We start from the raw sequence: 56,006 nt of genomic DNA on the forward strand, positions 1-56,006 counted from the left end.
GGTCGGCGAAGGCTTCCCGATCATCTTCCGCTTCTCGCAGTGGAAGCAGCAGGATTACACCGCGCGTCTGGTGCAAACGCCGGAAGCGCTGGGCGAATTCCTCAAGCCGTTGTCTGACGCAGGTGTGGATATTTTCCACTGCTCGACGCGCCGCTTCTGGGAGCCGGAGTTCGAAGGTTCCGAGCTGAACCTGGCGGGCTGGACGCGCAAGCTGACTGGCAAACCAACCATCACCGTCGGCAGTGTTGGTCTGGACGGCGAGTTCCTGCAGTTCATGGTCAACACCGACAAGGTCGCGCAACCGGCCAGCCTGGAAAACCTGCTGGAGCGTCTGAACAAAGAGGAATTCGATCTGGTGGCGGTGGGGCGTGCGCTGCTGGTTGATCCGGACTGGGCGCTGAAAGTCCGCGAAGGGCGCGAGCAGGACATCCTGCCGTTCAGCCGTGAGGCGTTGATGACCCTGGTTTAACCAGCGCCGCTTCTGACGCTATCGCTGGCAAGCCAGCTCCCACAGGTTCTGGGGATGTTCACAAATTTTGTGTTTTCCGCAAACACTGTGGGAGCTGGCTTGCCAGCGATGGCGCCTTCCAAGTCAGCAATGATTCAAGGCAATGTCTGCGCATTCGGCACCACTTGCTCCCCCACACAAGCCCCACGCAAATGGCTCTCAAACTGCTCGATAATCGCCGGCCACCCCTGGCGACTCGCATGCTGCCGCGCATTCAGCCGCACACAACGCAACCGCTCATCTTCCTCCAGCAACCACACGGCCGCTTCGCAAAATGCCTGCTCATCCCCCGGCATCGCCAGCACGCCGCTGTAGCCGTGACGAATGTGTTGCGCCGCCGCCGCTTGATCGTAGGCTACCACCCCCAAACCTGAGGCCAGCGCCTCCAGCACGACATTGCCGAAGGTTTCGGTCAGGCTCGGAAACACAAACACATCCCCCGACGCATAGTGCGCGGCCAATGCCTCGCCACGTTGTGCGCCGCAGAAGATCGCCTCGGGCAGGTCCTTTTCCAGCGCCACGCGTTGCGGCCCGTCACCGATGATGATCAGTTTCAGATGACGCTGTGGATAAGTGCTGCGCAGTGTTTCGAAGCTGCGCTTGAGCAGGCCGAGGTTTTTCTCGGGAGCGAGGCGTCCTACGTGAATGACCGCGATATCGCGTTCGTTGAGGCCCCATTGCTCACGTAAAGCGTTCAACCGTTTGCTTGGATGAAACAACTGGCTGTCGACCCCTCGCGACAACAACGCCAACCGCTCGAAATGCCGCCGCTCCAGTTCCAGCCGCTGGCTGACGCTCGGCACCAATGTCAGCGCCGAACGATTGTGAAACCAGCGCAGATAATGCGTGAGCATCCGGGTCAGCAAACCCAGGCCGTACTGGCTGGTGTATTGCTGAAAATTGGTATGAAACCCGCTGACCACCGATATCCCCAAACGCCGCGCGGCCCGCAACGCCGACAGGCCGAGTGGCCCTTCCGTGGCGATATACAGCACATCCGGGCGCTGGCGCTTCCAGCGCCGCAGCAGTTTGTGCATCGACGACTGCCCCCACTGCAACCCCGGATAACCCGGCAGCGGCCAACCTCGGCACAGCAGCAGCGCATCATCTTCACTGCGCTGCGGATCGCCGGCCTGACGCGGGCGCACCAGTTCCACCTGATGCCCGCGCGCGCGCAAGCCATCGCACAAGCGGCCAAGGGTATTGGCCACGCCGTTGATTTCCGGTGGAAAGGTTTCGCTGATGAGGGTGATGTGTAGAGCTGTCGTCATGACCTCAGTGTCGGCTGAGGCCATGTCGTGCTTGTGACGTTCGGATGATGGATTTGTGACGCGCGCTCTGTTGCCGGTTCAGCGCTGAGTCACCAGATTCTCGGCACCACGCTCACGCACCCAGAACAACGTCGCACCCGCCACAGCCGCCGGCATCATCAGGATGTTGACCACCGGAATCAGCAGCGCCAGATAGACGATCCCGCCAAAACTCATGCTCTGCCAGCGCTTCTGGCGCAGCCAGGCGAGCATTTCGTTCCAGCCCAGTTTGTGGTTGTCCGCCGGGTAGTCGATGTACTGGATCGCCATCATCCACACGCCGAACAGCAGCCACAATGGCGCGGCGATGATGTTGACCATCGGGATGAACGAAAGAATGAACAGGCCGATTGCCCGTGGCAAGAAGTAGCCGAGCTTGCGCATTTCCCGGGCGAGGGTGCGCGGGACCATCTCGATCAACTCGCCCCAACTGAACGCCGGGAAGTCATCGGTGCCGCGCACCACCACTTCGACTTTTTCCGCGAGAAAGCCGTTGAACGGCGCGGCGATCACGTTGGCGAGCATGGTGAAGGTGAAAAACACCATCAGCGCCACCAGCACGACGAACAATGGCCAGAGGATGTAGCTGAGGAAGCTCAGCCATTCGGGCAGCGATGGCATCAGCGTATCGACCCAGAGGCTGAACTGGTGGCCGGCCAGATAAATCAAGCCGACGAACAGCACCAGGTTGATCGCCAGCGGCAACAACACGAACAGGCGCAGGCCAGGGCTGAGAACCAGTTTGAGGCCTTCGCGCAGGTATTGCGGGCCGGACAGAACAGGGGCGGGCATAAGGTGCTCCGAGCAAGGGAAAACGCGCCGACCTTACCGACTTTGCACAGGCTGCGAAAGCACGGCAGAGCGATCGACATTCACTGTAACAAGATCAGAGGGACGCTATTCGTCAGTGATTCGTTCAGCGTCCGCCCTCAAAGCTCGAAGCGTATCCGCGATTCACGGCGTTGTGCCGGCGGTAGCGCTTCTCCGCGTTTCACGGCGGCCAATAGCTGGTCGACGCCGATATGCACGGCATCGGCCTGCACGTTGCACGGTTTGAAATCGGCGACATTGTCGAGGCCTTGGCGGTGCGCCTGAATGATTTTCACGTCCTGGCGAATCACGATGTGGGTGTACAGATGAATCAACGGCCGCAACAGGCCCAGCACCCAGCGGGGTAGGCGGAAGCGGTAGGCGATGTAGGTGTAGACGCGCGACTGGCGTGAGTCGATGGGCGTGATCTGACTGATGATGAAGAATGCCGAACGCTCGCCCCACCGATAGTCGCAGCGGGTGACGTTGGGCGCAAAAAAACGATCGGTGTGCACCAGCGGCTCGCCGTCGGGGTTGCTCAGCCAGTTCATCAAACCGATCTTGTCGCCGTCATCGTGATACGTCACTTCGATGCTCTGCGCTTTACACGCGAGCGTGGCTTCCATCGCCCGCCCGCTGCTGGAACGGAAGATACCCTCGTGGACAAAAACAGTGTGCGGCACGTCCATGAAGTTCTGCACGAGGCTGCCGACGTCGGCCTCGAAGGTGTTGATCATGAAATAGGACTGCCAGGGTTTTTCGCCGTAGACCGGGAGCTTGAATACGGTTTTGCTTTGCGGGTCGCCCGTGCCGGTGTAGACCCAGACCAGCCCGTCCTGTTCCTGCACCGCAAAGTGACGCTGGCGGTAGCGATACGCGGGGGACGTCGAAGTGCACGACTTCTTGCCGACGCTGGGGATGTGCACCACTTGGCCCTCAGCGTCGTAGCGCCAGCCGTGGTAGGGGCACACCAGGCAATCGTCGGCAATCTTGCCCGCCGACAGGCGTGTGCCGCGATGCACGCACTGGTCGAGCAACGCCGCTACCCGGCCGTCACGCTGACGAAAAAGCACCAGATTCAGACCCAGAATCTTCGCCCGGTAAGGTTTGTTTTTGCGCAGTTCTTTTTGTGCGCAGGCTACATACCATTGTTCGAGGGTCGCGTCGTCGGGTGTTTCGAGGAGGTTGTTCAAAGGTACCGACATGAGCTTTCCGTCAGAGCGAGAAGGGCTTGAGCTGTCTCCAGCCGATTGATAAGTGCGCGCGGCTTGAAGTCGCCCGCACGGATGCCGCTCAACTCCGCCGCCTGTTGCAACACCTGCGCAAGTTGATCAGCGCCGCCGTCGAGCAGGCGCACCTGCACCGGTCCCAGTTGCCCGAGCTGGCGTGCCTGGCCGTAATGAAAGGCGTCGGCCAGTGCCGCTTCGATCGTCAGCGCCAAAGCGCTGGCATCAAGGTCTCGTGACATCGCCACCAGCGCCGTGTAATGCGGTGGCGAAGCATAGGCGTCGGGGATCAGGCAGGCGCCGCCCTGGGTGGCCGGGCAACCCTCGAACAGGTTCTGCACGACGTGTTCATCGAGTTTTTCTCCGACCAGATCACTGGTGCCTGTGGCACGGCCGACAAACTCGACCCGTGGCGTGGCCCCCGACATGCCGACGACGCGGACCCGATCGCCCAGTGCGTAGCGGTACAAGCCGCCGCCGGTGCTCAGCAGCACCTGCGCCGTTTCCCCCAGGCGTAACGAATGCGCATGGCGCACGCTGCCGTCTGCGCAGAGGAATTCCAGATAATGGCTGCCGATCGCCAACGGGCAACCCGGTCCGTCGCCGAAGGGAACACTGACGACGCCTTCGGTGGCAAACAGACTTTTGGGTAGCCACTGCGTTTGCGGAAAACGCGCGGCCAGTTGCGTGAAGTAGTGGCGACTCGGCCCTTCCATCCAGCAACTGACGGCGGCCAGGCGCGGCCATAATCCGCTGCAGTCACCCTGGGCTCGCGCGCGGCGTAGCGCCGAGCGGCGCGGCGCGGGGAGGGCGGCCTCAAGCCAGGCAAACGTCTGCAGCTGTTCGGGTGTTTCGGCGTTGAACAGTGGCTGTAACAGGCTGGTCAGAAAGGTCGGGCTCCACACGCTGATAAAACTCAAATCAGCATCGGCCAGCAAGGCCAGCAGGGTCTGGCGGCGCCATTGCGACTGCGCACCGTTAAACTCTGGAATCAGCAACGTCCCGGCCAGACCGGCCAGATGACTGCCGCTCAAATACTCCAGATCACTGGCCGACCCGAGGCAAATGCCATTCGGCCCGGCCACGGGCATTTGCAGGGGCGGCGACATCGACCAATAACTCGAGCCATGACTGATGCCCGGCACCTGGCGATGCATGTCGGCGAGCCACACGGTCAGCGCGCTGTGCATTTCTGCGAGGAAGGCGCGCGTGTAGGGAATCGCTTTTTGCAGCGCGCTGTTACCGCTCGTACGCTCGAAGAACAGCGGTGTGTCGGTGGTCAGAATCGCTGCGGATTGCTGTTGCGCGCGCTCGATCCACGGCTGCAGTTGCGCGTAGGTGTGAACCGGTACGTTATCGCGAAACTGCGTCGAGTCCTGCAATCGGGCAAAGTCGTGGGCGCGGCCGAATGCGCAATCGCGATTGGCTTCGAGCAGGCGCTGCAATAAGCGTTCTTGCGTTGCTTGCGGTTGCTCGAGCTGCGCGTGCCATTGATCGAGCGTGGGCTTGGCGTGCTCGAGGAAGGTCTGCCACAGCGCGCGTTTCACATCCATGTTGGCGCTCATCAGAAGTAGGTCTTGTCCAGTTGCGACAAATCATCGGGTAACCGCTGCGGGGGCAGGAAAACCTGCAGCCAGCCATACCACAGCGGCCGGGTTTCCTTCAGGTTGGAAGCGGCATGCATTTGCTGCCAGTGCATGGCCGAGTGCCGATGATGGGTCAGGTTGTAGTTGAAGTTCAACAACGCCCAGCGCACCAGCCGCGGGGCCCGCAGGTTATAGGCGCCCTCGACGACGTCCAGTGGCGTGCGCATGTGATACACCCACTGCAGCGACGACCAGGAAAAGGCGAAAGCAAGGTAGGCGATGAGCACCACCTGCCACGTCCATCCCAGCAAGAGTCCGATCGATAACCACGCGGCGACACTGGCGATGACTTCCACGCGGATACGCTTGAAGTCGGCGCTGGAGAAGTCCTTGAAGGCGGCGGCGTAGGTGTTGACCTCTGCGGTTTGCGACCACTTGTCGGTGATGCGCGCCGGCAGCACCGGCAATAACAGGCTGCCGACAAACGCCGCCAGCCAGATACCGCCAAGCACCGCAAAGTAGTACTCGATGCGCTTGCGCCACAGCGACTCATCCGCGACCGCGAAGTCGGCCAGTTCTGCGCGTGTACGATTGCGCACATGATGACCCAGGTGATTGATATGGATCAGCGTCGCCGAAGCGCCAAACAGGCTAGAAGCCCACCACATGACGAAGTAGTTGAGGGGCTTGCGACTGTGCGCCAGGCCATGAAAGGACTCGTGCATCATCGAGAAGACACCTTGCATGACCAGGCAGAACGGGATGAGCACCAGCCATTTGAGCCCGCCCGCCTCAGTGTGGGAAAGCCAGGTCAGGGTCGCGCCCCACAACAGCGTTTGCAGCGCCAGCACGCACAGATTGGCCACGTCGAAACGACGCGTTTGCGAAATGTCACTGGAACTGCGCATATGGGCTCCTTGATAGGTCGAGTCGAAAAAGTATACCGCCCTGATCGCTTCGCTAATGATCAATTGCTGGCGCGTCAGGGCAACGAGGAACCGCAGAACACTGTATGTCGTATCTAAAACGCCTTCTGAACAGACGCTCGGCGACGAAACCCGCTGGCGCAGACATCCCTCGACGCGACATGCGTTTTGCGCTCGATGAGCAGATTCCGCGCTATTGGTATCGTGGCTGGCCGCACGTCACGCGCTTTTTCGATGGCCTGTCGATCATGTTTCCACTCGGCGAAAAACTCTTCATCGACAGTGTCGTGCACTTTCGCCAAGCCCTCGAAAAACATCCGGCGCTGGCCCAGGCGGTTGACGCGTTCGTGTATCAGGAAGCGTCGCATATTCGCGAACATCGCGCGTATAACCGGCTGCTCGCGGCCCAAGGCGCACCGATTGATGCGCTGGAACAATTGCTGATGCGTCGTCAGGAGGTGGGCAATAAATTTTCCCCGGCGATGCGCCTGGCCATGACGGCCAGCCTGGAACATTTCACCGCGATCCTCTCCGATCAACTGCTGCGTCATCCGGCGATCCTTGAGGGTGCCGATACGAAGATGGCCATGCTGTGGCGCTGGCATGCGATTGAAGAAACCGAACACAAGGCCGTTGCCTACGATGTGCTGGGCGTGGTGGTGAGCAATCCGCTGCGGCGATACCTGATGCGCTGCGGGGTCATGCTGATCATGACGGGCTACTTTGCCATCGATGTCCTGTATTTCATTTACCGACTGGCAGGCAATGATGGGCAGCGCCGCAACGGGCGCGAATGGCTGCGGTTGCTCGGCTGGTTATTCGTCCGTCCCGGCCCGCTGACCCGGGTGTTTCCGAAATGGCTGGCCTGGTTCATTCCGGGGTTTCACCCCAACCACCTCGACACCCGTGAAGCGTTGGCAACGGCGCGGCAAACCCTCGACGAATACGCTGGGCGCACACCATGAAAGGGCCTTCGGCGATGACCCCCGCCTGGACACCTGAGGGATTTGCCGAGTGGTCACGGCATTTTCCGGCGACCGAATTCGTCGCGCCCGACGCATTGCTGGACTGCACGGAGCAATTTATCGCGTCCTGGCACAAGCCCATGCTCAGCCTTTCCCAGGACACGTTGGTGGTACTGGTGGCCGGGCTGTTTTCCGAATGGCTGCCCGGCTGTTTTCAGGATTGTGCGCGGACGTTGCGGCGCCTGGGCTATCCGGTTTTGCGCATGCCCGTGCGTTCCTCTCGCGGCGTCATGGCGCAGGGCCGACATATCAGTCAGGTGTTGACGGCTCAACTCAGGCAGGGGCAACGCTTTGTCGTGTTGGCGCACAGCAAGGGTGGGCTCGACGCGCTCGCGGCATTGGCACAGGACAAACTGTTGCGCCAGGCGTGTGACGGTGTGGTGCTGGTGCAACCACCGACAGGTCCGTCGACGGTCATCGATGACCTGTTGGCTTGCAGCGCAGGGCAGTCGAACCTCGACTATCCGTTCGATCGCGTTCGCCGAGTGCTGGCGAAAACCCGTTGGGTGGCCGCTGGCGCACGGGATATCAGCAGTCTGCGCGACCCGCACATCAGCGACCTGCTCGAACACCTGACCGCCGACGTGCAATGCCTGCACGTGATCAGTTGGAGCGCCGTCCCCAGTTCACGCTTCGATACCCATCATGCCCGCCTCAATGCGCGACGCCCGGGTTGCGCCCATGACGGCCAGTTTTACCTTGAACATCAACGCATCGCGGGCATGCCGCAGATCTGCCTGCCCCGGCTCGATCACGGTCAACCGGTGCTGGGCGGCGGTGGCTTTGACGCCACGCGTTTCTGGTTGACGCTGTTGGATGTCGTCCACGGTTGCGCTCAGACCAGATAGATTTCAAAGCCCGGGATGCGCTCGGCATCCTGCGGCGTCAACGCCGTGGCATTGCCCACGCAAGGCGCGGTGTACAAGTCCATGGCAATGGACACTGCGCGATAGCGCTTCATGGCCAGCCAGAATGGGTCATGGTCATACAGGCACAGTTGCATCAATGCGTACTGACCGCGAACGCGCATCCACGCCGCGTCCAGCAGTGCCGCAAAAATCTGCGGGTCGCGTTGGCGGACGTGCAGGTGGGTCAGGTAAACGTCGCGCAACGCCTCGCCGGGCGCGGCAATGGCGGGGCGCCCCAACAGCGGCGCACAGGTGTTGAACGCCAGGCGCAGGGCCTGGTGGGGCAGCGGCAAGGTCTCAAGCACCACGCGCTTGATCCGCCCGGCATCCCAAGGCGCGACGCAGCCCAGCAAGTTGTCTCGGGCGTCGAGTGCCAGCAGAAATGACGAGAGGCCGAAGTCCGGCCAGGTCTCCAGGCGCCTGGCAAACTGCGCCTCGCTGAAGACGTTGCCGAAGGGCTGAGCTGCCGACTCGCGGTCGAGAAACGCCCGGAGTGCGTCGGCGTGACACGGCTGCGCTTGCACGATGCGCACGTGGTCCGGCGTTCGCGGGGTGCTTGCCCAGCCACGCTGGGCATACACGGCGACGTTGCTGTAACCCCGCCAGTGCGCCAGCCCGAGTGGATTGGCGCGCCGTCCGCCGAGCAATGATTGTGTGGCGAGACGGTTGTCGCGGATGACACAGCAATAGGCATGCTGCACCCCCGTTTCAGCGGCCAGTGCGGCGAGACGGACTTTGACCTCGGCCATCCACGACAGCGACAGGCGTCGATCAGGCACCAGTCGCAAATCCCCCAGATAGGCCACGGGCTGAATGTCACCCTGAAGATAACCCTCGCGCACCACCAGGCTGGCGATGCCCTTCAGATCACCGGTCTCGTTCTCGGCCAGCCAGGTGCGATGGTCGCTGGCATGACAACGGTGCAGCGCAAAGTAGTCCGGCCCGCGATCGAAACGCATTGGCAAACCACCCTGCATGGCCCGCTGCGCCTGAAAATCCAGCAGTCGCTGGTTGTCCGCCGCGCAGGCCTGGCGGATCAGCATGGTTGTGCAGCGGCGAACAGACGCTGCGCCATGGGCCGCAGGTTATCGGGGTGCAATTCACACAGGCAGACCAGTTCATCGCCCGACGCGTAATGAGGATTCTTCTGCAGAAAATACGCGACGTTATCCAGGCGCAAGTGCGGCGCCGGGACGTGTGCCAACTCGGTCGTCAGCCGACCTTGCGGCACTTTGAAAGACAGTACGCCTGTTGCCGGGTCGTAGGCCTCGCCAAAACGATCCACTGCCAGATAATCGGCCAGTGCCTGAACCGCAGAATCCGTCACGGCGCCAGCGCGGGGCGCGTAGTTCAGCGCCATGGCGGCCAGATAGCGATAGGTGCGATGGCCCTTGCAGATCAGAAACCAGTACAGGGGAATGTCAGGTTGCTCCAGCCAGATCTCGCCGGCCAGGCGCATCCACGCGAAGGCCAGTTGCTGGCTGCCCCAGTGTTCGCGGTCAATGATGGTGTCACCGGAAAAAATCACCCTGATCGGGCGCCCGCACCACGTGCGCTCATAGCGTTTGAGGGTGGTGAAACCGACGATGCTCTGATCCGCGCAACGCAACACGATGCAGTGGGTCTTGTCCTGCAAATCCTGTTCGAACTGCGGGCGAGAGGTGTCGCAGTAGGACGCCGAATAAATCTCGAACATCCGGTTGATTTCATGTGGATGCAGATCGGAGCATTCAACGGACGTTGCGCTCAAACGCATGGAGACCCTCGGCATCGCAAGCAAGATGTTTGGAGTTTGGCGAGTTGAAAGGGTCAATGCAACGTAGACTTCCTTTCGTCGCCGTCATTTACTGACGCTGAAAATCTGGCATAACCGAGCAGAAGCCGCCGCTCTTGGCGGTATGGAAACGTTGCACGTGTTCTGACCCATCAGGCGCCTTATTCATGTCATCCACGTTGGCCAGTCATCAATTTGATACCTCGATCGTGACACGCCCGTTCCTCTGGCTAGCGGTCTACACCGTGGTGACGGGCGCGCTGTATTTTCTCGTCACGCACTACCCGATGGGCGCGGTGCGAGTGATTGAACCGACAGGTTTTGACGCGCACATTGCTCGACTGCCTTTCACCTTGCCGTTGTACCTGAGCTATGTGCTGATCATGCCGGCGCTGGTGCTGCTGGGGCGGCGCCGCGAATGGTTGCTGCCAGCCTTTTTTGCCGCGGCAGTGGCGTCCGGCACCTGCCTGCTGAGCCATTTGTTCTGGCCCACCATGATCGTGCGTCCGGAGAGCTCTTCGCAGTGGCTGACGTGGTTCTACCAACTCGACTCACCGTTGGCTGCCTCGCCCAGTGGGCACGTGGCCTTGCCGATTGCGATCAGCGTTGTCCTTGCTTACCTGCGCGTCCGTGCGGCCTGGCTCTTCAGTCTGTGGAGCGTGATGCTCGGGGTTACCGTGTTGACCACGGGGCAGCACGTGCTGCTCGACGTGGTGTATGGCGCCGCGATCGGTGGCGCGGCGGGCTTGATGACCGTCATGCTCACGCGCCTGAAAGTGGATCTGCGCAGTATGGCCGCGATCCTGCTGGAATGGCTGTGCATCATCGTGACGTTGCGCATCGCCCTGTACGTGGGGGACTGGCGTTTGTATGGCGTGGCCTTCGTGGTGATTGCCGCGCGCCAACATGCGCTGTTCATCCTGTACCACGACGCGACGCACTATCACTTGACCCGTCATCGCCGGCTCAACGACTTTCTGATCAACCTGGCGATCGGTGTGCCGGGCCTCGTCCCGGTGGAATTCTATCGGCCCCTGCACCTTGATCATCATCAACAGACCGGTACTGCCAACGACCCGGAGCGCCGCTTTCTGTATCACCGCCAGCCTTGGGATTTCCGGCCGCTGAGCGGCAAATTGTTGCTGCGACAAATGCTCGGCGATCTGTTGCTGATCAACACGCTGCGCAATCTGCGCGCCTACAAGGCAGCGGGCGGAGCCTCACCGAAGATGACCGGCCCGGCAGTTGCGGCGAGTGTGATCTGGCTGGGCCTTTTAGCGTTGATTGCCTGGCAGACGTCGGCGCAGACGATCCTGCTGATTGTTTTTTTCTGGTTTGTGCCACTGGCCACCCTGGGCACCCTGTTGCAGAAAATCCGCAGTATCGCCGAGCACAGCGGCGGGCCGGACGTGACCCCCGGTTGGCGGGAATGGACGTATGCCTGGAAAGTCGGGCACGCAGGGCGGTTTTTCATCTGGCCTTATCACATCAATCTGCACCTGCATCATCACCGCAGTGCCAACCATCCCTGGCACGTGCTTCCACGATTGGTGACGACGGATGAAGCGTTACTGGACTCACGGACGCTGCCCTCGCTGCTCTGGTCGGGCATGAACAAACACCGCTGATCCAGCCTTGTTTCCGCGCGGTACCGCTTGGGTTCAGCTTTCAGCCTCACCCTTGGGGTTGCTCGCGATCAGGCTGGCGCCGCACGCGGTTTTCATCCCGTGCAGCGCGACTGCAATGCCGCCGACATCCAGCAGGGCACTGCCCTGCGTGATCGGGAACACCCCTTTGCACAGCGGGCAGACTACCTTGTGGCCAACGCCGGACATGGGTTTGCCGTTCAGGTCTGTCTGGCTGAAAGCTTCAAGGACGGTGCCACCGTGACTGGTGGAGTCGCCGAGCCGAATGATGTCCATGGCAGCAGGCCTCTTAGAGATCGTCCATCCAGTTGGTTTTCGGTTTCTGGTCGGCGAGGAATTCTTCCAGCGTGTGATCCTGCTCGATGCCCGGCATTTTCGGCGCCGAATGCGCGGTAGGCACGGCTGACGGTTCCTCGGTGCTCGCAGTCTGCGGCATCAGGTTGACGCCGAAATGATCATTGCCCGTTGGCTTTTTGCCGGGCGTCGGCGAGGTCACGGCAATGATCGTCGCCTGCTCCGGGCGCCGCATCGGCATGACCACACTGGTGTCGGCGTTGAGGTAACTGGCCATCGTCGCCAGGGTCAGGCCAACGAACGGCGAAGCCGAGCCGGTGTCGCCCAAGCGCTGAGTGAGGTCGTAGCTCTCGCGCGAATCGAGCAGATCCAGCGGGCTGTGGGCGGCAGTGAGCGCCGGCAGCAACTCCGCCAGCGGCGTGGTGTTCGCGCCGCCGTCAAAGAACACCCGCGCTGGTTTCTGCACGAGCCCGTCGGTGGCGTCTTTCCAGCCAGCGGCGAGTTTGGCGGTCAGCGCGTCACGCTTGAGGCGTTCGCCATTGTCTGGCCGCAGCAGCGACACGGTGACCGGCCGATGCAGCTTGGCCAGCACCGGCTGCGCATCCCATTGCTCGAACGCACGCTGGGTCCAGGGTTGCGGAATGAACGTCGATGGCTGGAACTCCACGGCGGGTTTGCTCGCGCCCCAACCGGTGAATTCCGGGTCGATTTTGTTCTCGTTGACCTTGGCAAATTGCGCGTAGTAACGCAGCCATTCGACGCGTTCGGGACGCCCGACCACCATGGCGACCATGGCGTCGGTGAGTTCGCCCGGCTTGCGTGGGCCGGGCCCGCCAATCAGCGGCGCCTTTTTCGCCGACAGCGCGAACGACATGCTGAAGCCTTCGACGTTGTAGACCAGCACAGCGGGGAGGTCAGGGTTCTGTTCGAACAGGTTGAAGAGGTTTTCCACCAGATCTTCCGGGGTGTCGCTGCAGACCACGCCATCTTGCAGATTGCGCACGCGATGCCAGTGCAGGCCCGCTTCCGTGCGGTAACTGTTGACCATGCCCGAGAGCATTTCCCGGGTTCTTTGCGGGGCGTAACGCAGGTTCGGTGTGTCGGGATTCCAGCCACGCACGACCGTGAGGGTCGGGATCGGCCACTTCTCGACGAAGTCGCGCAAGCCCAGTTCCAGCGCATCAGCCTTGCGCTTGTCATAGGCGAGGTCTTTGGCGTCGCCATCCACCGGATACTGTTTCGGGTCGGTGGGCAGAATGCTGCCGACGTGGAGGGCTTCGGTCTGTTTCGCATTCTGTTCCTGCAAGGCTTTCCAGGCCTGGCCCTGACGGAACACGTCGAGGCTCAGGCCAATGGCGAGGACATCCAGCGTGTCCAGACGCGGCGAGGTGGCAGGGGCGCGGTAACGGGCATCAACAGGCATGGTGGCGGCCTCCTTGGCCGAGGTATAGGCAGTCACGGGTGAGGCCGCGCTGGCAAAGCAACGGCTGGCCGTCGATGGATGTGCAGCCGCGTGGACCAGAGGGCTGGTCAGGAGCAGGCCGGTGCAAAACAAACGAGCAATATCAAAGCGCATCAAGGGGCTCCACCAAAACGCACGGGTTCGCCATTTCTGAGTTCGGTCCGGGTCTGGGTCGCCACCAGGCTCGGCATGTTGTCGCTGATGGCGGGTAACGCGCCGGTCTTGCGATACGCCACGGTAGCGTCAATCAACTCGCGGTTCTTACCGTCCTCCTCCTGATAGTGCTGATCCACGGAGTCGTCCGGATCTTCATTCTCTGCCTGAAATTGCGCGTTGGCGCCGCCATCGGTCTTGGCCCAGTCCAGCCGCCAATCCGCCACCCGACACAGATACGCATAGAACGACGCTTCATCCACGCATTCGCCGGCCCCGATCGCCACGTCATAGGCCAGCACCTGGCGGCTGTGTTCAGGGTTGTTGGGGATGGATGAGTGGAAAGACATCGCCAGCGAGTATTCCTCGCCTTGCAGGCGGATACGTGCCTGATAAGGCGTTTCCCCACGCGTGACGAGGACCTTGCCGTTGCCTTGAGCCCGAGCGGCAAACACATGGGCGCAGTCCGAGGCTTCCTTGCCCTCGTTACGGGCCTTTTCGACGCTCTTGATGTCTTGCCCGTATTTGAAGGCCTGGGCTTCTTCCATGGTCTCCGCTTCGGCGTAACGTGGGTTGTCCGGCTCCCAGCCGCCATTGGCCACGCCGATCGCGGCATCGACGGGATCGAGTTTGTCCTTGACCTGGTAGACCCCGCTTTTGGAGTCTTCCCCGGGGGCGGTAACGACACCATCGTTGGCAAAGTTCACGTCGCCTGGCACCGGCAATGGAGGCGCGGTCAAGATTACGCTGGCGCCCTTGTCGAGGCTGCCATTGGGGATCCGGTCCATGAAGCCCAGGCCGGTGTCTTCCCAGGGCTGCTCGCTGTCCTGACGCAACAGGTAGACGTATGGAGGAACGTGTTTGCCGACGAGTTCTTTCTCGCCGTTACGTTTGCGTACGGTAAAGACCCGTTGGTGGAAACGTTGCGGAAGAATCTTGCGCGCTGGCTGGCCATCGACTTCTTCGCCGATCCCCTGCCAACCGATACCCTGGACGTTCTTGAGGCCAACCGTCTGATCCTGAGGGGTGAAATAGAGAAAGGTGCTGCCGCGATTGTCGCGCTCGTTGAAGGTGATCTTTTCTCCGCGGATCGTGGTTTGACACGCGGCCGTGCCCGTCCAGCCAGGCCCGCCAATCGCTCCGTAGCCCTGCTTGTTTTTCAGGGCGACGCCCGACAGCGCCGGCACCGGATTAGGGCTGCCGGCGATGAATTGCAAGATGCCGTTGAGCGTGGCGATGCGCGCTCCGGTCGTCTGTTGCCCACCCCACTTCTGGACCTTGTCCATGTTCGGCTGGAACAGGCTGTAGGGCGAGTTGAACATGACCACGCCGTCTGCCGGTTTGGCATTGTCCTCCTTGAGGAACGCGTGGGCCAACAGTGTCAGCAGCGTGCCCTGACTGTGGCCAACCACGTTGATCGTATCGTTTGGATGACGTTTGTGAATGATCTTGATCAACATCGCCAGGCGCATGGCGGCCAGCACCATGTAACGCCGACCGGCGGCTGAAAACAGCGGGTGAGTCAGCTTGCCGCCGATTTTGTCGAGCGAGATGAAGCCGAGCAGCATGCCGTTGAAACCCTTGCCCCACATGTCGGGCAGGTTGGTGGTGGCGTTGGCGAACTGGCCGCCTTCCTTGGTGCCGGCCTTGTCCAGACGGTTGCCGTCACGGTCCAGCCACTGACCGTGCGCTTCGGTTTTCTGAATGAAGGCTTCTTCCTCGCGAAATCCCCAATAGAACGGTACCACCACACTGCGTGGCTGGCTGCCGTTGCTGGAGGCGCCGGCCTTGCGGCGGAAGTACACGGCATCGGGGTTATTGGCCTTGCCGCCATCATCGCCGGGCGCGGTGTAGCTGGCCGGCAACAGGTAGCCCGGGTTGTTCGCGCCGTTGGGGAAAGTGCGCGGCATATCGAGGCGTTCGTTCAGCCCCTCGCACAGACCCTGCTCGATACGTGCGTAGCAACCCGCGAGGTCGTTGACGCCGTGCACGAGGATCGTCACACAGGGCTTCGGTGGCGGCGGAATCAGGTGGATGTCGCCACCGCTGGGCATGGTGATCGATTGGCTGGAAGCGATCTTTTTCGGCTGGGTAGGATCAGTCATCGCCCATTTCCTCCTTGAAAATTCCATTGGTCTCGACGCGTGCGGGCACGGTCATGACGGATTGGTCCGCGCCTATTGGCGCTGCGCCTCAAATACGAAGGGATCACCCTGATTCGGGAAGTGCAGCAGGTACTGCGCCACCGGGTTTTTCGCGTTGGGTACCCGGTAATTCACTTGCAGCCCGGTCGGGTTGTTTTCCAACTCTGCCCCCAGGTAGGTGTTTTCCGGATAGCTGAACTGATTGCCGGGCGCCTTGCGAATGGCCGAGCACGAGGAGAAAAGTCGCGGTAACGCGTAGAGATGCTGGCCGTGTACCAGCAATACCTGGGGGTAGCGACTACCGTAGCCACTGCTGACGTAATGCAACTCCAGGCACGTTGAGGCGCCTTGACGCCAGGTCGTTGCGCTAGCCACGTTTTCCGGGTCGATGGGGTCATCGACGGGCCATTGCGGCGAGGCGAAGTTGACCGCCTCGCGCAGCGGCCAACGTTGTTTGCCGACCGTCAGCGCTTCTCCGTCCAAGACAATGACGGGGGTGCCTTTGGGCGGGTCGAGCTTCAGTCCGTCGGGCGCGCTCCACTGCGCATCCTCAAAACGTTCAAACACCGGGCGCATGGCGTTGGCCCACAGGCAATGCCTTGGCGATTCCGAGCAGGGCATGGCAAGTTCGCTGCCGGGCCCGGCAAACAGGTTTTCGCCCAACGATTGATAGAACGCACGGTAATCGGTGAACTGTACCGGAGCGGCCTGCGCCAGAAGGGGCAGGCTCGCAGCGAGAAACAGGCTCAGACAACGGGTGACTTTGCTCATCGATGCCCCTTGGCGCCGGATGCCTTGATGTACTCCGGATTGGTGGTCCAGAAGATCGTTTTGCCGATGGCAGCAGTGGACAGGTATTTGTAGGTATAACGACCCCGCTCACGGGTATTTACCATCGTGTTGGTCTTTTTGTTGAACTGGGTCCAATAGGTGATTTTCTCCGGCTTCGTGACTTGCGCCACACCAAAGATGTTGTGCGAGGGGGAGCCGTAGTGGAACCCGGAAGAATGGCGGGGGTTGGTCGACTGTTTGATATCGACACCGTCCCACCAATACGCGCCGTTGGAGGGATCATTGCCGCGCTGGGCGAGCGCATCCCGTGCACTCTCTACGGCCGAGCGCATGTTCGGGTCGGCATTGATGGCCGCTTCCGAAGCCGCCATGAGTTGGTTGTAGCGGACATTGTTGCCCTTCGTGGCAACGACGTAGCCGCTGCCGGCCTCCCTGAGCAGGCTGTCGACATCGGCAAGCTCCCAGGCGCGCATGCGGTTGGTCACCGTAAAGCAAATGCCGCGCACTTCCTGCGGGTTGTTGTCCGTCGAGGCTTCGCCGTATCCGATGGCCGCGAGCTTGCGCACCTGTGGCGTGATGAGATCAGGCATTTTGGTTGTCCTTCACCGGCCACGATTCCAGTTCCAGTTGCAGGTCGGCAGGAAATTCCGGCGTGCGCTCACCGGAACCCTCGGCCACGACTTCCCCGGCGGACATCACCTTGAAGTGGTGCGGCGCGGGGCCTCCCTGGTCGTCCTTGAATTCAAAAAACTGCACGATTTCCTCCGCCTCGTCAGCGGCACCAGCACCGGCCGCACTGGCGGCTGCCCCTGCGCCGCCTCCCGCCGCGCCTGCCGCTGCCGGGGCGGGCGGCTTGAGCATGGCGACGTTGGCAATGCTCATCACGTCTTTCTGCAACAACTGCGTGGCGCCCTGTGCGTCGGTCACGCCTTCGACCACTTCGCCATTGGACAGGGTGATTTTGTACGGCATGTTGGGCATCGCCGACGTCCCGTCAATCTGCTTGAGCATGAAACGCCGCTGGGTATCGCCGACTTTGAATTTCGGCAGCTCGGCCTCCAGGCTGGTCGCACCGAGCAGGCTGTGTTTGGCCGCTTTGACGATCAGGTTGCCGGGCATGCCCAGTTCGATATTGCCGCCCTTGAGGGTGATGTAGGCCCCGCCGCACATCAGGGTGATGTGCTCTTTGGCCGACACCAGCACGTGCTGGTTGCTGGCGCTGACTTCCACACTCTGATCCGCCTCCAGGCGGATATTGTTTTTCTGCGCCTGCAACAGCATCGCGCCCTGATGGGTGATCTGGCGCATTTCGCCGCTGTGGGCAAACATCCCCAGGTCGGTACCGGCATTGAGCACAAACTTCTGCCCCGAGGTCTGTTGCTGATTTTGCTGGGCAACGGTGTCGATATGCTCACCCGCCGCCACCGTGATGCTCTTGGGGGATGCCGCCGCGATGCCGGCTTCACCGCTCATGGCGATCGCCGGATTGCCACCGTTGGTCTTGCCCGACTCGTCGTTCGCACCGTTGCCCAGGTCGCGAACGGCATCGCTGAGGGTTTGCTGCGGTGCCTTGTCATGGCCGACACCCTGGTTGTCCTGGGCGTAGTCCCCCAAGTCCTTGGCCAGTTTCAACGCCGCTTCCAGTACCTGGATGACCGAGCCGCGATTGAGGTGACCGCCGCTGGCGTTCATTTGCTCCTCGGTACTGAGCAGCAGCCCCTTGGCTGCCCGCAGCGCACCGTGCTCATCGGTGCGCAACTCGAAACCCTCGCCGCGCGGCTCACCGCCGCTCGGCCGCGGATGCGTCAGGTAACCCAGATGCAATGCGGTGCTGCCGTGATCACTCATCAAGGCGGCACTGATCTGCTTGGTGGTGTCGTCAATGCGCAGTTCGTTGGCCCGAGTGCCCTTGTATTCCTTGCTTTTGATAGTGCTGAGAATCTTGTGATTGGGCAGTTGGTAGGGCGGCATGTTCGTCGCCCGGTACGTGCGACCGGTGATGATCGGCTGATCGCAGTCGCCGTCGAGGTAATCGACGATGACCTCCTGGCCAATACGCGGAATCGCCATATGGCCCCAGTCCGCACCTGCCCAGTTCTGCGCCACACGCACCCAGCAGGAGCTGAATTCGTTGTTCTTGCCTTCCCTGTCCCAGGGGAACTGGACCTTTACCCGGCCGTATTCATCGGTGTAAATCTCTTCCCCGTCCGGCCCGGTCACCGTCGCAATCTGCGGCCCGTCGATAATCGGTTTGGGCATCGGCGGGGTGCGCCATTCGGTTTCTTCGGCAACGATTTCGGCGACGAAGTCATAGCTCACGCCGACATCCGCGCCGGCGGATTCTTCCTCCTGGCTGGCGTGCTGGATGCCCTTGTGGGTGATCCTCAGTGATCGCCACCAGCGATTGAAATCTTCCCGGGGATGGCCGCTGAGCTGAAAAGAGAACCCCGGGATCAGGCGCGGATCGTCGCCTTCGACAACGGCAATGCGCGCATCGCCACGGTGCCCGAGCAAGCGATTCTGGGTGAACGGTTTGCCGGCCGAGGTGACCTTGTAGCGACCCGGATAATCGTAGCGTTCATAGTTCGGCGTCTGATGTTGCAAGTCATCGCCGGTGAAATTCTGTTGCTGGTCGAAGGTCGGGCGCTTGAAGGTGTAGTCGCGTTGCGTCTGCTCGGCCGTGCGCACGTTCTCGGTGTAACTGAACGCGTAGAGCACGGGCTGCGTGGCGTCCGCCGCCGGTTCAGTGGTGTACAGCACCGGAGCGCCTTGAATGCGCTCCTGCACATAGAGTTTGTCGCCCTGAATCAGCGTGTGGGTGCTTTCGTTGCATTTGAAGAAATAGAACAAGCCTTCTTCACTGGAAAGCCGATCGAACAGGTACAGGTCGGTGTCGCCGACCTGAGTGCAGTATTCGCGCGGCAGATGCTCGCCGTTGATGTGTTGCTGATAGTCGAGGATGCCGTGTTCGCTGAGCACTGACTTGATGATGTCCGGGACGTTTTTCTGCTGAAAAATACGCCAGTTGGAACTCAGGGCGAGGCGGGCGAGATGCGGTTCGACCAAGGCGCGATAACGCGTGCGGCGAAAGCCGGTTTTGCCTTGAGTGAAGCTGGACACCAGCCCGTGGACATGGCGCACAGCCGTGCCGCCTTGCCAGATCGTGAGTAATGAGGGCTGATCGAGAACCTTGCCGAAATCGATGTTCGGGTTGTGGCTGGCCAACTCGATGGTGAGTCGGAACGGTTCACACACGGCTTCTTCCAGCGTGAACTCTACGACCTCGAACTCCATCTGCCCTGACAACACGGAAAACGTGAACTTCAAATCCCTTTGACGCATTGGACTGTTCCTTGGTCAGGTGAGAAAGAGGGCCCGCCCATCAACGCTGCAAGACATCCATCACATCGACCAGCAAGGCTGGTCGATGTGTGAAGCGATCAGCCGTAATTAAACGACTGGAGCACGCCAGTCATCGGAACCCGAAGTACCGGATACTTCGTGGGTCCAGGTGATTTTGCGGTAGGTGAACTGCACTTCTTCCAGGTGCGTGAAGTGCGCGTTGCCCGGGTCCTGGCAGTTGTGCATTTTGTTGTTGATGGCGACGATGATCGCGTCTTCCAGTTTGGTGGTGTAGTAGTGCTCTTGGGTGCCTTGAGCCGAAGTGCGGTACCACTGGATAACGATTTCGCTCATGCGCTCGCCCGAAGTCAGAGCAGCTTGCAGCAGCGGCGAAGCCTTGTCGTAGACCTTTGTGATCACAACTGGCTTGTGCACGCGTTGGCCGGTTGGCTGACCGGATTGCGGGTCACGCGGGATGATCACGTCGTGGGTAAAAGCCTGAACCATGACCTGGTCTTCGTGGCCTTCCTGAAAGGTGTTGCCAACCGAGTCGGCGGTGAACGCGCCGGCGGTGATCAGACCTTGTTTTTCGCCAGTGACCGACATGTACGCTGGTGTTGCCATGGGAATGCTCTCCTTGCTTGAAATGACACGTTAAACAGACACGATTGCCTGTCCGTGTAAGTTCTGAGATATCAACTTTCATGCCAGTGATTCGATAGTCATTTCGGATCAAGGATTTAAGTGAAGTACCTCATCCATGCAGATTAGTTGGACACGGAAAAACCGCGGAAAGTGCGCAAGAAGTTGCGCAGTACTGCGCAACTTCTTGCGCACTTGGCTGCAGGCCTTTGGCTGTAAGGCCTGTAGCGGTTTTCAGGGGTGTTTTATTACGGGCTGTTGCGCAACTTCTTGCGCATCATGGCTATATAGTGGCTATTAAAATTACAAGGAGGCTGAGGTACTAAAATCCGGAAGTTTTTCCCTTTTAGAGAAGTGATTTTTTTGTAGTGTCCGAGTTATCCCCAGCAAGCGATTTTGCCGAGAGCTGCCAACGGTAAATGCAGCGGCCGGTAAAAATACGCTGCCAGTGTGGATGAGTGATTCGGATCGCCGGACGTCCAGCTCGTCAGTGCGTCGGCATAGAGTCGACCTATGAGCTGGATTGTTAAACCGTATTTCCTTAATCTTGCCCCCCTCGATACGCTGCACCCAACTTTTTACAGGACTGTCGAGCTCACGCCTTCCCCAAGGTTATCCACAGTCCTTTTTTATTCTCGCCGGCAGTCCGGCGATCCGGGTCTGTTTTTCGGCCCGGTCAACAGGAGCAGGTCATGTCTGAAGTCCGTCATTCGCGAGTGATTATTCTCGGTTCCGGCCCTGCCGGTTACAGCGCTGCGGTATACGCGGCCCGTGCCAACCTCAAGCCACTGCTGATCACCGGCATGCAGGCTGGCGGTCAGCTGACCACCACCACCGAAGTCGACAACTGGCCGGGCGACGTCCATGGTCTGACCGGCCCAGTGCTGATGGAGCGCATGCGCGAGCACGCCGAGCGTTTTGAAACCGAGATCGTGTTTGATCACATCAACGCCGTCGACTTCGCTGCCAAGCCGTACACCCTGACCGGCGACAGCGCGACTTACACCTGCGACGCCCTGATCATCGCCACCGGCGCCAGCGCTCGCTACCTGGGCCTGCCGTCGGAAGAAACGTTCATGGGCAAAGGCGTTTCGGCCTGCGCGACCTGCGACGGTTTCTTCTATCGCAACAAGCCAGTGGCTGTGGTTGGCGGCGGCAACACTGCTGTTGAAGAGGCGCTGTACCTGGCCAACATCGCCAGCACCGTGACCCTGATCCACCGTCGCGAAACCTTCCGCGCCGAGAAGATCCTGATCGACAAGCTCAACGCTCGCGTCGCCGAAGGCAAGATCATCCTCAAGTTGAACGCCACTCTCGACGAAGTACTGGGCGACAACATGGGCGTGACCGGTGCGCGTCTGAAGAACAACGATGGCAGCTTCGACGAAATCACCGTTGACGGCGTGTTCATCGCCATCGGCCACACCCCGAACACTTCGCTGTTCGAAGGCCAGTTGAGCCTCAAAGACGGTTATCTGGTGGTGCAGGGCGGCCGTGACGGCAACGCTACCGCGACCAGCGTTGAAGGCATCTTCGCCGCCGGTGACGTGGCTGACCACGTTTACCGCCAGGCCATCACCTCGGCCGGCGCCGGTTGCATGGCGGCACTCGACACCGAGCGTTACCTGGATGGTCTGCAGAACGCTTCGTTCTAAGATCGCAGGCACAAAAAAACCGGCTTCGGCCGGTTTTTTTTTATGAGAGTCAAAAGATCGCAGCCTTCGGCAGCTCCTACATTGATCCCATGTAGGAGCTGCCGAAGGCTGCGATCTTTTGATCTTGATCAGCGGCGGGTCAGGGGCTGTGCGGTGAACTTCACGCCAGCCAGACCATGTTTGATCAAAGCACGAATATTGCCGTGATCGCTGCCCTCAGGCGCCGCCACCACCGAGCGATAATGCTCGCCAAACGCCAGCAGCGCTTCTTCGTCGCTCAGCCCCTCCAGCAGCGCCAGACCCAGGGTCTTGCACGAACCTTCGTTCTGCCCGGCGGCGTTTTCCACGCCACCGTTGTTGAAGGCCTGCGGCTGGTAGTCATAACCGGCGGCAATGAACGACAGAGTGTCGGCGAAAACGTGTTCGCCGCTTTTCAGGCCGGCGCGCAGGGTGTTCAGGTCACTCATGGGTTTTTCCTTTGGCGAACGCCGCTTGCTGGTCGGCGCTGGCTTCTTGCTGAAATTGGGCTTTCCACTCGGCGTACGGCATGCCGTAAACCACTTCGCGGGCGTCATCGAGGCTGACCTCGATCTGGCGCTCGTCGGCTTCGGCCTTGTACCACTTCGACAGGCAGTTGCGGCAGAACCCGGCGAGGTTCATCAGGTCGATGTTCTGCACGTCCTTGCGGCTGTCCAGGTGGGCGACCAGCCGGCGGAAGGCGGCGGCTTCGAGTTCGAGGCGTTGTTGCTCGTTCATGGAGGTCTCTTCGAGACAGCTTCAAGCGGCGAGCTTCAAGCTGCAAGTTTGGATTGTGGGTGGCGGTAGCTTAACGCTTGCAGTTCGAAGCTTGAAGCTCAGCGGCTTGCCGCGAGCGTGATCGAGACCGATTCGGCAAATCGCAGCGCATGCGGCTTGTCGACTTCGACTTCGGCGTACAGCACCGAACCGTTGCTCATCACCAGATCGAGCAACTCCTGCGTCAGGCGTTCAAGCAGCGCAAAGCGGTTGCCCTCGACGTGGGCGATGATCGCCTTGGTGATCGTGCGGTAGTTCAGCGCGTGATCAATGTCGTTGTCACGCACCGCTTCCTGGGCCGCATACAGAATGGTCAGGTTGATCAGCACATCCTGCTTGTTGAGGATCTCGTCCTCGTTGATCCCGATAAAGGTGCGCAAGCGCAAATCCTTGACCCGGATGCGCGCCATTCCCGGCTGAAGTTGTGGCATTTACTTGCTCCGTCCAATCAATTGCAGGAACTCCTGGCGGGTGTTGCTCGACTCGCGGAAGGCGCCGAGCATGACCGAGGTGTTCATCGTCGAATTCTGTTTTTCAACGCCGCGCATCATCATGCACATGTGTCTGGCTTCGATGACCACGGCGACGCCGGCAGCGTCGGTGACTTGTTGCACCGCGTCGGCAATTTGCCGGGTGAGGTTTTCCTGAATCTGCAGGCGTCGGGCGAACATGTCGACCAGCCGCGCGATTTTCGATAATCCCAGAACCTTGCCCGTCGGAATATAAGCCACATGGGCCTTGCCGATGAAGGGCAGCAGATGATGTTCGCACAATGAGTACAGTTCAATGTCAGCGACGATGATCATCTCGTCGCTGTCGGAGGCAAACAGTGCGCCATTGACGATCTCGTCGACGCTTTGCTCATAACCGTGACACAGGTATTGCATGGCCTTGGCCGCACGTACCGGGGTGTCGCGCAGTCCTTCACGCTCAGGATCTTCACCGAGGCCAATGAGGATCTCGCGGTAATTTTCGGGCAGGGAAAGTGGCATGCAACATCCTCGCGGGGCAGCGTTATTTGACGTGCCGTCCGCCGTTGACGGTCAGGGTCGTCCCGGTGACATAAGGGTTGTCGAGCAGATAGCGCAGGCTCTGATAGATCACTTCGCTGCCGGGTTCGATGCCCAGCGCGGATTTCGCCAGGGCCTTAGCGCGGTACGCCGCGTCGTCGTCGGGATTGAACAATAGCAGGGCCGGTGCGATGCCGTTGACCTTGATTGCCGGCGCATAGCGGGCGGCGAAGGACAGCGTCAGGCTGTCGAGCCCGGCTTTGCTGGCGCAATAACCGATGTGTTTGCTGCTGCCTTTGCGGGTGACGTCGTCGCTGATGTGGATGATGTCGGCCGGTGTCGAGCGTTGGAGCAAATCGGCGCAGTGCAGGTTGATCAGGTAGGGCGCGAGCATGTGCAGGTTGACCATGCGGGTGAAGGCTTCGGCCTCGCTGCCCGGCGTTTCGGCCAGCCACTCGGAGGCGTTGTGCACGATGGCACGCAGGCTGTCGGTATGGCTTTTCAGTTCGTCGATGAAGGCGAGAATCCCGGTTTCGCTGGCGAAGTCCGCGAACAGGCCGATGGCGCCCAGGTCTCGCAGCGTTTGCACGCCGGGGCGCTCAGTGCGGTAAGTGAAAATGACGCGATGGCCGTCTTCCAGCAAACGCTGTGCGCAATGCAGACCGACACGCTGGCCGGCGCCGGTGATGAGGATCGGGGCTGCGGAAGTGGACATGAACGGCTCGCATCGCGGGTGGAGCAAAAACTATAACAGCGACGCGCCTGAAAAGATCGCAGCCTGCGGCAGCTCCTACACTGGATTGCGTACATTCCTGTAGGAGCTGACGAGTGCAACGAGGCTGCGATCTTTCACCGATTCTGCGTAGAAGGTTCCGCCGGCAACCGTCGCACTGGAACGCTGTTCAACCAATTGGCCAGCAACCGCGTCGACAACGGAATAAAGAAGTAAACCATCAGTGGCGTCAGGCACAGCGTGCTGATAAAAACTCGCGGTAGCAGACTCATATCAGCGAGCAGCGGGCCGAGCACGAAGTTGAACAGCAGCGACACCGGGAAGAACGCCAGCCAGATCGCTACAGCCTGTTTCCAGCGTGGCGGCCGCTGACCGACCGCACCGAACCAGCCTTCGATGCCGCTGACCCGATGTTCCTTCGGGTGCGCAAACAGATCGCTGCCGCGATCCAGCCAGGCCGTGCGCGAAGCCGAATGCTCCCAGGCATGCAGGGTCTGTTCATCAACGAAGCGGAAGATGATTTGAAACTCGTTATCGCCGGGCGGCGGAGCGAGCACGCCAGAGCCGAGATAACCCTGGAAGTCGGTGGCCAGTTGCTCGCCTTCGCGCAGCCAGGCCATCAGATCCTGATAGCGGCCGTCGGCGACGCGACGCGCAACCATCAGCGTGACGGGGGAAGTAGACATTGTGTATCTCCGTATTGCTTATGCGTCGCTCCGGGTAGGGGCTTCGCCAGACGAAGGCCGGGGTGGTGGCCTGCGTTTTTACAAGCAAGGATTATTCCTGAATTTCGCGATTTAACCAGCGACTTTCGTCGCATTTCATCGCTTGAACCTGAAAGAGGCATTGCAGCTAGAATGGGATCCAACTCAATCAAATGGACATTGACCGCAATATGCCCGTCATGACGGACGCAAGCCCTGCTGCGCAGGTATCTGTTGCGCTCGAGCGCGAAGAACTCTTTCCGATACGCGAAGTGTCGCGACTGACCGGCGTCAACCCGGTCACGCTGCGTGCCTGGGAGCGACGCTATGGTTTGATTGAGCCGACACGCACCGAAAGTGGGCATCGGCTCTATTCCATGACCGATATCGAGCGTGTGCGCAGTATTGTCGAGTGGATCGACCGCGGCGTGGCCGTCAGCAAGGTCGGCAAGATTCTCGCCAAGACCGAGCCGTTGAAAGTCCTCGCGCACCTGATTCCCGATGATCTGGTGCAGGCCGATTACCTGCAATGGCAGCATCAGGTGCAGCGTGCGGTCAGCTCATTCGATGACCTTGAGCTCGATCGGGTTTACGGCCAGATTTTTTCTTCCTACTCACTACCCGTGGTGTTCCAGGACATTCTGCTGCCGTTGTGGCGGCAACTGCTGCAGCGCCAAGAGGCGTTCGGGCAAACCAGTGAATGGCTGTTCTTCGACGGCTATCTGCGAGCGCGAGTGTTGCAGCGCATCATCGCGTTACGCAGCGCGCAGCCGCGCAAGATCGTCGTCAGTGCGCTCGCCGGTCAGTGCCGAGAGCTGGAGTTGTTGGTGGCCGCGCTGTTTTTGAGCAGTAGCGAATCGGGTGTGCGAGTGTTGACCACGGGCCAGCCATTCGACGAACTGACGCTGGTTTGCGAAAAGATCAAACCGCAGGCGCTGGTGCTGTTTTCCAATCATGCCCCGACCGCCGAATTGCCGCGACGCTTGAATCGTTTGGCGCTGAGTCTGGATTGTCAGGTGTTGTTGGCCGGCGATGCCGCGGACCTGGCGCAGGACAGCCTGGCCGGGTCTTCGATCGGTTGCCTGGGCAATGAAGGCGCGACCATGCGTCAGCGCTTGTCGCAATTTCTCGCGGGGAAACTCGATACCTGAAACTCAGGTGTGCAGGGCAGGGTGGGTCAGGCGGTGTTGTTGCAGGATGAACTGGCGCAGGCGCTCGGTTTCATCCACATCGGTCTGGCTCAGTTCGTAGGCGAAGAAACCTTGCTCGGTTTCCCGCTCGAAATGGCCGCGCAGGGCGATGCGCTCATAACCCGATGGGCTGAACCACTGGGCGAAATGTTTTGGCGGTTTGGTCTTGTTGCGCACTTCCACCAGCACGCCCTTGTGTGACACCTCGTGCACCCACAACACGCCCGGCTGACCTTTGGCGTTTTCCAGTGCCACCGGCTCTTCCAGCGTCAGTCGCCATGGCCGCACCATCGGACCATCTTCGTAAATGCTCGGCACACCGAGGCGCAAATGCAGGGCGTGGAACTCGTCTTCCACCAGATGCAGCGGGAACGTCATCTGCTGGTTTTCGAAGTTGGCCTGGATGGTCACTTGCTCGTGAGCAGCCAGGCGCGTGAGCAAATCACGGATCTGCGAACCGCCATTGACCAGCAGACTCGACGTCGCATCCCGCACGTTCAGTTGCGGGTTGTGCTGCATGGTCTGGATGAAATCCAGCTCATCCTGAGTGAGGAGGGCGTCGCGCTGCATGGCTAACTCGAAAGATATAGTTACAAAGTCATTGGTGATTGTAGTTAATGACAATTAGTTCGCTGTTTTGTTTGAACCGTTCGTCGCTTTCAGTTCGGCCAGCTCTGCTTGCAGGGCCGCGACCTCGGCTTCGAGCTGTGTGACGCGCTGCTGAGCCTTGACCTGAACCGTCACATCCTTTTGCACACCGACGAAATAGGTCAGCCCGTCGTCAGCGTTTGTAACCGTCGAAAGCGACAGCTCATTCCAGAACGGCGTGCCGTCCTTGCGATAATTACGCAGGATTTCCCGGCACGAACCCTTGCTGCGCAACACCTCGCGAATCGCCGCCAGCGCCTGCTGGTCGCGGTCTCCGGCCTGCAGAAAGCGGCAATCCTGATAAAGAATTTCTTCACTGCTGTAGCCGGTCATTCTTTCAAAGGCCGGGTTGACGTAAATCAGGATCGTGTCCTGCTCGCCTTCCTGTTCCGCTACGACGATGCCGTCGTTAGACGCGTTGATCACCATTTGCAGCAGGCTGGCATTGATCATCTGTGAGTCCGTTCAGATTGGCCGAAGGCTCGCATTCTAGAAGAACCGTCGGCGCTGTCTACTGGCCATTATCGGTAGATGAGATCCAATCGCAGGCTTGCAGCCTGGGCTGCTACTATCGCCGCTCATTTTTTCAGTTTCAGGATCAGATTGATGAAAGTCGCCATCCTCTCCGGTTCGGTCTACGGCACCGCCGAAGAAGTCGCCCGCCACGCCCAGAACCTGTTGAAAGCCGCTGGCTTTGAGACCTTCTACAACTCGCGCGCCAGCCTGGCCGACATTCAAGCGTTCGACCCCGAAGCCTTCCTCGCGGTGACCTCGACCACCGGCATGGGCGAGTTGCCGGACAACCTGCAACCGTTGTATTCGGCGATCCGCGATCAATTGCCGGCAGCCTGGCGCGGTTTGCCGGGCGCGGTCATCGCCTTGGGCGACGCCAGCTATGGCGACACCTTCTGCGGCGGTGGCGAGCAGATGCGCGAACTGTTCGGCGAACTGGGTGTGCGTGAGGTGCAGGACATGCTGCGCATCGACGCCAGCGAAAGCGTCACCCCGGAAACCGACGCCGAGCCTTGGCTGGCGCAGTTGATCGACACCCTCAAGGGCTGATCGGCCGCTCGCGCAGGAGTGCCAGCCACGCCTGCGCAGCATTCGACAGATAGGCGCCCTGACGCCAGATGAAGGCAATGTCCCAGCGCAGATAATCCGGCGCGCGCAAGGTCAGGCGCACCACGCCTGGCCGCACCAGCCCGCGCGCCACCACGCTGGGCAACAACACCACGCCTTGCCCGGCTGCCACCAATGCCGCGAGAAAATCCGCCTGACCGCTGCGCCCGCCTTCCTTCGGCGTAAAGCCCATTTGCTGGCATGCCTGCAGCAAGCGATCGTTGAGCACGAAGCTGCGCTGATAGAGCAGGAACGGTGTATCGGCCAGTTCGTCCAGGCCGATCTCGCCGCGATCTGCCAACGGATGATCGACGGGCAGCAGCGCATCGAGCTTCTCATCGCAAAACGGCTGACAGTCGAATTGCGGATCCTTCGGCAACAAACTGCCACCCAACTCCAGTTCCCCGTTGAGCACGGCTTGCTCGATATTGCGGCTGCCGCCCTCAAGCAACTGCACGCTGATGTTCGGGTAGCGCCGGCGATATTCGGCAAACAATCCGGCGAACAACGCGTCACTGCCCAACAGCGGCAGGCCCAGTCGCAACTCGCCACGGGCCAAATGACTGAGGTCGTCCAGCTCGACCAGCAACTCATTGCGCAAACGCAGCATCGCTTCGGCGCGTTGCAGCACCACGCTGCCGGCGGCGGTGAGACGCAACTGTGAACCGAGGCGTTCCAGCAGCGGTGTGCCGAGGCTCTGCTCCAGTTGCGCGACTTGCTTGCTGACCGCTGATTGACTGATGTGCAGGGTTTTCGCCGCTTGGGTGAAACCGCCCTGATGCATGACTTCGACAAAACTGCGCAGCTGTTTGAATTCCATGAGCCTGATTCCATTTTGGAATGGCTTTGAGTCTAACAATTCGCTTCAGGGATGGCAGGTGGGTTCGTAAAATAGGCCTCTGTAAGGAGCCCATCTCATGAATGTCGCAAATCTCAAGCATTTCTCCCGTTTACTCGCCGAACTCGCCGTGTTGCTCGGTCTCTATCTGCTCGGCTGCCAACTCGCCGCGTGGCTGGCATGGCCGATTCCCGGCGGCGTGATCGGCATGGCGCTGTTGCTGCTGGCCTTCGCTTGCGGTTGGGTGAAACCGGCGGCGCTGCAACTGGGGGCGGGCTTGCTGATGGCCGAGATGCTGCTGTTCTTTATTCCGGCGTTGATGAGCCTGCTCGATTACGGGGCGCTGCTGCGCAACGACGGCTGGCGGATTTTGCTGGTGATCGCCGCCAGCACCTTGATGGTGATGCTGGTGACCGCGTTTACCGTGGAACTGGCCGTGCGCGCGAGGCGTTCCCATGAAGCTTGAATGGATGCCGATGTTCTGGCTGGCTTTCACCTTGTTGGCGTACTTGTTCAGCCGCTGGATTTATCGGCGCACCGGTCGCTACGTGTTGTCGCCGCTGATTCTGGTGCCGGCGTTGCTGCTGGCGCTCGCCGTGCCGCTGCATACCGCGTATGCCGAGTATTCCAGCAACACCCATTGGCTGATGCTGGTACTCGGCCCGGTGACCGTGGCCTTCGCCGTACCGATCTGGCAGCAACGGCGTTTGTTGATGCGGCACTGGTCGGCGTTGTTGCTGGGCATGGTGGCGGGCAGCGCGGCATCGATCGGCACCTCGTTCGGATTGGCCAAAGCGTTGGCACTCGACAGTTCGGTGACGATGTCGCTGGTGCCGCGTTCGATCACCACGCCGTTCGCCATGCCGCTGGCGCAAAACCTCGGCGGTGTGCCGGAGTTGACCGCGGTGTTCGTGATGTTCACCGGCGTGTTCGGGGCGATGCTCGGCGGCGTGCTGCTCAAGTGGCTGCCGTTGCGCAGTGCCCTGGCGCGTGGTGCGCTGTTTGGGGTAGGCGCGCACGGTGCCGGCGTCAGCCGGGCGCATGAAGTGGGCGGCGAAGAAGGCTCTGTCGCCGGGCTGGTGATGGTCCTCACCGGTTTGCTCAACCTGTTCGCAGCTCCTTTGTTGGCGTCGTTGCTTTGACGCGGATCCAGGCTGTTTGCTGGGCTGACTCGGTCAGTCATCAAGCTGGCTGCCAATGCAACTACGCGATTGCCTGCGCCTGACTAGACTGCTCACACGTGCAGAACAATAAGAACGCAGAGGTGCATACAGTGAGCGTAGCCCCCGTCCAATCGTCCCTTAATGTCAAAGACCAGGTCAGCGCTGCGGAATGGCAGACCCGTGTCGATCTTGCCGCTTGTTATCGTCTGGTCGCCGCCCATGGCTGGGACGATCTGATCTTCACCCATATTTCCGCCAAGGTGCCGGGCACCGAAGATTTCCTGATCAATCCGTTCGGTCTGATGTTCCATGAGATCACCGCATCGAGCCTGGTGAAAGTCGATCAGGCCGGCAACAAACTCATGGACAGCCCGTACGAGATCAACCCTGCCGGCTACACCATCCACAGCGCCGTGCACGAAGTGCGGCACGATGTGGTTTGTGTGCTGCATACACACACCGCGTCCGGTGTCGCGGTGTCGGCGCAAAAGCAGGGCGTGCTGCCGATCAGCCAGCAATCATTGTTCGTGCTGTCGAGCCTGGCCTATCACGCCTATGAAGGCGTGGCGCTGAACCATGAAGAGAAGGCGCGCCTGCAGGCCGATCTCGGCGAGAACAATTTCCTCATGCTGCACAATCACGGTCTGTTGACCTGTGGCAGCACCATCGCCGACACCTTTCTGATGATGTTCACCTTCCAGCGCGCCTGCGACATTCAGGTGATGGCGCAGACCGGTGGTGCTGAACTCATCGCTATCGAACCGCAAATCCTGGCAGGCGCCAAAGCGATGATCGCCGGCGTCACCAAAAGTGCTCAAGGTATGGGTGGCGCGCTGGCCTGGCCGGCGCTGCTGCGCAAACTCGATAAACAAGACCCGGGATATAAACTCTAATGCCTCTTGCCGAGATTCCTCTGTGTGTCTGGCGTAAACGCAGCCAGACGTTTGTCTTTCGTGGCCAGCCGATCCGTTACTGGACGACCGGGCAGGGTGAGCCGCTGTTGCTGATCCATGGCTTTCCGACCGCCAGTTGGGACTGGCATTACCTGTGGCAGCCACTGGCTCAGCGTTATCGCGTGATCGCCTGTGACATGCTCGGTTTTGGTGATTCGGCCAAGCCGATCAACCACACCTACAGCTTGCTGGAACAGGCGGATTTGCAGCAGGCATTGCTCGCGCATTTGCAGGTTGAGCAACCGGTGCATGTGCTGGCGCACGATTACGGTGACAGCGTTGCGCAAGAGTTGCTGGCCCGGCATTACGAGGATCGCCTCGAAATCGCCAGTTGCGTGTTCCTCAACGGTGGCCTGTTTCCGGAAACCCATCGTCCGGTACTGATGCAAAAACTGTTGCTGAGTCCACTGGGCTGGATGATCGGCCGCGCGTTTACCCGCGATGCGCTGGTGAAGAGTTTTCGCCAGATCTTCGGCCCGCAAACCCGGCCGACGGAAAGTGAGCTGGATGATTTCTGGAGCCTGGTCGACAGCAATCGCGGGCCGCGCATCATGCACAAACTGATCAGCTACATTCCGGAACGTCGCGTGCAGCGTGATCGTTGGGTCGCGGCGATGCAGCGGGGCGAAGTGCCGATGCGGGTGATCGATGGCGAGGTCGATCCGATCTCTGGTGCGCACATGGTCGAGCGCTATCGCGAGTTGATCCCGGATGCGGATACGGTGTTGTTGCCGGGCATCGGTCACTATCCGCAAACCGAGGCGCCGGTGCAGGTGCTTAAGCACTATCTGGAATTTCGCGAGCGTCAGGTGCTGCCACCGCGCAAAGTCGCCTGTTCCTGAAGATCAAAAGATCGCAGCCTGCGGCAGCTCCTACACCGATCCCTGTAGGAGCTGCCGCAGGCTGCGATCTTTTGCTTTTCAATCCTGACTATCCCCCAACCTTATCGCACACCATTCAGCCCCAGCCCTGTTCGTTGTGACACCACGCCCGGTGCCTGACACTCAGCGTCAATACTGGCCTGCTGGAGTTGCCTCGATGAATGAGTCTGTGCGTTTCGAAGATAAAGTCGTGATCGTCACCGGAGCCGGTGGTGGCCTTGGCCGCGCCCACGCACTGCTGTTCGCCAAGCAAGGCGCGAAAGTGCTGGTCAACGACCTCGGCGGCTCGACCCAGGGCGAAGGCGCCAATGCCTCCGCCGCCGACCGCGTGGTCGCCGAAATTCGCGAAGCCGGCGGCACGGCTGAAGCCAACCACGACTCGGTCACCGACGGCGACAAACTGGTCCAAAACGCCCTCGACGTCTTCGGCCGCGTCGACGTCGTGGTCAACAACGCCGGCATCCTGCGCGACAAGACCTTCCACAAAATGGACGACGCCGACTGGGATCTGGTTTACCGCGTCCACGTCGAAGGCGCCTACAAAGTCACCCGCGCCGCATGGCCACACCTGCGCGAGCAAAACTACGGCCGCGTGATCTTTACCGCCTCGACCTCGGGCATCTACGGCAACTTCGGCCAGTCCAACTACGGCATGGCCAAACTCGGCCTCTACGGCCTGACCCGCACCCTGGCCATCGAAGGTCGCAAGAACAACATTCTGGTCAACGCCATCGCGCCAACCGGCGGCACGCGCATGACCGAAGGCCTGATCCCGCCACAAGTGTTCGAACAACTGAAACCGGAACTGGTCAGCCCGCTGGTGGTGTACTTGGCGAGCGAGCAATGCCAGGAAACTTCAGGACTGTTCGAAGTAGGTGGCGGCTGGATGGGCAAGGTACGTTGGGAACGTAGTTTAGGTGCCGGGTTCGATCCGCGAGTGGGTTTCTCGCCGGAAGATGTCGCGGCGCATTGGCAGCAGATTTGTGATTTTGAAGGGGCGGCGCATCCGAAGGACAATATTGAAGCGCTGAAGGAAATGATGGCGAATTTGCAGAAGTACTCGTTGTAATCGCAGCGAAAGCGAGCAGGCGTTGAAGCCTGCTCGATTTTTGTTTCTCATTCCTCGGTTTTGAATCCGGGTTTTCCGTTGGCTGCGCGCCAGACTTTAATGGCTCCTAATACGCCTTCTGGGCTGTCCTCTACACCCTCTTCCGGGTAGTAAAGAACGTCTGTTCCATTTGGATGCTCAGACGATAGAATAATCTCGTTGACAATGGCGTCGTGTTCTTTCTCTGATGAGTAATCACCCTCAACCAAACGATTGATGAGAGATATGTACTCTGCTTCTGTATATTCCTCAAACTTCTTATTGGGATTCATTTTTTAATTTTCTCATTCTTGAATGGGTTTCAATGTGCTGCTTGGGTGTGAGTATGCGAAGGTTGTCTACGTCATACACCGAGCCACCATCGAAAATAGGCTCAATATGATGAATATCTAGTTTGATTTTTCCTCCAATTCGTTCTGATCCAGAGGCAGTCGGTGAAAGCCCTCGTTTTATGTCGAATATGTTAAATCGAGAAAACTGTTCAACCAGAAAAGCATCATTTGCAACCGCTTTCCAAAACGCCCTGCGAAACGCCCTGAAACTCGAAAACTCCCGCCCTCGAAACTTATGCGCAATCTGCGCCGGGATCGGGGCGCCTTCCGGGGTTTTTGCCGCTGCCAACCAATTGTTCGAAACCGGCTGTCCCATGCCGCTGACCACCCCGGGATCCTGCCTTCGATCCCGGAACATCGTGAAGATGGGTGGTAGTCCGGAGTCGATCGGGAAGACGGTGATCCAGCCACCGAATCCGTATTGATCCCATACCGGGTTGAGATCGATCCGACCGCTGTCGGCGATTACCTCGGCGCCTTCGTAGATCGGCAAATCCATTTCGACCTGAGGGGATTCGGTCGAAGGATTCAGCGGCGCGACCAATGGTGTCCAAGTGACCGTGGGGCCCTTCGCTCCAACGTCAGCGGCGCTCGAAACGTAAAGGTTTTTCTGCGCATCAAAGCGCGCCAATTTCACTGGCACTGTGTGCGGGACAATCACGCCATCAGTGCTGACGACGACAATTTCGACACGGTTGCCCAGCGACCTTGAGCCAAGCCGCACCGGCAGGTCGACGGCACCGCCGGAGGCTGCCAATTGATACAGATCGACTGCCAGGTCAGGCGCAAGCTCTGCAAGAGTAACGCTCGCGGAATAGAGATCGCCGTTGCCCAGATCGGAGGGGACCAGTAACGCGGCGAAACCCACCACAAACGGCACGGCGAAGGTGGAAGCGGCTGCTACCGCAATGGCTACACCCGTGCGTAGCGAGGTCTGCAGTGCCGCCGTCGTGGTTGCAGGGTTGGCAATAATGCCGAGTGTTCCGGCGAAGGTCGGGCCAAAAGCTGCGGCTGCGCCGGCATTGGCGAATGTCGGGCTTGTCCAGCGCGCTTCGGTTTGCTGCTGCCATTCGGCGTGCAGGCGTTTGCGCTCGGCAAGCTCTTGAGCCTCCGCCCGGGCTTTGCGGCGTGCCTGTTTCTGGTTTTTTCTTTTCGCTGATCGATCGGCTTTTTGTTGCTGTTCGATACGGGCTTTTTCAGTCTTCTGCCGGGCTTCCTGCGCGGTACGGACTCTGTCGGCTTCAGTCTGGCGTTGCTGTTCGGCCAGCACTTCGAGTCGTCTCTTCTCAGCGACGATTTGTTGCGTGGCGGCTTCGGCAGCAACGCGCGCCTGCTCGGCAGCCACACGCTGCGCCTCGGCCAATGCCGCCAGTCGAGCCTGCTCGCGTGCCTGGATTTCTGCCTGTTCCTGCTGGCGACGGACTTGTTCCTGCAGGTCTCGCTGACGCTGTTGTTCGACGGCGATTCGTGCCTGTTCTGCCGCTTGGCGCGTGGCTTCTGCTGCGAGGTTCTGCGTGTGGTCGTTGGCTTGTACCGCTGCGAGCCATTGGTGCACGCTAATCTGTTGTTGGTGCAGAACCGCCAGCGTCTGGGTCAGCAGGCGGGCTTCGAGTGCGGCGCGGTAAGACTGTTTCCACAGGTTCATGCCTGGGCCGTCGGGCCGTAAGCGATTGTCGATGACATTGGCGCGAGCAAGAAACTGATCGGCGCTCTTGTTAGTTGGATCGCTGCCGTAAAACTGCTGAGACAAGGTTGTCTGGTGTTGCAGTTGCTGGTTCTTGTGTTGAATGAGTTTGTTGCGAACACCCAACTCACGGATGATTGCGGCCGCCGGTGGCAACGGCTCTGTGGACTCTTTCAGACGCGTGGCGGCCAGTTCCACTTCAATAGTCTGGGGGATCTGTTCGGTTCGGCTTTTGAACTCGCGCTCTTGCGGGATGATGAAACTTTGAAGTATCGGTTGATAACGTGCCGGACTTCGCACAGTACCGAAAGTGCCGCTATGGCGGTAATGATCGACTGTGCCGGAAGTAGGCAGCATCGAGGGCGGCAAAGTGCCTGTTGTATGAACCGGCTCCGTTAACTCAAACGGTGGAGGCCTTTGCATATTCATATCCTTTTGAATGTGCATTTATTGGAAGTCGAAACTTCACAGTGGCTGGTCGCCTCTGCCATTTGAAGTTACAGCGAAAGTGCTTCGGAAGTGTCCGGGAGGTGTGTGGGTTTTTGCTGTGGATAAAGTATGAAGTTTCAGTGCCGTGGCTTTAAGCCAGGGAAGTTCTTACACGGAGTCGGACAATTCCTGCATGAAATCAGGAAAGGTATTTCATGCGCCCATAAAAAAGGCCGCTGCAAACGCAGCGGCCAAGGTAAGACGTTGGATCAAGGAGCTACAAATCAACGTCAGTGAACACCGGGGCGATAAACCGAACACGTCGATTCATCTGAAATCTGTCAGCAATGGCCAGAGTTGCTCATGGCCAGTGCTTCGGCGCTTTTCGGCGTATCCCGTGAAAGCCCGCTCAGAATAAGCACTTCGGCCTGTAGGAAAAATAGCGATTCCCGACATGCACTGTTGCGGGGCGTGCAACAGTCGCTGCGCCCCGGCATGCACCATGCGTTGCGCTGATGATCGTCCATCCAGCTCACGGATGAATCGCGCAAACCCCCGCCCTGTGCGGGCATTCATCCTTTCGAGCGACAGCGCGAATACCTCCTTGGTGCGCTTATCGTCCCGTGCCGGCGGCAGTAGGGTGGGGCCTTCTGTCACTCACCGGGGAAGACGCATGACAAAAACAACAATGCGCGCCATCTTCACGCCGCAAGCGCTGGCCGCTGCGGTGGCTCTGGGTTGCTGTGCCCAGGCGCAAGCGGTCGCTTTCAACATCGGCGAAATCGAAGGGACGTTCGACTCGTCGCTGTCGATCGGTGCGAGCTGGGGCCTGCGCGATGCCGACAAGTCGCTGGTCGGCACGGTCAACGGCGGTACCGGGCAATCTTCCACGGGTGATGACGGGCGCCTGAACTTCAAGAAGGGCGAGACCTTTTCGAAGATCTTCAAAGGCATTCACGACCTCGAACTGAAGTACGGCGACACCGGTGTGTTTGTGCGCGGCAAGTATTGGTACGACTTCGAGCTGAAGGACGAAGACCGCGAGTTCAAGCAAATCAGCGACAGCGGTCGCAAGGAAGGCGCGAAGTCGTCCGGCGCGCAGATCCTCGATGCCTTCGTCTATCACAACTATTCCATTGCCGATCTGCCGGGCACTGTGCGCGCCGGTAAGCAGGTGGTGAGCTGGGGCGAAAGTACCTTCATCGGCAACTCGATCAACAGCATCAACCCGATCGACGTTTCCGCATTTCGCCGTCCCGGTGCCGAGATCAAGGAAGGTCTGATTCCGGTGAACATGCTGTTCGGTTCGCAAGGCCTGACGGATCAGCTGACGGTCGAGGGCTTCTATCAACTGGAGTGGGATCAGACCGTTCTCGACAACTGCGGCACGTTCTTCGGTGTCGATGTGGCGGCGGATGGTTGCAACAACGGCTACACCGTTGGCAATCCGGCAATCGCGCCGTTGGTGCCGCTGACCCAGGCCTTCGGTCAGGGCATTCAGGTCACTCGCGAAGGGGTGGTGATCCCTCGCGGCGGCGACCGTGATGCGCGGGATTCCGGGCAGTGGGGCACAGCGCTGCGCTGGCTCGGCGACGACACCGAATACGGCCTCTATTTCATGAACTATCACAGCCGCACGCCAACGGTGGGCACCACCACGGCGGGGCTTTCGACATTGGCGGCATTGCCGGGGATGGTCGGGATTGCCAACGGTCTGGCGCCTGGCAGCGGCTCGGGTCTGGCGCAGAGTGTGATGCTCGGGCGCGGCCAGTACTACCTCGAATACCCGGAAGACATTCGCCTGTATGGCGCGAGTTTCTCCACCACTTTGCCAACCGGTACTGCGTGGACTGGTGAGGTCAGCTACCGGCCAAACGCGCCGGTGCAGGTCAACACCAACGACCTGACGCTGGCGCTGCTCAACCCGATTGCCGGCGGTGCGGCCTCGCCGCTGACGACGTCGCCGGGCGCGGACAACAAGAGCTACCGCCGCAAGGAAGTCACGCAAATCCAGAGCACCCTCACGCACTTCTTCGATCAGGTGTTGGGCGCAGAACGTCTGACCGTGGTCGGCGAAGCAGCGGTGGTGCACGTCGGCGGTCTGGAGCCGCGCAGTCAACTGCGTTATGGCCGCGACTCGGTGTACGGCCAGTACGGTTTCGGCGGCGACACCGACGGCTTCGTCACTTCAACTTCGTGGGGCTACCGCGCCCGGGCGATCCTCGATTACGCCAACGTGGTCGGCGGGATCAACTTCAAACCCAACCTGTCGTGGTCGCATGACGTCGCCGGTTACGGGCCCAACGGCCTGTTCAACGAAGGCGCGAAAGCGATCAGCGTCGGCGTCGATGCCGACTACCGCAACACCTACACCGCGAGCCTCAGCTACACCGACTTCTTTGGCGGCGATTACAACGTCCTCGAAGACCGTGACTTCGTGGCCCTGAGCTTCGGCGTGAACTTCTGATCTGCCCGAGAAGGATGACTGCAATGCGCAAAATGATTCTGCAATGTGGTGTGCTGGCCCTGAGTGTGCTGGCGGCCAACGTGATGGCGGCAGTGTCGCCGGATGAAGCGAACAAACTCGGCACCAGCCTGACCCCGCTCGGCGCCGAAAAGGCCGGCAACGCCGATGGCTCGATTCCGGCGTGGACCGGCGGTATCCCGAAAAACGCCGCGGCGGTGGACAGCAAAGGTTTCCTCGCCGACCCGTTCGCCAACGAGAAACCGTTGTTCACCATCACCCCGGCCAACGTCGACAAATACAAGGACAAGCTGTCTGAAGGTCAGGTGGCGATGTTCAAGCGTTACCCGCAAACCTACAAAATCCCGGTTTACACCACCCACCGCACCGTCGCCGTACCGCCGGAAATCTACGAATCGGCCAAGCGCAGCGCGCTCAATGTGACCACGATCAACGACGGTAATGGCCTGGCCAATTTCACCGGCAATCGCTACTACGCGTTTCCGATTCCGAAGAACGGTGTCGAAGTGTTGTGGAACCACATCACCCGTTATCACGGCGGCAACGTCAAACGCATCATCACTCAGGTGACCCCGCAGACCAACGGCAGCTACACGCCGATCCGCTTCGAAGAAGAGATCGCCGTGCCGCAATTGATCAAGGATATCGATCCGGAAAAAGCCGCCAACGTGCTGACTTTTTTCAAGCAATCGGTGACCGCGCCGGCGCGTCTGGCCGGCAACGTGCTGCTGGTGCACGAGACCCTCGATCAGGTGAAGGAGCCGCGTCTGGCGTGGATCTACAACGCCGGTCAGCGCCGTGTACGTCGTGCGCCGCAAGTGGCGTATGACGGCCCGGGCACGGCGGCGGATGGCCTGCGTACTTCGGACAACTTCGACATGTTTTCCGGCGCACCGGATCGCTACGACTGGAAACTGGTCGGCAAAAAGGAAATGTACATCCCGTACAACAGCTACAAACTCGATTCGCCAAGCCTGAAATACGACGACATCGTCAAGGCCGGGCACATCAATCAGGACCTGACCCGTTATGAATTGCACCGTGTCTGGGAAGTCATCGGTACGGTCAAACCAAGCGAGCGGCACATCTACGCCAAGCGCCACATGTACATCGATGAGGACAGCTGGCAAGTCGCGCTGGTCGATCACTATGACGGTCGCGGTCAACTGTGGCGCGTGGCCGAGGGGCACTCTGAATATCACTACGAGCATCAGGCACAGGCTTACACCCTCGAAGCGCTCTACGACATCATCGCCGGTCGCTACATTGCCCTGGGGATGAAGAACGAAGAGAAGCACAGTTACGAATTCGGCTTCGAAGCCAAGGCTGCGGATTACACCCCGTCTGCCTTGCGCGCCGAAGGCGTTCGGTAACGCTCTGGATACATCGGCAAGGCAAAAGGCGACCACCCGGTCGCCTTTTTTATGGGCGCCAATCAGCGCGCTGAATACTCGTCAACAAGGTGCCTGCAGAGGGCTAGGGTGAGTGCATAACGATAAAAAGGCTGACCCGATGACTGCCATGACTTCTTGCCTGGATCGCCGCGGATTTTTCCCCAGGCTTTCTTCCCATCATCAGCCGCGTCTTCGATTGAGCCAGCCATTGCTTGATTCAATGGCACGAGTCCGGCTCGTCTGCGCACCCGCCGGCAGTGGTAAAACTGCGTTACTCACCGAATGCTTTTTGCAGGCGCCAGCATCATGTGAACGGGCCTGGTTGCCGTTGGCTGGCGTCATGTTGAACCGCATGCAGCTATGCCAGCGACTGGCGCAGGCGCTGGGGCTGCCCGAAAGCATTGATGAGGCCGGGTTGATCGCGATGCTGACGTTCTGGTCCAGACCCACCTGGCTGTTTATCGACGACTACTGCCGTTTGCCGGATCCGCTGCTGGATGCCTTGCTTGATCGCCTGCTGGCAGTCAGCAGTCCAGCACTGACCTGGTGGGTGAGCACCCGACGTCGTCCGCAATGCAATTGGCCGCGGCTTTTGCTCAATGATGAGTTGTACGAGTGTGAACAGGCGACGCTGGCACTTACACACGAGGAGGTCGCCGGAGCGTTGCGCCACTTGCCGCCGGAACAGGCTGGCAGTGTCGCCACTCGGATTGTCCAGCGCACCGGCGGCTGGTGCGCCGGGGCACGTATGGCGCTGTTGCAAAAATGCAATGAGTCGCAAGGCATTCTCCCCCGGCAACGCGTCGACACGCTGCTGGACTATCTGCAGCACGAACTGTTCAGCGGCCTTACTCCGGAGCAGGCTGAGGCATGGCGTGTACTGGCGCATTTACCGCGCTTCAACACCGAGCTGTGTGAACACTTGTTTGGTGCCGGTGAGGGCGCGCCGCTCTTGAGCGCGTTGCAAGCCCTTGGCTGCTTTATCGAGCCGTGGCATGAGTCTGCGGACTGGTTGCAAGTATTCGCGCCATTGTCTCGCATCATGTGTGAAGAACACTGGCCTGCCGGACGCTCATGGCATCGGCGTGCCTGCCAGTGGTTTACCGCTGCTCAGGATTGGCGCGCCGCCTTTGAACAGGCGCTGCTGGCTGATGAATACGAGACAGCGGTGAGTCTGTTGCAGCACTTGAGCCTCGAAGATCTGTTCGAGGATCAAACGGTTGTGCTGTTGTTGCGATTGCAGGAGCGTCATGGGCAGGAGTTGATCCTGGCCACCCCGCAACTAATCGGGCTGATGACCGCAGCGGCGCTTTTCGCCGGTCGTTTTGAACACGCCGCGGTGTGTATCGGCCACCTGTCACGGTTCATGCCACAGCCTAGCGCTCAACTCGAGCAGCAATTACTTGCGCGGTGGCAGGCGCAACAAGGCTGGCTACTGCACTTGCAAGGGCAAATGGAGCCTGCGCGCGAGCACTTTCGAGAAGCGTTGGCCGCACTGGTTCCTCACGCATGGCAGGTTCGTTTGTTATGCCTGTCCGGACAGACCCAGCAAGCGTTATTGTGCGGTGAACTGGAGCAGGCCCACGCCATCAACCGCGAGGCACTGTGCCTGGCTCGGGCCCAGGGTTCGCTGCTGTTCGAGGGCTTGCTCGAGCTCGATCACGCACAATTGCTCGAACAACGAGGGGCGCCGGCTCGGGCCGAGAGTCTGCTTCTGGCCATCGACCAGTTGCTGCGCGCGCGGGCGGATCAACCGACACCACTGCTTGGCAGAATTTCTCTGCGCCGAGGGCGGCTGGCCCTGTGCATGGGGCACGAGACTCAGGCGGCGGAACTGTTTCAAAAAGGCCTTGAGGATTGCCTGCGCAGTCATGACAAGCGTGTGTTGTACGGCTATCTCGGACAAGCGCAACTCGCGGCAAATAAAAGCGATTACGCGCTGGCGTTCGAGCGCTTGCGCGAAGCCGAAAGGGTCATGCAGCAAAGGCAGATACCGGACACGGTTTATCGTGGTGTGCTTCTGCAGGTCAGCAGCCAGTTCTGGTTGCAACAGGGGCGGCCGCAGTTGGCGCAAGAAGCACTGGGACGGCTACTGCGCCACTACCGTGGACCGCATGCACGTCAGGCTCCCCCCGCCACCCTGGAATTGATTGCGCGCATCGAGTATCTGTTGGCCTGCGCCTGTATGAAACTTTCGCCCGCGGAAAATGGCCTTGCTCAGGTTCAGCAACTGTTAAAACAGGCCCAGGCGAAGGGAATGTTGAACATGGAAACTGAATTACAGTTGGCAATAGCACAACTGGCCGAGTCGAGCGGCGATCATGTTTTAGCGCAAAGAGCTTTTCAACGGGCACAGCTATTAGTCGAGCGCTGTCACTTGCATCAGGCCTTGCGAGAGTGGCAGTTACGCCGAGATACCAATATCGCATCGCAGGTGATGGCGGATGGTAATTCGCCGTTTACGGAAGAAATGCATGAACTTGCGCTGAGTCGCCGTGAGCTTGAAGTGCTGCGGTTAATTGCCCAGGGAGCATCCAATCAGCAAATTGCCGAGCAACTTTATATTTCATTGCATACGGTGAAAACTCACGCCAGGAGAATCAATGGGAAACTAGGCGTAGAGCGCAGGACCCAAGCTGTGGCGAAGGCTAAGTCATTGGGGTTTCTATAGCTTTTGCAGTAAGTAAACTGTTGTTCAATTGTTAAAGTGAATATTTTTTGAAATCTATTGGCTGTTTTCGCCAGTCAAAAAAGAATCTACCTTGCGACAATCCAACGTGGCTGCTTTTCTGTAGCCTGGGTTAAGTCGACAAGGAGTTTTCATGAGCAAGATGTTCACAAGTCTGATGCGCGATTCGGAAGGTGAAAAGGTAACGTGGGCTCAAGAATGGGAAAAGGCGACTATTGCGAAAAATAAACTTTTTGCCGTCGTTGATGGGGCCCCCAGCGTTAAACTGATCGTCAGGAAAATGCTGGAAAGCGAGTTGGTGCAGAGGCGCAAAAAAGTGGACATTGACAATGTCTATATTAATACAGGGAGTTTGAAGGCTGATGGCAAGCGGCGGCCCTCAGGGACGCTGAGCGAAGTGGTGCTCTACTGCCTGGATAATAATGTACAGCCAGGATATGTCGTGGGTGGGGATGGAGTTTTTTATCTTGCCGACACGTTCAGTGATAAATTCAAAGTGCCAGAGTTCAGTATTCACGATGTTGAAAGTCTGGTGTCGAGCCTCTCCGGTGAACTCGAAAACAAGCTCCAGGAAGAACTCGCTGGATATTGGGCGGCCGCCGCAAAAGCCACTGCAGTTGAATCGCCTTTATTGACCAATACACAAATTTTTCATCAGGCTTACGCCTCGGTATTGACAGCTGAGTTATCGCTTTCGGTCATGACCGGTGCGGTGCCTGACTTTCTAGGAGGGCGGTTCGCTCATTTGTTAAACGCCGCGAAGAGTCAGGGTGCTTTTGAAGTAAGGCTGCAACCCGATGAGGATTATCTGGGCGGGCCAGGGCCACGTTTCGTTCTGGACAACGCCGAACGTGCGGGTTCGGAAATGAAATGGCTTAATGAAGACACTGGTTATGTCGTGCATACGCCAAAATATGGCTTTGAATATTTTAGTAGAAGCACCGAATTATATAAAAAATTGCAAGCTCGCAAGGCCTCGCCGACGATTGGAATTAAATGCCTTAAAATGTCTGGAAGCGTAATTTCAAATGGCGTAGATGCCCACCTGAAAGGCCAGGTTGAAAGCGCAGCCAGTCGGCTGCGAAATCGCCAGAATTTTGCTGGAACATTAATTTCCGAGTTGCAAAATAATCAAAATATGCAAGTCATGCGTCACGCTATAGAGACTCGATTCAATCGGTTATTCGCCGACTTGAAGCGTACCGATTGGCCACTGTGGTTGAAGTCTGCAACTCAAGTTGTGCAAAAACGTTACGCTGAACTTGAAGAGTCGATGGAACGATACGACGTCATCTATAAAGCTGAATTTGATAAATGTTTTTCCTTCAAGGACTATGTGCTGCGGTCTTTCGCTGCATGGTCAGACAGCGCGCTGGGTGAAGCGCTGGATCCGGAAGTGATCCAGGTCCACAGCTCCTACAAATTGCAGGTGGGCGGACGCACCATAGAGCAGGAAGAGAGCAGAACACTGACCGAGTATTTAGTGGTCGGTCTGCATGACGACGGTCACAGGGCTAATATCACCCTCAAAGGCACACCGCCAGGCAGCCGTTTGTCCGTCAATGCACTTGAGCAATGGTTGACCAATCGAAGCCTGCGCTTGGAGTTTGTAGCCACTCTCCCGGCTTCTACATCTGCCGGATTTCAGCAGGCCTATCGCGACTACCTCAACAGCCAAATGGAGTTCGCTCTTTTTGTTGCTCGTAACAGCGGGTATTACAGTGAGAAGGAGGCAGAAGTAGTACAGCGCGGGTTGGCTGGCGATCCGTCGGTGCTTATTCGCGGCCTGAAAATAAAAAATCAATCGGTAGCATTGAAAGAAGTATTTGTTTTTATGGTTGCGGGAATTCATAACGGGTTTCTGCTGTTTCTGAAAACACCTGAGGGGAAATTTCAGTTTCAAAAATTCCCTGAAATGTATGAGATGAATCGGTGGCTCGAAGCGGCCTTGAGCGTAGACCGAAACTATGCTGAAACGTTGATTCACCCGGAGTATTTGAATGACGCCGGAAAGCTGATGGGTACTGATCGCGCAAAAGTGCATTATAAATACGAACTGGATAACCGATTTGCTGATCTGTTTGCCGGCGGGATGAAGCTTCTGTCCGATTATGCGCCTATTGCTTATCGTGCAGAAGTTGCGTTGCACAAAACAATTGCTCCGATTGGCTATCGGTTTCTGGGAGATAACGGTCGTAAGCGTTATGCTCGTTTGACCACAGAGCTCAAGGCGCTTTCGGTTGTAGACGCACGCGAAAATGGTTTTCCTTCATTTGAACGGTTTACCTACGACCTGATCAAGCAAGAGATCGAGATTATATTGCGTTCCAAGGGACGTGTCGTCGACGTTAATCCTGATCTGATCATGGTTCAGACAGTCGAGTTTCGTAAAAGCATTACTGATCTATTGCTGGAGGGGATTTCGTTTGAGGCATCTCATCCTGCCTATGCAACAAAAGATGATCCCAAGTACTTTGTTACGGGAGGCCACCCCGTGATGGCTGAGCTGGATATTCGCCACTTGTCAGCGCTGTCCAAGACATTTCGTCCGGGTGATCGTTATACCGAAATGCTTAAGAAGGTGTACTTGGATAAAGGCGATGCCGGCTACGCGTTCAAGCGTGCAGTGCATGCAAAAAAAATTCGCTGCCAAATGCATTGTAGCGCCGTCTCCGATTTCATTGATGGCAGAATATCGCCTGAAATATTAGCTGCCCTTCAGCGTGTCATTGACGATTTAAAAGAAAGCGGTGGCTATCTTTCTATTGCCGATAATATTTCAGAAGGTGACGAGGGGTTGTACAAGTTCAATATCGGGCCGTTGGGTCTGATGGCGGCAAGCGATCGTACAGTGGAAGGCGTTTATATATTTCGTCTCAAGCTGGGCGCAGAGTTTTATGATTATCTCTACACGCCCGATGCTCCCGATCGGGCTACATTTCGTCCCGTTGGAGAGTTTATCCAGTCCATTCGTTTTCGGTACGGGCCGTTCAGGGATTATTACTCAGGTCGGATTTTGCTGGTAGATCAAGCGGTCATCAATGAATATTTTGACCGCATTGTGGCCACCGTTGATAGTCGGCCTCCCGTTAAAACGCAAAGTCGAGCCAAACTGCCAGATCTCTATACCTTTCACAATGAGAGGGTGCGTCGTGTGTTGAGTGATATCGACGAGAGAACCACAAGCTTGAAAGAAGTGGTCGCTGGGCTAATTTACGATAACGTCATGAAAGTCGCGAACCTCATCAGCTTGGTTGTGCCACCCATCGGTACGGTAGTGGTAGCTGTTCAGATGATGAAAAGTATCTATGACGCATCGCAAGCGGACAGGAGAGGAGATTACTCCGCCGCAGTGGGCCACCTCAAGGATACTGTGACCAGTCTGTTAACACTGGGGAAAGCGGCGGCCGCCGGTGCGCCGGTCAAAGCCGTGACCAACGCTCAACGATCCTTTCTCAGCCTCTTCAAGGATGCGAGGACTGTTGCTGAATTCGTTACTCACGTTTCCGGCCAGAAAGCACCTGATGAAATGCTGATCGGTTTTTTCAAGTCGTTACTTGAGAACTCCGAATCAGGCCGCAGTAAAACCACAGTGCGTTAAAACCCGTTGAACGGCAGCACGGCGGCTATACATTCGATAAATCTTTGGGGTCATACCCTAGTCGCCAACTCACGGCCCGCGTCGCAGCCAACAACCGCTGCGCCGCCGGGCCGTTTTCATCGGCGTGAAACAACGAGGTCGGACCGACAATGGTGACGACCGCTGCGACTTGGCCGACCGCGTTGAACACCGGCGCCGACAACGCATCCACGCCGGGCATCAGCAAACCGTGAACATGATGCAGGCCGCGTTCGCGGATCTGTTCGCACAGGGTTGTGTAAGTTTTTTCGTCTTTGAGCGGGTGGTCGGCAACGGCGATTTCCTGCTCGCGCAGATCATCGGTTTCCCGATGCGGCAAAAACGCACTGAACACCAGCCCCGTCGAAGAACTCAGCAATGGCAACACCGAGCCCAACTGCGTCACCACTGTCACGGCACGCACCGCCGGTTCGATGTGCACCACGGTTGCGCCCTGATTGCCCCACACCGCCAAAAAGCAGGTCTCGTTCAGTTCGTCGCGCAGTTCGGCCAACGGCAGGGCGGCGACTTTCAGCACGTCCATACTGTTGAGTGCGGCCAGACCCACGCGCAAGGCTTCACGGCCGAGGCCGTAATGGTTGGTGGCGGCGTTTTGTTCGGCGAACCCCGAGGCGATCAACGCTTGCAAATAGCGATGCACCTTGCTCGCCGGCATCTGCACGTGTTCGGCCAGGCGCGACAACGAAGTGGACGGCGACAACTCGGCCAGGGCCTTGAGGATGTCGGTGCCGACTTCGGCGGAGCGGACTTTCTGTTTGCCGTTGCTGTCGCTGGTTTTTTCCATGGTGCGGCCGGGTTCCGATACGAATGGGCGTCTTTATAGCTTGACGCTGGATAGCGAGCAAATTACGTTATGCGTAATCGAATTACGATAATAACAACCCCGGCGTGCCGAAACCTCTGAGCCAGAGCGATGGGCCACTGCCGACTCCCTGTTCAGGAGGCTCCATGAACCTCGATTCAACCGCTCAGGCACTGGCGTATCAGTCCGGTTTCGGCAACGAATTCAGCACTGAAGCATTGCCCGGCGCGCTGCCCGTCGGCCAGAACTCTCCGCAAAAAGCCCCGTACGGCCTCTACACCGAATTGTTTTCCGGCACCGCGTTCACCATGAGTCGCAGCGAAGCGCGGCGTACCTGGATGTACCGGATTCAGCCGTCGGCCAATCACCCGGCCTTCGTCAAACTGGAGCGGCAATTGGCCGGTGGGCCGTTGGGCGAAGTGACGCCCAATCGCCTGCGCTGGAATCCGCTGGAGATCCCGGCCGAGCCGACTGATTTCATCGATGGTCTGGTGAGCATGGTGGCCAACTCCGCTGCCGAAAAACCGTCCGGCATCAGCATTTACAACTACGCCGCCAACCGTTCGATGGAGCGCGTGTTTTTCAACGCCGACGGCGAACTGCTGCTGGTGCCGCAACTCGGTCGTCTGCGCATCGCCACTGAACTGGGTGTGCTGGAAGTGGCGCCGCTGGAAATCGTCGTGCTGCCGCGTGGCCTGAAATTCCGCGTTGAACTGCTCGATCCGCAAGCTCGCGGTTACGTCGCCGAGAACCATGGCGCGCCGCTGCGCCTGCCGGACCTGGGGCCAATCGGCAGCAATGGTCTGGCCAATCCGCGCGACTTCCTGACCCCGGTCGCCGCTTACGAAAACCTGCAGCAGCCAACCACGCTGGTGCAGAAATTTCTCGGTCAGTTGTGGGCCACCGAACTCAATCACTCGCCGCTGAACGTGGTCGCCTGGCACGGCAATAACGTGCCGTACAAATACGACCTGCGCCGTTTCAACACCATCGGCACGGTGAGTTTCGATCATCCCGATCCGTCGATCTTCACCGTGCTGACGTCGCCGACCAGCGTGCACGGCCTGGCCAACCTCGACTTCGTGATCTTCCCGCCGCGCTGGATGGTCGCTGAAAACACCTTCCGGCCGCCATGGTTCCACCGCAACCTGATGAACGAATTCATGGGCCTGATCCAGGGCGAATACGACGCCAAGGCTGAAGGCTTTGTGCCGGGCGGCGCGTCGCTGCACAGCTGCATGAGCGCCCACGGCCCGGACGGCGAGACGTGCACCAAAGCGATCAACGCCGAGCTCAAACCAGCGAAAATCGACAACACCATGGCCTTCATGTTCGAGACCAGCCAAGTGCTGCGCCCAAGCCGCTTCGCCCTCGACTGCCCGCAACTGCAATCCACTTACGACGCCTGCTGGGCCACGCTGCCCGCCACGTTCGACCCGACCCGGAGATAACTCATGACGCAGAATTCCATCACCCGCAGCTGGGTCGCTTCGGCCAACGGCCACGCTGATTTCCCGTTGCAGAACTTTCCGCTCGGGGTATTCAGCCTTGATGGCTCGGCACCGCGCGCAGGCGTGGCGATTGGCGAACACATCTTTGATCTGCAAGTGGCGCTGGAAGCCGGGCTGTTCGACGGTACCGCGCGCAGTGCCGTCGAAGCCATGCACGGTGGTCAGCTGAACGCGTTCTTCGAACTCGGTCGCGACGCTCGTGTTGCTTTGCGTGAGCGCCTCCTGGAACTGTTCAGCGAAGGCAGTACGCATCGCGGCAACATCGAGGCCCAAGGTGCAAAACTGCTCCCACTGGCCGCCGATTGCCAACTGCATCTGCCGGCGCGCATCAGTGATTACACCGACTTCTACGTCGGCATCGAACACGCGCAAAACGTCGGCAAACTGTTCCGTCCGGATAACCCGTTGCTGCCGAACTACAAGCACGTGCCGATCGGTTATCACGGTCGCGCCTCCACCGTACGCGCATCCGGCACTGACGTTCGTCGTCCGAAAGGCCAGACCTTGCCGGCCGGTCAGACTGAGCCGACTTTCGGCCCGTGCGCACGTCTGGACTACGAACTGGAACTGGGCATCTGGATCGGTCAGGGCAACGAGATGGGCGACTCGATCGCCATCGGCGATGCCGCTGATCACATTGCCGGTTTCTGCCTGCTCAACGATTGGTCGGCGCGCGATATCCAGGCGTGGGAATACCAGCCGCTGGGTCCGTTCCTGTCGAAGAGTTTCATCACCAGCGTTTCGCCGTGGGTCGTAACAGCGGAAGCGCTGGCGCCATTCCGCACTGCGCAACCGAAGCGTCCGGAGGGTGATCCGCAGCCGCTGCCGTACCTGTTCGACAAACGCGATCAGGACGGCGGTGCTTTCGACATCGAACTGGAAGTGCTGCTGCTCACCGAAGCCATGCGCGAACAGAATCTGCCAGCCCATCGCCTGACCCTGAGCAACACCCGTTACATGTACTGGACCGTCGCGCAAATGGTCGCGCACCACAGCGTCAATGGTTGCCAGTTGCAGGCCGGTGATCTGTTCGGTTCAGGCACCTTGTCCGGCCCGGAAAACGGTCAGTTCGGCAGCCTGCTGGAAATCACCGAGGGTGGTAAAAAACCGATCGAACTGGCCTCTGGCGAAGTGCGTAAATTCCTTGAGGACGGTGACGAAATCATCCTGCGCGCACGTTGTGCTCGTGATGGTTTCGCGTCGATCGGTTTCGGCGAATGCCGTGGCAAAGTGTTGGCGGCGCGCTGACAGGAGCGGCTCATGGACCTCTATACCTACTACCGATCGACCTCGTCGTACCGCGTGCGGATCGCATTGGCATTGAAGGGACTCGACTATCAGGCACTGCCGGTCAACCTGATCGCACCGGCCGGTGGCGAGCATCGGCAAGCGGCGTATCTGGCGATCAATCCACAGGGCCGGGTGCCGGCCTTGCGCACTGATGAAGGCGAGTTATTGATCCAGTCGCCGGCGATCATCGAATACTTGGAGGAACGTTATCCACAGGTGCCGCTGTTACCGGAAGACCTTGCGGCCCGCGCCCATGTGCGCGGCGTGGCGGCGGTGATCGGCTGCGACGTGCATCCGCTGCACAACGTCAGCGTGCTCAATCGTCTGCGTCAGTTGGGGCATGACGAACCGCAGGTGGTGGAGTGGATCAGCCACTGGATCGGCCAAGGCTTGGCGACGGTGGAGGAGTTGATTGGCGACGAGGGCTTCTGTTTCGGCGAGTGGCCGTGTGTGGCGGATGTTTACCTGATTGCGCAGTTGTATGCGGCTGAGCGGTTTAACGTTTCGTTGGAGGCTTACCCAAAAATTCGCCGCGTTGCCGCGCTGGCAGCTGAACATCCGGCGTTCATCAAGGCCCATCCCGCCAACCAACCCGACACCCCGTAACTGATCACTGATAAACCTGTGGGAGCGGGCTTGCCCGCGATAGCGATCGTTCAGACTCAGTTGTATTGAATCTACCGCCGTCATCGCGGGCAAGCCCGCTCCCACAGGGGGCTCGGTTGATGCACCGAAAAATCATAAAAACAAAACAGGTACCTTGCGATGCACAACCAGATTGCCAGCTTCCGTGCGGCACTCGACGCCCGTCCTGTGTCCCGTTATCAGTGGATGCTCTTGATCCTGCTCGCCTTGCTGCTGGTCACCGACGGCTATGACGCCCAGGTGCTCGGCTACGTAGTGCCCGCGCTGGCGCAGGATTGGGGCCTGGAGAAATCTGCGTTCGGGCCTGTGTTCAGCGCCAACCTGCTCGGCCTGACCATAGGTTCTCTGGTGGTAACGCCTTTGGCTGACCGTTTTGGCGTGCGACGGATTCTGCTCGCTTGTGTGCTGATTTACGCCAGCCTCACGGTACTGATGGTGTTTGCCGACTCGTTGAACACGCTGATGATCGCGCGTTTCATCTGCGGCATCGGCATGGGCGGCGCGATGCCCAGCGCCATGGCACTGATGTCGGAATATTCGCCGCCACGCCTGCGCACTTTGATGGTGACACTGGCAGCGTGCGGTTTTTCGTTCGGTGGGGCGGCCGGAGGTTTTGTCGCGGCAGGGTTCATCGACCAGTTCGGCTGGCAAGCGGTGTTCCTTGCGGGCGGCGTGACGCCATTGCTGCTGTTCCCGTTTCTCTGGTGGATGCTGCCGGAATCTCTACCGCGCTTGCTGCGTGATGCGCCGCCGTATGCACGCCTGCGCAAAGTCAGCGCGCGGATGTTGCCGGACTGGCAACCGCCGCTGGCGAGCGTCGAGCAGAACGAACGCGAGCAGGGCAGCAAACTGACCGTGGTCGAGTTATTCCGCAACGGCTACGCACGGCCCACCTTGCTGATCTGGGCGACGTTTTTTGTCAGCCTGATTCTGCTGTATTTCATGATCAGCTGGTTGCCGACGTTGTTGCTGGAAAGTGGCCTGAAGCTCAACGAAGCCAACCTGGTGACGTCGATGTTTCTGTTCGCCGGTACCTTGGGCGCGATCTGCATGGCCTGGTTCGCCGACCGTTTGAAGCGCAAGGTGCGGCTGTTGTCTGGCGTTTTGGCAGGGGCAGCGTTATGTACGATTCTGCTCGGGCTCAATCACGACAACCCGCGTTATCTGGTGGCCTGCGTATTCGCGGCCGGTTTCTGCATCATCGGCGGGCAACTGACGCTGAATGCGTTTGCCAGTAACTTTTACCCGGCGCACGTGCGCGCCACGGGCACCGGTTGGGCGTTGGGCGTGGGGCGTTTTGGTTCAATCCTCGGGCCGCTGTTCGGCAGCCTGTTGCTGGCGATGCACATTCCGGTGGAGCAGATTTTCTTCTTCTGCGCGATCCCGGCGGTGATTGCTGCGTTGCTGATTATTCAGGTGCGCTCGCCTGCCGAAAATGGTTCGGCTGTGGGTGTCGGGGCGTCGGTTAAATCCTGAAGATCGAAAGATCGCAGCCTGCGGCAGCTCCTACAAGTGACCCCATGTAGGAGCTGCCGAAGGCTGCGATCTTGTGCTTTCAATGGACGACGGAATTAGGCGGCAAGTGACTGAGCCGGTCTGTCAGCCGCAGACGCTGGATCGGATCATCACTCAACAATAACGCGCGCTCCAGATCGAAGCGCTCAGCGTTCGGACAATCCAGCCGCTGATACAAACTCGCCCGCGCCAGATAATCAGCGGCAGCGGCATCGCCCAGTTCGAGCACCCGTTCAGCGTCGATCAGCGAGGCAATGAAGTCGTCATGCGTCAGGTGCAACTGGCGCAAGTTGCGCGACAGGCGCTGGAGCATCTGCACCGGCGTGGCGGTCAACAGGTGCTCGGCGCTGATTTTCATGTTCGGCCCGTATTGGCGCAGCAACAGTTCGCGACAATCATTCGGATACAGGCGTCGACCGCCGCAGGGATCGAGCAAGTGATCCGCGCCGGGTACGCGCAATAAAAAGTGCCCGGGGAAATTGACGCCGACCAGTGGAATCTCCAGACCGCGTGCCAGCTCAAGGGCAATCAACGCCAGCGCCAGGGGCTGACCGCGCCGTGTCTGCAAGACTTTCGGCAGCAACGCTGCCTGCGGGCGCAGCGGCAAGAAGTCGTCCTGGGCGAATCCCAGTTCAATCATGCGCCGCAGCAGCGGCTGCGCCAGTTCGCTGACCGGTAGCATGGGCAGACCGTAGCTGACCTTTTGTTGCAGCTCTTTGAAATCGAGCAAGAGTGCGGCGGGATCGACCGCTTTATCGTGCTCGGCCGCGATCCACAGCGCGGCTTCGAACAGCGCGGGCGGTGAGCGGTGCAGACAGTCGAAAAAGCGTTGGCGCGGACTCATCGAAATCTCCCTCGAATGCCTCGTTTTAGCCCCGTCAGTGCTATTCGTCCAGTGGCGGATTTTGCAGCGATGGAGTTATGCCGCAAAACATCTGTCTTCGAGGCCGCTTATTCCGGTGCGCTCCAGCAATTTTCAGGCGCAGGCCTATACTGGCGTTCTACAAGAAGTGATTCGGGAGCCCAACGATGTTTGCGCTCATGCAAAGCACTCGCCTGGAATCGCTGCACCTTAGCGTTGACCCGGTGTCCGGGTTGAAGGCGGTCATTGCCATCCATAACAGTCGCCTCGGGCCAGCCTTGGGCGGATGTCGTTACCTTGCCTACCCCAATGACGAATCGGCCGTCGAGGACGCCATTCGCCTCGCTCAGGGCATGAGCTACAAGGCCGCGCTGGCGGGGCTGGAGCAGGGCGGCGGCGTCGCCGTGATCGTGCGCCCGGCCCATGTGGAAAATCGTGGCGCGTTGTTTGAAGCCTTCGGCCGCTGCATCGATCAGCTCGACGGTCGTTACATCACCGCCATCGACAGCGGTACCTCAGTGGCCGACATGGACTGCATCGCCCAGCAAACCCAGCATGTCACCAGCACCACCTCGGCGGGCGATCCGGCGCCGCATGCGGCGATGGGCGTGTTCACCGGTATCCGCGCGACAGCCATGGCCCGTTTGGGCAGCGACAACCTGGAAGGCCTGCGCGTAGCGATTCAGGGGCTGGGCAATGTCGGTTTTGCCTTGGCCGAGCAGCTGCACGCGGCGGGCGCCGAACTGCTGGTCAGCGACATCGACCACGGCAAGGTGCAACTGGCGATGGAACAGCTCAACGCCCACCCGATTGCCAACGATGCGCTGCTCAGCACGCCTTGCGACATTCTGGCGCCGTGTGGTCTGGGCGGCGTGTTGAACAGCCATAGCGTCACGCAGCTGCGTTGTTCGGCGGTGGCGGGGTCGGCGAATAATCAGCTCACGCATCTGGACGTCGCCGATCAACTGGAGCGGCGCGGAATTCTGTATGCGCCGGATTACGTGATCAATGCCGGTGGGCTGATTTATGTGTCGTTGAAACATCGTGGCGAGGAATTGCCAACGATAACCGCGCATCTGTCGAAGATCAGTTCGCGGTTGACCGAGGTGTTCGCCCATGCGCAGGCGGAGAAGCGTTCGCCGGCGCGGGTGGCGGATGAGTTGGCGGAGAAAGTTTTGTATCGCTGAAACGCAAAAGATCGCAGCCTTCGGCAGCTCCTACATTTGGAATATTTATCCCTGTAGGAGCTGCCGAAGGCTCGGGCCGCGATCGGACGATCTTTTGATGTGGCGCTGATTACTTCGGCGCTTTTGCCGCTTTAGCAGGCTTGGCCGGCGCTTCAGCCGTTTCCACCTCTTCAGCGTGCTCGACAGGCTCGGCCGGGGCGTTGAGCAGCTCGGACAGTGCGTCTGGCTGGCTCTTGAACGCTCGGGCAAACACATCGCGGTTCTTCGCCATGTAGATCCCGGCTTCTTCCACTTGCTGTTCAGTCAGGGACGGAACGGCTTTTTGCAACACATCGGCCAGATATTCGGCCAGTTCGAGCATTTTGTCATGACGGTCAGCTTCGGCTTTATCCATGAACAAGCGCTCCAGATCTCGGCTGCTGCGGTATACCACTTCGACGGCCATTCACCACCTCACATGCCTTCACATTAAGTTGTCTTGACGACTACTGTATCCATATACAGCGAAAAGGATAAGCGAATCCCTGCGCCATGGGTAGTGGCTTTTTAATGTAGACCGGATTTCGGCTTTGCGAGGGGTCGTGCTGGGGACATCGCGGGCAGGCTCACACCTGCAGGAGCGGGGCGTGGTGCGACCAAACGCCACGGCGCGGGTTTGGCGGCGGCTCGCCATGATGGCGTGGCCTCTTTTCTGCATGAAAACCGTTACGTGCAGAAAACCGTCACGTCCAACACGCATCATCCGCTCGCATCGGGCTAAGGAACATCATCGTGAAAATAAACTGGGCCGAGAAACTGCGGCAAAACGTGCATCAACTGGCCGAGTCCCTGGGCAACCTGTTCGTCGAAACCTTCCACTATCTGGCGCTGTTTGCCATCGGTGCGGTGACGGCATACGCGGCGGTGATGGAATTTCTCGGGATGCTCGAGGAAGGCCACATCAAGATCGATGACATTCTGTTGCTGTTCATCTATCTCGAATTGGGGGCGATGGTCGGGATTTACTTCAAGACCAATCACATGCCGGTGCGCTTCCTGATCTACGTGGCGATCACCGCGCTGACGCGCCTGCTGATCTCCAACGTCTCGCACCACAACCCGCCGGACATGGGCATCATCTACCTGTGCGGCGGGATTCTGCTGCTGGCGTTGTCGATTCTGGTGGTGCGTTACGCCTCGTCACAATTTCCTTCGGTGAAGATCGAGAAACCGCAGCGCACCCTCGGTACAGGTTCCAGCGAACATCCTGAAGTGGAGAAGGGCGAGCTTTAAAGCCCGGCCGCTGGTCGGGGCTGACCGTTGATACGTGGCGGTGGCGGGGTCAGCCCGTCGCCGCTGGTCATCGCTTCGAGAATCGCCATGGCGCTGTGGCCCTGTTCGATGGCGATACCGAATTGAATGCTTTGCACCAGCCGTTTGAGCCGTGCCGGATCGTTGCGCTGTTCGGCACTGATCATGCGCTTGGCGACGATATGGCCGCTGTTGGACAGGGTCAGCATGATGCTGCCGTCCAGGCCCTGAATGCTCAGGTTGATCTGATAGTCCGGCGCAAAGGCATCGGTAATGATTTGAAAAGGGTTGTCCATGATGCGTCACCGCCTGATTGAACGTGCAGTTGTTGACCGGCCGTGATCGGGTTGGTTCGCCAAACCGGATCACCGGCCATTCCGTGTCCTGTCCTGGTTACTCACGTAGGAGCTGCCGAAGGCTGCGATCTTTTGATCTTCAATGTTTTGATTTCGGTCATGAAGGTCAAAAGATCGCAGCCTCGTTTCACTCGACAGCTCCTACAGGGGGAGTTTGCAAGGGCTGTGCCGGGAAAATTGTCGAACAATGAACACGGGCATAAAAAAGGCGAGCCGCTTGGCTCGCCTTTTTTTATGGCGCGTTTTCAGGGCAGAACCGAGTAGATGATCGCTGACAGTGCAATCAGGCCGATCAACACCACAAACACGTTGGATGCCTGGCCCGAATACTGGCGCAAGGCTGGTACACGGCGGATGGCGTACATCGGCATCAGGAACAACAGGCAGGCAATCACCGGCCCGCCGAGGGTTTCGATCATCCCCAGAATGCTTGGGTTGAAGGTCGCCACGGCCCAGCAGCTGAGGATCATGAACACGGCGGTCGCGCGATTCAGCCAGCTCGCCGACATCACCCGGCCACGGCTGCGCAGGCTTTTCACGATCATGCCCT

The 56,006-nt window shown here is 59.3% G+C and carries 51 protein-coding genes and 1 pseudogene (2 of these 52 only partly in view); 22 read left to right on the plus strand and 30 right to left on the minus strand.

All coding sequences use genetic code 11. The features are described 5' to 3' along the window. On the plus strand, positions 1-469 hold the 3' portion of the coding sequence (locus ACQ4MY_RS01010) for an NADH:flavin oxidoreductase (protein ID WP_440093222.1). It extends 635 nt beyond the left edge of the window; 469 of the gene's 1,104 nt are visible here — the last part of the coding sequence; its start codon lies beyond the left edge, outside the window; its stop codon occupies positions 467-469. Positions 470-603: 134 nt separating this feature from the next. On the opposite strand, the gene ACQ4MY_RS01015 is transcribed toward ACQ4MY_RS01010, so the two are convergent. The 5 genes from ACQ4MY_RS01015 to ACQ4MY_RS01035 all read right to left on the minus strand — a co-directional run bounded on the left by ACQ4MY_RS01015 (position 604) and on the right by ACQ4MY_RS01035 (position 6,348). Continuing rightward, positions 604-1,803, minus strand: a complete 1,200-nt coding sequence (locus tag ACQ4MY_RS01015; protein ID WP_440093225.1) for a glycosyltransferase family 4 protein — start codon at positions 1,801-1,803, stop codon at positions 604-606. Positions 1,804-1,857: 54 nt separating this feature from the next. Continuing rightward, positions 1,858-2,610, minus strand: a complete 753-nt coding sequence (gene cysZ, locus ACQ4MY_RS01020; RefSeq protein ID WP_008085023.1) for a sulfate transporter CysZ — start codon at positions 2,608-2,610, stop codon at positions 1,858-1,860. Positions 2,611-2,747: 137 nt separating this feature from the next. Next, a complete protein-coding gene (locus tag ACQ4MY_RS01025) occupies positions 2,748-3,833 on the minus strand; it encodes a Rieske 2Fe-2S domain-containing protein (protein ID WP_440093229.1) in 1,086 nt (361 codons plus the stop codon). Continuing rightward, complete coding sequence (locus ACQ4MY_RS01030) at positions 3,818-5,419, minus strand: GH3 family domain-containing protein (protein WP_440093232.1); 1,602 nt, start codon at positions 5,417-5,419, stop codon at positions 3,818-3,820. Before ACQ4MY_RS01030 ends, ACQ4MY_RS01025 begins: the two co-directional genes overlap by 16 nt. Beyond that, positions 5,419-6,348 (minus strand): fatty acid desaturase family protein, encoded by a 930-nt coding sequence (locus ACQ4MY_RS01035; protein ID WP_440093233.1) that lies wholly within the window; start codon positions 6,346-6,348, stop codon positions 5,419-5,421. The genes ACQ4MY_RS01030 and ACQ4MY_RS01035 overlap by 1 nt, the downstream gene beginning before the upstream one ends. Positions 6,349-6,452: 104 nt before the next feature. Here ACQ4MY_RS01035 and ACQ4MY_RS01040 point away from each other — a divergent pair, with 104 nt between their 5' ends. After that, on the plus strand, positions 6,453-7,331 hold the full coding sequence (locus ACQ4MY_RS01040; protein WP_440093237.1) for a metal-dependent hydrolase: 879 nt from the start codon (positions 6,453-6,455) through the stop codon (positions 7,329-7,331). A gap of 14 nt (positions 7,332-7,345) precedes the next feature. Then, the gene (locus ACQ4MY_RS01045) at positions 7,346-8,239 is read left to right on the plus strand and encodes an esterase/lipase family protein (protein ID WP_440093648.1); all 894 of its coding nucleotides are present in this window, start codon (positions 7,346-7,348) and stop codon (positions 8,237-8,239) included. Here ACQ4MY_RS01045 and ACQ4MY_RS01050 read toward each other — a convergent pair. Next, positions 8,227-9,342: a hypothetical protein gene (locus tag ACQ4MY_RS01050; protein WP_440093239.1), complete on the minus strand. Its 1,116-nt coding sequence runs from the start codon at positions 9,340-9,342 to the stop codon at positions 8,227-8,229. The genes ACQ4MY_RS01045 and ACQ4MY_RS01050 overlap by 13 nt on opposite strands. Next, complete coding sequence (locus tag ACQ4MY_RS01055; protein ID WP_440093241.1) at positions 9,336-9,995, minus strand: hypothetical protein; 660 nt, start codon at positions 9,993-9,995, stop codon at positions 9,336-9,338. Before ACQ4MY_RS01055 ends, ACQ4MY_RS01050 begins: the two co-directional genes overlap by 7 nt. A 245-nt stretch (positions 9,996-10,240) precedes the next feature. On the opposite strand from ACQ4MY_RS01055, the gene ACQ4MY_RS01060 reads away from it, so the two are divergent. Continuing rightward, complete coding sequence (locus ACQ4MY_RS01060; RefSeq protein ID WP_440093243.1) at positions 10,241-11,701, plus strand: fatty acid desaturase; 1,461 nt, start codon at positions 10,241-10,243, stop codon at positions 11,699-11,701. Positions 11,702-11,734: 33 nt separating this feature from the next. Here the strand turns inward: ACQ4MY_RS01060 and ACQ4MY_RS01065 are convergent, their stop codons facing one another. The 7 genes from ACQ4MY_RS01065 to ACQ4MY_RS01095 form a co-directional block, all read right to left on the minus strand. Further along, positions 11,735-11,995, minus strand: a complete 261-nt coding sequence (locus tag ACQ4MY_RS01065) for a PAAR domain-containing protein (RefSeq protein WP_008085009.1) — start codon at positions 11,993-11,995, stop codon at positions 11,735-11,737. Positions 11,996-12,008: 13 nt separating this feature from the next. Next, positions 12,009-13,589: a type VI lipase adapter Tla3 domain-containing protein gene (locus ACQ4MY_RS01070; RefSeq protein ID WP_440093245.1), complete on the minus strand. Its 1,581-nt coding sequence runs from the start codon at positions 13,587-13,589 to the stop codon at positions 12,009-12,011. After that, entirely contained in the window at positions 13,589-15,733 is a 2,145-nt protein-coding gene (locus ACQ4MY_RS01075) for a T6SS effector phospholipase Tle3 domain-containing protein (RefSeq protein ID WP_440093247.1), read from the minus strand. The genes ACQ4MY_RS01070 and ACQ4MY_RS01075 overlap by 1 nt, the downstream gene beginning before the upstream one ends. Positions 15,734-15,805: 72 nt before the next feature. Beyond that, positions 15,806-16,543: a hypothetical protein gene (locus tag ACQ4MY_RS01080; protein WP_440093249.1), complete on the minus strand. Its 738-nt coding sequence runs from the start codon at positions 16,541-16,543 to the stop codon at positions 15,806-15,808. After that, a complete protein-coding gene (locus ACQ4MY_RS01085) occupies positions 16,540-17,154 on the minus strand; it encodes a hypothetical protein (protein ID WP_008085000.1) in 615 nt (204 codons plus the stop codon). Before ACQ4MY_RS01085 ends, ACQ4MY_RS01080 begins: the two co-directional genes overlap by 4 nt. After that, a complete protein-coding gene (locus ACQ4MY_RS01090) occupies positions 17,147-19,906 on the minus strand; it encodes a type VI secretion system Vgr family protein (protein ID WP_440093253.1) in 2,760 nt (919 codons plus the stop codon). The genes ACQ4MY_RS01085 and ACQ4MY_RS01090 overlap by 8 nt, the downstream gene beginning before the upstream one ends. Positions 19,907-20,014: 108 nt before the next feature. Next, positions 20,015-20,530 (minus strand): Hcp family type VI secretion system effector, encoded by a 516-nt coding sequence (locus ACQ4MY_RS01095; RefSeq protein ID WP_008084998.1) that lies wholly within the window; start codon positions 20,528-20,530, stop codon positions 20,015-20,017. Between the two features lie 710 nt (positions 20,531-21,240). Between ACQ4MY_RS01095 and trxB the strand changes: the two genes are divergently transcribed. Then, complete coding sequence (gene trxB, locus ACQ4MY_RS01100; protein WP_440093255.1) at positions 21,241-22,203, plus strand: thioredoxin-disulfide reductase; 963 nt, start codon at positions 21,241-21,243, stop codon at positions 22,201-22,203. 128 nt (positions 22,204-22,331) lie between these two features. Here trxB and ACQ4MY_RS01105 read toward each other — a convergent pair whose 3' ends face one another. The 6 genes from ACQ4MY_RS01105 to ACQ4MY_RS01130 all read right to left on the minus strand — a co-directional run bounded on the left by ACQ4MY_RS01105 (position 22,332) and on the right by ACQ4MY_RS01130 (position 25,427). Continuing rightward, on the minus strand, positions 22,332-22,670 hold the full coding sequence (locus ACQ4MY_RS01105) for a HopJ type III effector protein (RefSeq protein WP_440093257.1): 339 nt from the start codon (positions 22,668-22,670) through the stop codon (positions 22,332-22,334). Then, on the minus strand, positions 22,663-22,959 hold the full coding sequence (locus ACQ4MY_RS01110; protein ID WP_158833161.1) for a DUF1244 domain-containing protein: 297 nt from the start codon (positions 22,957-22,959) through the stop codon (positions 22,663-22,665). Before ACQ4MY_RS01110 ends, ACQ4MY_RS01105 begins: the two co-directional genes overlap by 8 nt. Positions 22,960-23,057: 98 nt before the next feature. Next, positions 23,058-23,429 (minus strand): dihydroneopterin triphosphate 2'-epimerase, encoded by a 372-nt coding sequence (gene folX / locus ACQ4MY_RS01115; protein WP_007914273.1) that lies wholly within the window; start codon positions 23,427-23,429, stop codon positions 23,058-23,060. Then, positions 23,430-23,990 carry a GTP cyclohydrolase I FolE gene (gene folE, locus ACQ4MY_RS01120; RefSeq protein ID WP_008084990.1) on the minus strand — a complete coding sequence of 187 codons (561 nt, stop codon included), beginning with the start codon at positions 23,988-23,990 and terminating at the stop codon, positions 23,430-23,432. It abuts the gene before it with no gap. Positions 23,991-24,012: 22 nt separating this feature from the next. Next, on the minus strand, positions 24,013-24,723 hold the full coding sequence (gene folM / locus ACQ4MY_RS01125) for a dihydromonapterin reductase (RefSeq protein ID WP_440093260.1): 711 nt from the start codon (positions 24,721-24,723) through the stop codon (positions 24,013-24,015). A gap of 134 nt (positions 24,724-24,857) precedes the next feature. After that, a complete protein-coding gene (locus ACQ4MY_RS01130) occupies positions 24,858-25,427 on the minus strand; it encodes a hypothetical protein (RefSeq protein WP_008084986.1) in 570 nt (189 codons plus the stop codon). 209 nt (positions 25,428-25,636) lie between these two features. On the opposite strand from ACQ4MY_RS01130, the gene ACQ4MY_RS01135 reads away from it, so the two are divergent. Further along, positions 25,637-26,596 (plus strand): MerR family transcriptional regulator, encoded by a 960-nt coding sequence (locus ACQ4MY_RS01135; RefSeq protein WP_440093261.1) that lies wholly within the window; start codon positions 25,637-25,639, stop codon positions 26,594-26,596. A 3-nt stretch (positions 26,597-26,599) separates the two neighbouring features. Here the strand turns inward: ACQ4MY_RS01135 and ACQ4MY_RS01140 are convergent, their stop codons facing one another. Beyond that, complete coding sequence (locus ACQ4MY_RS01140) at positions 26,600-27,205, minus strand: hypothetical protein (RefSeq protein WP_440093263.1); 606 nt, start codon at positions 27,203-27,205, stop codon at positions 26,600-26,602. Positions 27,206-27,259: 54 nt separating this feature from the next. Continuing rightward, complete coding sequence (locus ACQ4MY_RS01145; protein ID WP_008084980.1) at positions 27,260-27,736, minus strand: PAS domain-containing protein; 477 nt, start codon at positions 27,734-27,736, stop codon at positions 27,260-27,262. Between the two features lie 153 nt (positions 27,737-27,889). Here ACQ4MY_RS01145 and ACQ4MY_RS01150 point away from each other — a divergent pair, with 153 nt between their 5' ends. Further along, positions 27,890-28,345 carry a flavodoxin gene (locus ACQ4MY_RS01150; RefSeq protein WP_440093266.1) on the plus strand — a complete coding sequence of 152 codons (456 nt, stop codon included), beginning with the start codon at positions 27,890-27,892 and terminating at the stop codon, positions 28,343-28,345. On the opposite strand, the gene ACQ4MY_RS01155 is transcribed toward ACQ4MY_RS01150, so the two are convergent. After that, positions 28,335-29,222 carry a LysR family transcriptional regulator gene (locus ACQ4MY_RS01155; RefSeq protein ID WP_008084976.1) on the minus strand — a complete coding sequence of 296 codons (888 nt, stop codon included), beginning with the start codon at positions 29,220-29,222 and terminating at the stop codon, positions 28,335-28,337. The genes ACQ4MY_RS01150 and ACQ4MY_RS01155 overlap by 11 nt on opposite strands. Before the next feature lie 97 nt (positions 29,223-29,319). On the opposite strand from ACQ4MY_RS01155, the gene ACQ4MY_RS01160 reads away from it, so the two are divergent. From ACQ4MY_RS01160 to ACQ4MY_RS01180, 5 genes are all read left to right on the plus strand, one after another. After that, the gene (locus ACQ4MY_RS01160; RefSeq protein ID WP_440093268.1) at positions 29,320-29,706 is read left to right on the plus strand and encodes a CidA/LrgA family protein; all 387 of its coding nucleotides are present in this window, start codon (positions 29,320-29,322) and stop codon (positions 29,704-29,706) included. Beyond that, entirely contained in the window at positions 29,696-30,382 is a 687-nt protein-coding gene (locus tag ACQ4MY_RS01165; protein ID WP_158833145.1) for an LrgB family protein, read from the plus strand. Before ACQ4MY_RS01160 ends, ACQ4MY_RS01165 begins: the two co-directional genes overlap by 11 nt. Positions 30,383-30,513: 131 nt before the next feature. Further along, complete coding sequence (locus ACQ4MY_RS01170) at positions 30,514-31,296, plus strand: class II aldolase/adducin family protein (protein ID WP_008084971.1); 783 nt, start codon at positions 30,514-30,516, stop codon at positions 31,294-31,296. Further along, the gene (locus ACQ4MY_RS01175) at positions 31,296-32,198 is read left to right on the plus strand and encodes an alpha/beta fold hydrolase (RefSeq protein ID WP_440093270.1); all 903 of its coding nucleotides are present in this window, start codon (positions 31,296-31,298) and stop codon (positions 32,196-32,198) included. Before ACQ4MY_RS01170 ends, ACQ4MY_RS01175 begins: the two co-directional genes overlap by 1 nt. A gap of 196 nt (positions 32,199-32,394) precedes the next feature. Beyond that, a complete protein-coding gene (locus ACQ4MY_RS01180) occupies positions 32,395-33,306 on the plus strand; it encodes an SDR family oxidoreductase (RefSeq protein ID WP_047299796.1) in 912 nt (303 codons plus the stop codon). Between the two features lie 47 nt (positions 33,307-33,353). Here the strand turns inward: ACQ4MY_RS01180 and ACQ4MY_RS01185 are convergent, their stop codons facing one another. Then, entirely contained in the window at positions 33,354-33,617 is a 264-nt protein-coding gene (locus ACQ4MY_RS01185; RefSeq protein WP_440093272.1) for a bacteriocin immunity protein, read from the minus strand. Beyond that, the gene (locus ACQ4MY_RS01190) at positions 33,604-35,808 is read right to left on the minus strand and encodes an S-type pyocin domain-containing protein (protein ID WP_440093273.1); all 2,205 of its coding nucleotides are present in this window, start codon (positions 35,806-35,808) and stop codon (positions 33,604-33,606) included. Before ACQ4MY_RS01190 ends, ACQ4MY_RS01185 begins: the two co-directional genes overlap by 14 nt. A 655-nt stretch (positions 35,809-36,463) precedes the next feature. Here ACQ4MY_RS01190 and ACQ4MY_RS01195 point away from each other — a divergent pair. The 4 genes from ACQ4MY_RS01195 to ACQ4MY_RS01210 all read left to right on the plus strand — a co-directional run bounded on the left by ACQ4MY_RS01195 (position 36,464) and on the right by ACQ4MY_RS01210 (position 45,959). Beyond that, complete coding sequence (locus tag ACQ4MY_RS01195) at positions 36,464-38,257, plus strand: DUF1302 domain-containing protein (protein ID WP_440093275.1); 1,794 nt, start codon at positions 36,464-36,466, stop codon at positions 38,255-38,257. 23 nt (positions 38,258-38,280) lie between these two features. Next, positions 38,281-39,648: a DUF1329 domain-containing protein gene (locus tag ACQ4MY_RS01200; RefSeq protein ID WP_440093277.1), complete on the plus strand. Its 1,368-nt coding sequence runs from the start codon at positions 38,281-38,283 to the stop codon at positions 39,646-39,648. A 139-nt stretch (positions 39,649-39,787) separates the two neighbouring features. Beyond that, positions 39,788-42,340 carry a LuxR C-terminal-related transcriptional regulator gene (locus tag ACQ4MY_RS01205; protein ID WP_440093279.1) on the plus strand — a complete coding sequence of 851 codons (2,553 nt, stop codon included), beginning with the start codon at positions 39,788-39,790 and terminating at the stop codon, positions 42,338-42,340. A gap of 151 nt (positions 42,341-42,491) precedes the next feature. Then, positions 42,492-45,959, plus strand: a complete 3,468-nt coding sequence (locus ACQ4MY_RS01210; RefSeq protein WP_440093281.1) for a dermonecrotic toxin domain-containing protein — start codon at positions 42,492-42,494, stop codon at positions 45,957-45,959. Positions 45,960-45,984: 25 nt separating this feature from the next. Here the strand turns inward: ACQ4MY_RS01210 and ACQ4MY_RS01215 are convergent, their stop codons facing one another. Further along, positions 45,985-46,782 carry an IclR family transcriptional regulator gene (locus ACQ4MY_RS01215; protein WP_008087759.1) on the minus strand — a complete coding sequence of 266 codons (798 nt, stop codon included), beginning with the start codon at positions 46,780-46,782 and terminating at the stop codon, positions 45,985-45,987. A gap of 164 nt (positions 46,783-46,946) precedes the next feature. Here ACQ4MY_RS01215 and hmgA point away from each other — a divergent pair, with 164 nt between their 5' ends. From hmgA to ACQ4MY_RS01235, 4 genes are all read left to right on the plus strand, one after another. Further along, on the plus strand, positions 46,947-48,251 hold the full coding sequence (hmgA, locus tag ACQ4MY_RS01220; protein WP_440093283.1) for a homogentisate 1,2-dioxygenase: 1,305 nt from the start codon (positions 46,947-46,949) through the stop codon (positions 48,249-48,251). Positions 48,252-48,254: 3 nt separating this feature from the next. Beyond that, positions 48,255-49,559, plus strand: a complete 1,305-nt coding sequence (fahA, locus tag ACQ4MY_RS01225; protein ID WP_440093285.1) for a fumarylacetoacetase — start codon at positions 48,255-48,257, stop codon at positions 49,557-49,559. A gap of 12 nt (positions 49,560-49,571) precedes the next feature. Further along, positions 49,572-50,207, plus strand: a complete 636-nt coding sequence (maiA, locus tag ACQ4MY_RS01230) for a maleylacetoacetate isomerase (protein WP_440093287.1) — start codon at positions 49,572-49,574, stop codon at positions 50,205-50,207. A 159-nt stretch (positions 50,208-50,366) separates the two neighbouring features. After that, positions 50,367-51,722, plus strand: coding sequence for an MFS transporter (locus tag ACQ4MY_RS01235; protein WP_440093289.1), 1,356 nt, complete (start codon positions 50,367-50,369; stop codon positions 51,720-51,722). Positions 51,723-51,801: 79 nt separating this feature from the next. On the opposite strand, the gene ACQ4MY_RS01240 is transcribed toward ACQ4MY_RS01235, so the two are convergent. Beyond that, the gene (locus ACQ4MY_RS01240; RefSeq protein WP_440093291.1) at positions 51,802-52,605 is read right to left on the minus strand and encodes a transglutaminase family protein; all 804 of its coding nucleotides are present in this window, start codon (positions 52,603-52,605) and stop codon (positions 51,802-51,804) included. A gap of 185 nt (positions 52,606-52,790) precedes the next feature. On the opposite strand from ACQ4MY_RS01240, the gene ACQ4MY_RS01245 reads away from it, so the two are divergent. Further along, a complete protein-coding gene (locus tag ACQ4MY_RS01245) occupies positions 52,791-53,810 on the plus strand; it encodes a Glu/Leu/Phe/Val dehydrogenase dimerization domain-containing protein (protein WP_440093293.1) in 1,020 nt (339 codons plus the stop codon). Between the two features lie 190 nt (positions 53,811-54,000). On the opposite strand, the pseudogene ACQ4MY_RS01250 reads toward ACQ4MY_RS01245, so the two are convergent. Next, positions 54,001-54,255 (minus strand): annotated as a pseudogene (locus tag ACQ4MY_RS01250) (YebG family protein); the annotation flags it as partial. Positions 54,256-54,581: 326 nt separating this feature from the next. On the opposite strand from ACQ4MY_RS01250, the gene ACQ4MY_RS01255 reads away from it, so the two are divergent. Beyond that, positions 54,582-55,082, plus strand: coding sequence for a phosphate-starvation-inducible protein PsiE (locus ACQ4MY_RS01255; protein WP_008087776.1), 501 nt, complete (start codon positions 54,582-54,584; stop codon positions 55,080-55,082). Here ACQ4MY_RS01255 and ACQ4MY_RS01260 read toward each other — a convergent pair. Both ACQ4MY_RS01260 and ACQ4MY_RS01265 read right to left on the minus strand, forming a co-directional pair. After that, entirely contained in the window at positions 55,079-55,396 is a 318-nt protein-coding gene (locus tag ACQ4MY_RS01260; RefSeq protein ID WP_008087777.1) for a DUF3509 domain-containing protein, read from the minus strand. The two genes, ACQ4MY_RS01255 and ACQ4MY_RS01260, sit on opposite strands and share 4 nt — an antisense overlap. Before the next feature lie 305 nt (positions 55,397-55,701). After that, positions 55,702-56,006: the 3' end of a serine/threonine transporter gene (locus ACQ4MY_RS01265; protein ID WP_440093294.1), read on the minus strand. 997 nt of this gene lie beyond the right edge of the window; 305 of the gene's 1,302 nt are visible here — the last part of the coding sequence; its start codon lies beyond the right edge, outside the window; the stop codon is at positions 55,702-55,704.

Source organism: Pseudomonas sp. SM4 (assembly GCF_051913165.1).
GTDB lineage: Bacteria > Pseudomonadota > Gammaproteobacteria > Pseudomonadales > Pseudomonadaceae > Aquipseudomonas.

Excerpts from the sequence above, each read along its gene's own strand:
- folX (WP_007914273.1), bottom strand. The coding sequence starts at position 23,429 with ATGCCACAACTTCAGCCGGGAATGGCGCGCATCCGGGTCAAGGATTTG.
- ACQ4MY_RS01205 (WP_440093279.1), top strand. The coding sequence starts at position 39,788 with ATGACTGCCATGACTTCTTGCCTGGATCGCCGCGGATTTTTCCCCAGG.
- ACQ4MY_RS01210 (WP_440093281.1), top strand. The coding sequence starts at position 42,492 with ATGAGCAAGATGTTCACAAGTCTGATGCGCGATTCGGAAGGTGAAAAG.
- ACQ4MY_RS01245 (WP_440093293.1), top strand. The coding sequence starts at position 52,791 with ATGTTTGCGCTCATGCAAAGCACTCGCCTGGAATCGCTGCACCTTAGC.
- ACQ4MY_RS01135 (WP_440093261.1), top strand. The coding sequence starts at position 25,637 with ATGCCCGTCATGACGGACGCAAGCCCTGCTGCGCAGGTATCTGTTGCG.
- ACQ4MY_RS01150 (WP_440093266.1), top strand. The coding sequence starts at position 27,890 with ATGAAAGTCGCCATCCTCTCCGGTTCGGTCTACGGCACCGCCGAAGAA.
- ACQ4MY_RS01185 (WP_440093272.1), bottom strand. The coding sequence starts at position 33,617 with ATGAATCCCAATAAGAAGTTTGAGGAATATACAGAAGCAGAGTACATA.
- trxB (WP_440093255.1), top strand. The coding sequence starts at position 21,241 with ATGTCTGAAGTCCGTCATTCGCGAGTGATTATTCTCGGTTCCGGCCCT.
- ACQ4MY_RS01140 (WP_440093263.1), bottom strand. The coding sequence starts at position 27,205 with ATGCAGCGCGACGCCCTCCTCACTCAGGATGAGCTGGATTTCATCCAG.
- cysZ (WP_008085023.1), bottom strand. The coding sequence starts at position 2,610 with ATGCCCGCCCCTGTTCTGTCCGGCCCGCAATACCTGCGCGAAGGCCTC.
- ACQ4MY_RS01080 (WP_440093249.1), bottom strand. The coding sequence starts at position 16,543 with ATGAGCAAAGTCACCCGTTGTCTGAGCCTGTTTCTCGCTGCGAGCCTG.
- ACQ4MY_RS01160 (WP_440093268.1), top strand. The coding sequence starts at position 29,320 with ATGAATGTCGCAAATCTCAAGCATTTCTCCCGTTTACTCGCCGAACTC.
- folE (WP_008084990.1), bottom strand. The coding sequence starts at position 23,990 with ATGCCACTTTCCCTGCCCGAAAATTACCGCGAGATCCTCATTGGCCTC.
- fahA (WP_440093285.1), top strand. The coding sequence starts at position 48,255 with ATGACGCAGAATTCCATCACCCGCAGCTGGGTCGCTTCGGCCAACGGC.
- ACQ4MY_RS01145 (WP_008084980.1), bottom strand. The coding sequence starts at position 27,736 with ATGATCAATGCCAGCCTGCTGCAAATGGTGATCAACGCGTCTAACGAC.
- folM (WP_440093260.1), bottom strand. The coding sequence starts at position 24,723 with ATGTCCACTTCCGCAGCCCCGATCCTCATCACCGGCGCCGGCCAGCGT.
- hmgA (WP_440093283.1), top strand. The coding sequence starts at position 46,947 with ATGAACCTCGATTCAACCGCTCAGGCACTGGCGTATCAGTCCGGTTTC.
- ACQ4MY_RS01075 (WP_440093247.1), bottom strand. The coding sequence starts at position 15,733 with ATGACTGATCCTACCCAGCCGAAAAAGATCGCTTCCAGCCAATCGATC.
- ACQ4MY_RS01175 (WP_440093270.1), top strand. The coding sequence starts at position 31,296 with ATGCCTCTTGCCGAGATTCCTCTGTGTGTCTGGCGTAAACGCAGCCAG.
- ACQ4MY_RS01105 (WP_440093257.1), bottom strand. The coding sequence starts at position 22,670 with ATGAGTGACCTGAACACCCTGCGCGCCGGCCTGAAAAGCGGCGAACAC.
- ACQ4MY_RS01065 (WP_008085009.1), bottom strand. The coding sequence starts at position 11,995 with ATGGACATCATTCGGCTCGGCGACTCCACCAGTCACGGTGGCACCGTC.
- ACQ4MY_RS01215 (WP_008087759.1), bottom strand. The coding sequence starts at position 46,782 with ATGGAAAAAACCAGCGACAGCAACGGCAAACAGAAAGTCCGCTCCGCC.
- ACQ4MY_RS01050 (WP_440093239.1), bottom strand. The coding sequence starts at position 9,342 with ATGCTGATCCGCCAGGCCTGCGCGGCGGACAACCAGCGACTGCTGGAT.
- ACQ4MY_RS01055 (WP_440093241.1), bottom strand. The coding sequence starts at position 9,995 with ATGTTCGAGATTTATTCGGCGTCCTACTGCGACACCTCTCGCCCGCAG.
- ACQ4MY_RS01070 (WP_440093245.1), bottom strand. The coding sequence starts at position 13,589 with ATGCGCTTTGATATTGCTCGTTTGTTTTGCACCGGCCTGCTCCTGACC.
- ACQ4MY_RS01090 (WP_440093253.1), bottom strand. The coding sequence starts at position 19,906 with ATGCGTCAAAGGGATTTGAAGTTCACGTTTTCCGTGTTGTCAGGGCAG.
- ACQ4MY_RS01030 (WP_440093232.1), bottom strand. The coding sequence starts at position 5,419 with ATGAGCGCCAACATGGATGTGAAACGCGCGCTGTGGCAGACCTTCCTC.
- ACQ4MY_RS01035 (WP_440093233.1), bottom strand. The coding sequence starts at position 6,348 with ATGCGCAGTTCCAGTGACATTTCGCAAACGCGTCGTTTCGACGTGGCC.
- ACQ4MY_RS01040 (WP_440093237.1), top strand. The coding sequence starts at position 6,453 with ATGTCGTATCTAAAACGCCTTCTGAACAGACGCTCGGCGACGAAACCC.
- maiA (WP_440093287.1), top strand. The coding sequence starts at position 49,572 with ATGGACCTCTATACCTACTACCGATCGACCTCGTCGTACCGCGTGCGG.
- ACQ4MY_RS01235 (WP_440093289.1), top strand. The coding sequence starts at position 50,367 with ATGCACAACCAGATTGCCAGCTTCCGTGCGGCACTCGACGCCCGTCCT.
- ACQ4MY_RS01015 (WP_440093225.1), bottom strand. The coding sequence starts at position 1,803 with ATGGCCTCAGCCGACACTGAGGTCATGACGACAGCTCTACACATCACC.
- ACQ4MY_RS01110 (WP_158833161.1), bottom strand. The coding sequence starts at position 22,959 with ATGAACGAGCAACAACGCCTCGAACTCGAAGCCGCCGCCTTCCGCCGG.
- ACQ4MY_RS01260 (WP_008087777.1), bottom strand. The coding sequence starts at position 55,396 with ATGGACAACCCTTTTCAAATCATTACCGATGCCTTTGCGCCGGACTAT.
- ACQ4MY_RS01200 (WP_440093277.1), top strand. The coding sequence starts at position 38,281 with ATGCGCAAAATGATTCTGCAATGTGGTGTGCTGGCCCTGAGTGTGCTG.
- ACQ4MY_RS01130 (WP_008084986.1), bottom strand. The coding sequence starts at position 25,427 with ATGTCTACTTCCCCCGTCACGCTGATGGTTGCGCGTCGCGTCGCCGAC.
- ACQ4MY_RS01155 (WP_008084976.1), bottom strand. The coding sequence starts at position 29,222 with ATGGAATTCAAACAGCTGCGCAGTTTTGTCGAAGTCATGCATCAGGGC.
- ACQ4MY_RS01180 (WP_047299796.1), top strand. The coding sequence starts at position 32,395 with ATGAATGAGTCTGTGCGTTTCGAAGATAAAGTCGTGATCGTCACCGGA.
- ACQ4MY_RS01240 (WP_440093291.1), bottom strand. The coding sequence starts at position 52,605 with ATGAGTCCGCGCCAACGCTTTTTCGACTGTCTGCACCGCTCACCGCCC.
- ACQ4MY_RS01195 (WP_440093275.1), top strand. The coding sequence starts at position 36,464 with ATGACAAAAACAACAATGCGCGCCATCTTCACGCCGCAAGCGCTGGCC.
- ACQ4MY_RS01025 (WP_440093229.1), bottom strand. The coding sequence starts at position 3,833 with ATGTCGGTACCTTTGAACAACCTCCTCGAAACACCCGACGACGCGACC.
- ACQ4MY_RS01085 (WP_008085000.1), bottom strand. The coding sequence starts at position 17,154 with ATGCCTGATCTCATCACGCCACAGGTGCGCAAGCTCGCGGCCATCGGA.
- ACQ4MY_RS01045 (WP_440093648.1), top strand. The coding sequence starts at position 7,346 with ATGACCCCCGCCTGGACACCTGAGGGATTTGCCGAGTGGTCACGGCAT.
- ACQ4MY_RS01165 (WP_158833145.1), top strand. The coding sequence starts at position 29,696 with ATGAAGCTTGAATGGATGCCGATGTTCTGGCTGGCTTTCACCTTGTTG.
- ACQ4MY_RS01190 (WP_440093273.1), bottom strand. The coding sequence starts at position 35,808 with ATGCACATTCAAAAGGATATGAATATGCAAAGGCCTCCACCGTTTGAG.
- ACQ4MY_RS01060 (WP_440093243.1), top strand. The coding sequence starts at position 10,241 with ATGTCATCCACGTTGGCCAGTCATCAATTTGATACCTCGATCGTGACA.
- ACQ4MY_RS01095 (WP_008084998.1), bottom strand. The coding sequence starts at position 20,530 with ATGGCAACACCAGCGTACATGTCGGTCACTGGCGAAAAACAAGGTCTG.